General features: G+C 67.0%; 50 protein-coding genes, 7 tRNA genes and 3 pseudogenes (1 of these 60 running past the window's edge). 30 read left to right on the top strand and 30 right to left on the bottom strand.

The window, feature by feature from the left end; translation table 11 throughout:
- From ROV93_RS00300 to ROV93_RS00250, 11 genes are all read left to right on the top strand, one after another.
- Positions 1-563: the 3' portion of a pyruvate, water dikinase regulatory protein gene (locus ROV93_RS00300; protein WP_005417170.1), read on the top strand. The gene continues 259 nt to the left of window position 1, outside the view; 563 of the gene's 822 nt are visible here — the last part of the coding sequence; the start codon falls outside the window, past its left edge; it ends in the stop codon at positions 561-563.
- 177 nt (positions 564-740) lie between these two features.
- Positions 741-1250: a DUF1249 domain-containing protein gene (locus ROV93_RS00295; protein WP_134730765.1), complete on the top strand. Its 510-nt coding sequence runs from the start codon at positions 741-743 to the stop codon at positions 1248-1250.
- Positions 1251-1291: 41 nt separating this feature from the next.
- On the top strand, positions 1292-1780 hold the full coding sequence (locus tag ROV93_RS00290) for an 8-oxo-dGTP diphosphatase (protein ID WP_072168079.1): 489 nt from the start codon (positions 1292-1294) through the stop codon (positions 1778-1780).
- 143 nt (positions 1781-1923) lie between these two features.
- Complete coding sequence (locus ROV93_RS00285; protein ID WP_072168078.1) at positions 1924-2541, top strand: DUF2239 family protein; 618 nt, start codon at positions 1924-1926, stop codon at positions 2539-2541.
- A gap of 117 nt (positions 2542-2658) precedes the next feature.
- Positions 2659-4020, top strand: a complete 1362-nt coding sequence (locus ROV93_RS00280) for an MATE family efflux transporter (RefSeq protein ID WP_072168077.1) — start codon at positions 2659-2661, stop codon at positions 4018-4020.
- Between the two features lie 454 nt (positions 4021-4474).
- On the top strand, positions 4475-5089 hold the full coding sequence (locus ROV93_RS00275) for a phosphatidylcholine/phosphatidylserine synthase (protein WP_019660264.1): 615 nt from the start codon (positions 4475-4477) through the stop codon (positions 5087-5089).
- Positions 5090-5111: 22 nt separating this feature from the next.
- Positions 5112-6161: a class III poly(R)-hydroxyalkanoic acid synthase subunit PhaE gene (phaE, locus tag ROV93_RS00270; RefSeq protein ID WP_072168076.1), complete on the top strand. Its 1050-nt coding sequence runs from the start codon at positions 5112-5114 to the stop codon at positions 6159-6161.
- Positions 6158-7225, top strand: a complete 1068-nt coding sequence (gene phaC / locus ROV93_RS00265; protein WP_072168075.1) for a class III poly(R)-hydroxyalkanoic acid synthase subunit PhaC — start codon at positions 6158-6160, stop codon at positions 7223-7225. Before phaE ends, phaC begins: the two co-directional genes overlap by 4 nt.
- Positions 7226-7258: 33 nt before the next feature.
- Positions 7259-7627 carry a YfeK family protein gene (locus ROV93_RS00260; protein WP_032954276.1) on the top strand — a complete coding sequence of 123 codons (369 nt, stop codon included), beginning with the start codon at positions 7259-7261 and terminating at the stop codon, positions 7625-7627.
- Positions 7628-7694: 67 nt separating this feature from the next.
- On the top strand, positions 7695-7898 hold the full coding sequence (locus ROV93_RS00255) for a PspC domain-containing protein (RefSeq protein ID WP_072168074.1): 204 nt from the start codon (positions 7695-7697) through the stop codon (positions 7896-7898).
- Positions 7899-7942: 44 nt separating this feature from the next.
- Positions 7943-8347 (top strand): hypothetical protein, encoded by a 405-nt coding sequence (locus tag ROV93_RS00250; RefSeq protein ID WP_088123871.1) that lies wholly within the window; start codon positions 7943-7945, stop codon positions 8345-8347.
- A 142-nt stretch (positions 8348-8489) separates the two neighbouring features.
- On the opposite strand, the gene ROV93_RS00245 is transcribed toward ROV93_RS00250, so the two are convergent.
- A protein-coding gene (locus ROV93_RS00245) for an IS3 family transposase (RefSeq protein ID WP_312538352.1) occupies positions 8490-9841 on the bottom strand; the annotation gives its coding sequence in 2 pieces (ribosomal slippage) (positions 8490-9394 and positions 9394-9841; 1353 coding nt in all).
- Between the two features lie 712 nt (positions 9842-10553).
- Between ROV93_RS00245 and ROV93_RS00240 the strand changes: the two genes are divergently transcribed.
- The 4 genes from ROV93_RS00240 (at position 10554) to ROV93_RS00225 (ending at position 16127) form a co-directional block, all read left to right on the top strand.
- Positions 10554-10769 (top strand): hypothetical protein, encoded by a 216-nt coding sequence (locus tag ROV93_RS00240; protein WP_005417149.1) that lies wholly within the window; start codon positions 10554-10556, stop codon positions 10767-10769.
- Between the two features lie 207 nt (positions 10770-10976).
- Positions 10977-13364, top strand: a complete 2388-nt coding sequence (locus ROV93_RS00235) for a Tex family protein (RefSeq protein WP_072167437.1) — start codon at positions 10977-10979, stop codon at positions 13362-13364.
- 208 nt (positions 13365-13572) lie between these two features.
- Positions 13573-15762 carry a PAS domain-containing protein gene (locus ROV93_RS00230; protein WP_180890817.1) on the top strand — a complete coding sequence of 730 codons (2190 nt, stop codon included), beginning with the start codon at positions 13573-13575 and terminating at the stop codon, positions 15760-15762.
- 62 nt (positions 15763-15824) lie between these two features.
- Positions 15825-16127 carry a hypothetical protein gene (locus ROV93_RS00225; RefSeq protein ID WP_072167439.1) on the top strand — a complete coding sequence of 101 codons (303 nt, stop codon included), beginning with the start codon at positions 15825-15827 and terminating at the stop codon, positions 16125-16127.
- On the opposite strand, the gene ROV93_RS00220 is transcribed toward ROV93_RS00225, so the two are convergent.
- Both ROV93_RS00220 and ROV93_RS00215 read right to left on the bottom strand, forming a co-directional pair.
- Positions 16069-16359 (bottom strand): putative quinol monooxygenase, encoded by a 291-nt coding sequence (locus ROV93_RS00220; RefSeq protein ID WP_061479066.1) that lies wholly within the window; start codon positions 16357-16359, stop codon positions 16069-16071. The genes ROV93_RS00225 and ROV93_RS00220 overlap by 59 nt on opposite strands.
- Before the next feature lie 61 nt (positions 16360-16420).
- Positions 16421-17509, bottom strand: a complete 1089-nt coding sequence (locus tag ROV93_RS00215) for a DUF5694 domain-containing protein (RefSeq protein ID WP_072167440.1) — start codon at positions 17507-17509, stop codon at positions 16421-16423.
- A 530-nt stretch (positions 17510-18039) separates the two neighbouring features.
- Here ROV93_RS00215 and ROV93_RS00210 point away from each other — a divergent pair.
- On the top strand, positions 18040-19866 hold the full coding sequence (locus tag ROV93_RS00210) for a methyl-accepting chemotaxis protein (protein ID WP_072167441.1): 1827 nt from the start codon (positions 18040-18042) through the stop codon (positions 19864-19866).
- Positions 19867-19893: 27 nt separating this feature from the next.
- On the opposite strand, the pseudogene ROV93_RS00205 reads toward ROV93_RS00210, so the two are convergent.
- Both ROV93_RS00205 and ROV93_RS00200 read right to left on the bottom strand, forming a co-directional pair.
- Positions 19894-20101, bottom strand: a pseudogene (locus tag ROV93_RS00205) (GGDEF domain-containing protein); the annotation flags it as partial.
- Between the two features lie 270 nt (positions 20102-20371).
- Positions 20372-20457: transfer RNA gene (locus ROV93_RS00200), tRNA-Leu, on the bottom strand.
- Positions 20458-20589: 132 nt separating this feature from the next.
- Between ROV93_RS00200 and ROV93_RS00195 the strand changes: the two genes are divergently transcribed.
- A complete protein-coding gene (locus tag ROV93_RS00195) occupies positions 20590-20970 on the top strand; it encodes a response regulator (protein ID WP_061479069.1) in 381 nt (126 codons plus the stop codon).
- Between the two features lie 124 nt (positions 20971-21094).
- On the opposite strand, the gene ROV93_RS00190 is transcribed toward ROV93_RS00195, so the two are convergent.
- Entirely contained in the window at positions 21095-22051 is a 957-nt protein-coding gene (locus ROV93_RS00190) for an SOS response-associated peptidase family protein (protein ID WP_072167442.1), read from the bottom strand.
- Positions 22052-22127: 76 nt separating this feature from the next.
- Here ROV93_RS00190 and ROV93_RS00185 point away from each other — a divergent pair, with 76 nt between their 5' ends.
- The gene (locus ROV93_RS00185; RefSeq protein WP_072167443.1) at positions 22128-22544 is read left to right on the top strand and encodes a GNAT family N-acetyltransferase; all 417 of its coding nucleotides are present in this window, start codon (positions 22128-22130) and stop codon (positions 22542-22544) included.
- 140 nt (positions 22545-22684) lie between these two features.
- Here ROV93_RS00185 and ROV93_RS00180 read toward each other — a convergent pair.
- From ROV93_RS00180 to ROV93_RS00150, 7 genes are all read right to left on the bottom strand, one after another.
- Positions 22685-22760: transfer RNA gene (locus tag ROV93_RS00180), tRNA-Glu, on the bottom strand.
- A 47-nt stretch (positions 22761-22807) separates the two neighbouring features.
- A tRNA-Ala gene (locus ROV93_RS00175) sits at positions 22808-22883 on the bottom strand.
- A gap of 44 nt (positions 22884-22927) precedes the next feature.
- Positions 22928-23003: transfer RNA gene (locus ROV93_RS00170), tRNA-Glu, on the bottom strand.
- A 49-nt stretch (positions 23004-23052) separates the two neighbouring features.
- A tRNA-Ala gene (locus ROV93_RS00165) sits at positions 23053-23128 on the bottom strand.
- 184 nt (positions 23129-23312) lie between these two features.
- Positions 23313-23388: transfer RNA gene (locus tag ROV93_RS00160), tRNA-Glu, on the bottom strand.
- Between the two features lie 54 nt (positions 23389-23442).
- A tRNA-Ala gene (locus ROV93_RS00155) sits at positions 23443-23518 on the bottom strand.
- Positions 23519-23621: 103 nt separating this feature from the next.
- Positions 23622-24020, bottom strand: a complete 399-nt coding sequence (locus ROV93_RS00150) for a heavy metal-responsive transcriptional regulator (RefSeq protein WP_072167444.1) — start codon at positions 24018-24020, stop codon at positions 23622-23624.
- Between the two features lie 186 nt (positions 24021-24206).
- Here ROV93_RS00150 and ROV93_RS00145 point away from each other — a divergent pair, with 186 nt between their 5' ends.
- The 7 genes from ROV93_RS00145 (at position 24207) to ROV93_RS00115 (ending at position 33647) form a co-directional block, all read left to right on the top strand.
- On the top strand, positions 24207-25274 hold the full coding sequence (locus tag ROV93_RS00145) for a helix-turn-helix domain-containing protein (RefSeq protein ID WP_072167445.1): 1068 nt from the start codon (positions 24207-24209) through the stop codon (positions 25272-25274).
- 82 nt (positions 25275-25356) lie between these two features.
- Positions 25357-26160, top strand: coding sequence for a TlpA disulfide reductase family protein (locus tag ROV93_RS00140; RefSeq protein WP_072167446.1), 804 nt, complete (start codon positions 25357-25359; stop codon positions 26158-26160).
- A gap of 30 nt (positions 26161-26190) precedes the next feature.
- Positions 26191-27033, top strand: coding sequence for a thiol:disulfide interchange protein DsbG (gene dsbG, locus ROV93_RS00135; protein ID WP_072167447.1), 843 nt, complete (start codon positions 26191-26193; stop codon positions 27031-27033).
- 514 nt (positions 27034-27547) lie between these two features.
- Positions 27548-28978, top strand: a complete 1431-nt coding sequence (locus tag ROV93_RS00130; RefSeq protein ID WP_072167448.1) for a DcaP family trimeric outer membrane transporter — start codon at positions 27548-27550, stop codon at positions 28976-28978.
- Between the two features lie 76 nt (positions 28979-29054).
- A complete protein-coding gene (gene adiC / locus ROV93_RS00125; RefSeq protein WP_069138251.1) occupies positions 29055-30407 on the top strand; it encodes an arginine/agmatine antiporter in 1353 nt (450 codons plus the stop codon).
- Positions 30408-30427: 20 nt separating this feature from the next.
- A complete protein-coding gene (locus tag ROV93_RS00120; protein WP_151355122.1) occupies positions 30428-32716 on the top strand; it encodes an Orn/Lys/Arg decarboxylase N-terminal domain-containing protein in 2289 nt (762 codons plus the stop codon).
- A gap of 28 nt (positions 32717-32744) precedes the next feature.
- Positions 32745-33647 (top strand): cation diffusion facilitator family transporter, encoded by a 903-nt coding sequence (locus ROV93_RS00115; RefSeq protein ID WP_312538338.1) that lies wholly within the window; start codon positions 32745-32747, stop codon positions 33645-33647.
- Between the two features lie 204 nt (positions 33648-33851).
- On the opposite strand, the gene ROV93_RS00110 is transcribed toward ROV93_RS00115, so the two are convergent.
- The 7 genes and pseudogenes from ROV93_RS00110 to ROV93_RS00080 form a co-directional block, all read right to left on the bottom strand.
- Positions 33852-34565, bottom strand: coding sequence for an energy transducer TonB (locus tag ROV93_RS00110; protein WP_072167451.1), 714 nt, complete (start codon positions 34563-34565; stop codon positions 33852-33854).
- On the bottom strand, positions 34558-34707 hold the full coding sequence (locus ROV93_RS00105; protein ID WP_164093399.1) for a hypothetical protein: 150 nt from the start codon (positions 34705-34707) through the stop codon (positions 34558-34560). The genes ROV93_RS00110 and ROV93_RS00105 overlap by 8 nt, the downstream gene beginning before the upstream one ends.
- A gap of 22 nt (positions 34708-34729) precedes the next feature.
- Positions 34730-34936, bottom strand: a pseudogene (locus ROV93_RS00100) (sigma factor); the annotation flags it as partial.
- A 125-nt stretch (positions 34937-35061) separates the two neighbouring features.
- Positions 35062-35568, bottom strand: a complete 507-nt coding sequence (locus ROV93_RS00095; protein ID WP_072167452.1) for a hypothetical protein — start codon at positions 35566-35568, stop codon at positions 35062-35064.
- A 222-nt stretch (positions 35569-35790) separates the two neighbouring features.
- Positions 35791-36015 (bottom strand): hypothetical protein, encoded by a 225-nt coding sequence (locus tag ROV93_RS00090; protein WP_072167453.1) that lies wholly within the window; start codon positions 36013-36015, stop codon positions 35791-35793.
- On the bottom strand, positions 36012-36713 hold the full coding sequence (locus ROV93_RS00085; protein WP_312538336.1) for a glutamine amidotransferase: 702 nt from the start codon (positions 36711-36713) through the stop codon (positions 36012-36014). The genes ROV93_RS00090 and ROV93_RS00085 overlap by 4 nt, the downstream gene beginning before the upstream one ends.
- Positions 36710-37483: a YggS family pyridoxal phosphate-dependent enzyme gene (locus ROV93_RS00080; RefSeq protein ID WP_072167455.1), complete on the bottom strand. Its 774-nt coding sequence runs from the start codon at positions 37481-37483 to the stop codon at positions 36710-36712. The genes ROV93_RS00085 and ROV93_RS00080 overlap by 4 nt, the downstream gene beginning before the upstream one ends.
- Positions 37484-37559: 76 nt before the next feature.
- Here ROV93_RS00080 and ptsJ point away from each other — a divergent pair, with 76 nt between their 5' ends.
- Complete coding sequence (ptsJ, locus tag ROV93_RS00075) at positions 37560-38846, top strand: transcriptional regulator PtsJ (protein WP_072167456.1); 1287 nt, start codon at positions 37560-37562, stop codon at positions 38844-38846.
- A gap of 106 nt (positions 38847-38952) precedes the next feature.
- Here the strand turns inward: ptsJ and ROV93_RS00070 are convergent.
- The 7 genes and pseudogenes from ROV93_RS00070 to ROV93_RS00040 form a co-directional block, all read right to left on the bottom strand.
- Positions 38953-39456, bottom strand: a pseudogene (locus ROV93_RS00070) (hypothetical protein); the annotation flags it as partial.
- 81 nt (positions 39457-39537) lie between these two features.
- Positions 39538-42648, bottom strand: a complete 3111-nt coding sequence (locus tag ROV93_RS00065) for an error-prone DNA polymerase (protein WP_072167457.1) — start codon at positions 42646-42648, stop codon at positions 39538-39540.
- 6 nt (positions 42649-42654) lie between these two features.
- Complete coding sequence (locus tag ROV93_RS00060) at positions 42655-44064, bottom strand: DNA polymerase Y family protein (RefSeq protein WP_065178507.1); 1410 nt, start codon at positions 44062-44064, stop codon at positions 42655-42657.
- Between the two features lie 9 nt (positions 44065-44073).
- Complete coding sequence (gene imuA / locus ROV93_RS00055; RefSeq protein WP_072167458.1) at positions 44074-44688, bottom strand: translesion DNA synthesis-associated protein ImuA; 615 nt, start codon at positions 44686-44688, stop codon at positions 44074-44076.
- Positions 44689-45028: 340 nt separating this feature from the next.
- Positions 45029-46036, bottom strand: a complete 1008-nt coding sequence (locus ROV93_RS00050; RefSeq protein ID WP_072167459.1) for a cyclase family protein — start codon at positions 46034-46036, stop codon at positions 45029-45031.
- Between the two features lie 36 nt (positions 46037-46072).
- Entirely contained in the window at positions 46073-46723 is a 651-nt protein-coding gene (locus tag ROV93_RS00045) for a DsbA family protein (protein ID WP_061479094.1), read from the bottom strand.
- A 92-nt stretch (positions 46724-46815) separates the two neighbouring features.
- On the bottom strand, positions 46816-47766 hold the full coding sequence (locus ROV93_RS00040; protein ID WP_172412164.1) for a LysR family transcriptional regulator: 951 nt from the start codon (positions 47764-47766) through the stop codon (positions 46816-46818).
- Between the two features lie 103 nt (positions 47767-47869).
- On the opposite strand from ROV93_RS00040, the gene ROV93_RS00035 reads away from it, so the two are divergent.
- Positions 47870-48760, top strand: coding sequence for a sterol desaturase family protein (locus ROV93_RS00035; RefSeq protein ID WP_088497897.1), 891 nt, complete (start codon positions 47870-47872; stop codon positions 48758-48760).
- 9 nt (positions 48761-48769) lie between these two features.
- Here the strand turns inward: ROV93_RS00035 and ROV93_RS00030 are convergent, their stop codons facing one another.
- Together ROV93_RS00030 and ROV93_RS00025 are read right to left on the bottom strand one after the other, a co-directional pair.
- Complete coding sequence (locus ROV93_RS00030; protein ID WP_072167461.1) at positions 48770-49474, bottom strand: helix-turn-helix transcriptional regulator; 705 nt, start codon at positions 49472-49474, stop codon at positions 48770-48772.
- Between the two features lie 297 nt (positions 49475-49771).
- A complete protein-coding gene (locus ROV93_RS00025; RefSeq protein WP_049429041.1) occupies positions 49772-50206 on the bottom strand; it encodes a glyoxalase/bleomycin resistance/dioxygenase family protein in 435 nt (144 codons plus the stop codon).
- A gap of 338 nt (positions 50207-50544) precedes the next feature.
- On the opposite strand from ROV93_RS00025, the gene ROV93_RS00020 reads away from it, so the two are divergent.
- Positions 50545-53340 carry a glycoside hydrolase family 3 C-terminal domain-containing protein gene (locus tag ROV93_RS00020; protein ID WP_072167463.1) on the top strand — a complete coding sequence of 932 codons (2796 nt, stop codon included), beginning with the start codon at positions 50545-50547 and terminating at the stop codon, positions 53338-53340.
- Positions 53341-53460: 120 nt separating this feature from the next.
- Here the strand turns inward: ROV93_RS00020 and ROV93_RS00015 are convergent, their stop codons facing one another.
- Positions 53461-54366 carry a LysR family transcriptional regulator gene (locus tag ROV93_RS00015; RefSeq protein WP_072167464.1) on the bottom strand — a complete coding sequence of 302 codons (906 nt, stop codon included), beginning with the start codon at positions 54364-54366 and terminating at the stop codon, positions 53461-53463.
- Positions 54367-54471: 105 nt separating this feature from the next.
- Here ROV93_RS00015 and ROV93_RS00010 point away from each other — a divergent pair, with 105 nt between their 5' ends.
- Together ROV93_RS00010 and ROV93_RS00005 are read left to right on the top strand one after the other, a co-directional pair.
- Positions 54472-55833 (top strand): MFS transporter, encoded by a 1362-nt coding sequence (locus tag ROV93_RS00010; RefSeq protein ID WP_072167465.1) that lies wholly within the window; start codon positions 54472-54474, stop codon positions 55831-55833.
- Positions 55830-56216 carry a DUF4440 domain-containing protein gene (locus ROV93_RS00005; RefSeq protein WP_072167466.1) on the top strand — a complete coding sequence of 129 codons (387 nt, stop codon included), beginning with the start codon at positions 55830-55832 and terminating at the stop codon, positions 56214-56216. Before ROV93_RS00010 ends, ROV93_RS00005 begins: the two co-directional genes overlap by 4 nt.
- The last annotated feature ends 9 nt before the right edge of the window (positions 56217-56225 follow it).

Here is a 56225-nt window from a genome sequence, read left to right as displayed (position 1 = left end):
TGATGCTGGATGTGTTCGCGCCGTTCATCGAGCCCCTGGAGCGTGAACTGGCCAGCCCGCGCCTGGCCCGGGTCGGCCAGGCCCACGGCATGGTCGATTTCGATACCTACCACCGCCGCATCAACGCGATGAACTTCGCCCTGACCCATGACGATGGCATTGCGGTGAACTACGACGATGCCGACGTGATCCTGGTGGCGGTGTCGCGCGCCGGCAAGACGCCCACCTGCATCTACCTGGCCCTGCATTACGGGGTGCGCGCGGCCAACTACCCGTTGACCGACGAGGACCTGGAAAGCGACCGCCTGCCGCCGCGCCTGCGCAACTACCGACGCAAGCTGTTCGGGTTGACCATCGACCCGGACCGCCTGCAGCAGATCCGCCAGGAGCGCCGCCCGAACTCGCGCTACGCCAACCTGGACACCTGCAAGCGCGAGGTGGCCGCGGCCGAGACCATGTTCCGCATGGAGCGGATTCCGACCCTGAGCACCACGCATACCTCGATCGAGGAGATTTCCAGCAAGGTGCTGGCCACATTGGGGCTGCAGCGCGAGCTGTATTGATCCTTTCCGGCGCGCCTGGCTGCGCCCGTAGAGCCGAGCCCACGCTCGGCTGGGCCAGCGGGTTCTGGCCGAAGCGCAGCCGAGCGTGGTCTCGGCCCTGCAGGGGGATCGTCGTCGTCGGGTTGGCTGTGGCTTGAGGCGCCCCCACGTTGAAGCACCAACGTGTAGGATCGACCCATGGCCCGAGCCTTGCCCCGTACCGAACGCATTCCCCGCCTGAGCCGGCTGAGCTGGCTCATGGGCCTGTACGCGGAGAACTACCGCCATCTGGTGCGCCTGTTCGAACCGGCTGGACTGATGACGGGCAGCTACGTCTCCTCGGTCGGCGATGGCCTGGACGTTCGCCTGGACGTGATCGAGTGCCACCGCTACACGGTGGAACTGCGGCTGACCTACGACCTGGCCGACCCGGTCACTGGCGAGCCTGATCCATCGGCCTATGTTCGCCTGTACCGTGACGCGCGCCAGGCCGAGACCACCCACTGCTACGTCGGCCGCCGCTGGCAGGACACCATGGGGCTGTACCCGCCGCCGGCGGAGCTGATCAGCCACCGCATGCGGATGAACACCTTCCTCGGCAAGTGGCTGGAGTACCTGGCCGAGCGCGGCCACGGCGTGGCCACGCTGCGCCGCGATGCCGATGGCGTCGCGGCGCCCGCCGAACGCCGCCTGTCGCTGGTGCGCTGATCGGCCATAATCCACGGCTCACCTGCCGCTGGATGCTGCCCATGCCGTACACCCCGATCGTCGCCACCCTGGGCTACGTGCTGTCGCCCGATCGTCGCCAGGTGCTGATGATCCATCGCAATACCCGTCCCGGTGACCATCATCTGGGCAAGTACAACGGGCTGGGTGGCAAGATCGAACCGACTGAAGACGTCGCGGCAGGCATGCGTCGCGAGATCGCCGAGGAAGCCGGCGTCGACTGCACCGGCATGCGCCTGCGCGGCACCATCAGCTGGCCGGGATTCGGCAAGCACGGTGAGGACTGGCTGGGCTTCGTGTTCGTCATCGACAGCTTCGAAGGTACCCCGCACGGCGGCAACCACGAAGGTACGCTGGAGTGGGTGGACCTGGACAAGCTGGACACGCTGCCGATGTGGGAAGGCGACCGCAACTTCCTGCCGCTGGTGTTCGACGCCGACCCGCGCCCGTTCCACGGGGTTATGCCGTACAAGGACGGGCGCATGGTCAGTTGGTCCTACAGCCGGCTGTGACCCGGTGAATCGGGGAGGTGCCAACCATTCCGGGGAGTGCCAATCTGGGTTGGCACGCTCTTTTGGTTAATTAATACCCGGGCAATATTGACGGTCATAAATTGCCCGGGCAATATTCGCACATCACCTCTGATGCCATTGCCATGCCTGCGTCCCGACTCCCTCCCTTCAGTTGTTTCGACGGCCATCGCCTCGTTGCCTGCGGCAGCCCGGAAGTGGCGGCACTGGCGCTCAAGCGGCTGCGCGCCGACAACGCTGCCGGACCATTGCTGGTGTTCGACAACGCCACCGGCCGCACCCGCGATTTCGATACGCGCGGCAGTGACGAGGAACTGCTGGCGCGGGTAACCGAAGCGTTTCCCCCCTCTGGCGAGGCGGATGCCGAGATCACTGCCGAAGACGCTGCGGCGACCCCGCGTGGCCGTGGCCGCCCCAAGCTGGGCGTGGTCGCCCGTGAAGTGACCTTGCTGCCGCGCCATTGGGCGTGGCTGGCAGAGCAGCCGGGCGGGGCCTCGGTGGCATTGCGAAAACTGGTGGAGGCGGCCAGCCGCGCCGGTGCGGACAAGGACCGCCGGCGTCGCGATGCCGAGCGCGCGTATCACTTCATGCAGACCATCGCCGGTGACCTGCCGGGCTTCGAGGAGGCCATCCGCGTGCTGTTCGCGCACGACCGTACGGGCCTTGAAGCGGTGCTGCATTCCTGGCCCAGGGATGTGCGCGACCACGCCCTGCGTCTGGCGTTCGACAGCGCTGACGGCTGAACCATCGCGCCGTCGTTGAGCGGCGGCGCCACCTGATCGCGGGCTGCGGCCCGGTCCCCTGTGCTTGCTTTGCTGGTGGAAACGCCGGGCAGGGCAGCGCCTTGCCCAGAGAACCCCATGAACTCCCCTGTACATCCCACGCCCCTGGTCGCGCCGCCTCTGTGGCGCACCTACCTGGCCCTGCTGCTGCCGATGCTGCTGACCAATGCGCTGCAACTGGCCGCAGGCACGCTGGACAACATCTACCTCGGCCATCTGCTCGGTACCCAGGCGGTGGCCGTGGCCGCTGCGTTCTTCCCGGTCTTCTTCCTGCTGCTGGCTCTGGTGATGGGCCTGGCGACCGGCGCGATGGTGCTGATCGGGCACGCCTGGGGCGCGGGTCGGCCGCAGCAGGTGCGCGCGGTGGCTGGCAGTGCGGTGGCGCTGATCCTTGTGCTGTCGGTGCTGGTGATGGCTCTGGGGAGCGGTTTCGCACCACAGCTTCTGATGTCACTGGGTACACCGGCACCGATCCTCGGTGAGTCCATCGTCTACGCGCGCGTGCTGCTGCTGGCGGCGCCGGCGTTCTTCCTCCTGTGGCTGGCCACTGCCGTGAGCCGCGCGGTAGGCGATGCGAAGACGCCGCTGCATGCGCTGCTGCTGGCCACGGCGGTGGGCCTGCTGTGTACGCCGCTGCTGATTCTGGGCTGGGCCGGCCTGCCGCGGCTGGGATCGGCCAGTGCGGCGGTGTCGGCGGCGTTTGCCTCGCTGTTGGCCCTGGGCTGGCTGTTGTTGCGTTGGCATCGGGCAGGACATCCCTTGGCACCGGGCCCTGAGTTGTTGCATGCCATTCGTTTCGATGGCGCGATCATCCGATCGATGCTCCGCATCGGCATACCCTCCTCGCTGCAGATGCTCAGCCTGGCCGTCGCCGAAATCGTGTTGCTGGGCTGGATCAACCGTTACGGCTACACCGCTACGGCCGCCTACGGTGCGGTCAACCAGCTGATGAACTGGGTGCAGTTGCCGGCAATGTCGTTGGGGATCACCGCCACCATCCTCGCGGCGCATGCGATGGGCGCCGGGCGTACAGCACGGCTGCCGGCCATCGCCCGGACGGGTGTGCTGGTGGCGCTGGCGACGCTGAGCGTGGTGGTGGTGCTGGTTGTGGCGCTGGCGCCCGGGCTGACCGGGCTGATCCTGGCGGCAGCCGACGTGCGCGAGCTGGCTGCGTTGCAGCTGCGCACTGTGGTGTGGGGCGTGCTGGCGATGGGAATCAGCGCGGTGCTTGTCGGGGTGATGCGCGGCAGCGGCACGGTATGGTTGCCAGCGTTGCTGGGTATGGCAGCGGTGCTGCTGGTGGAACTGCCGCTGGCGATGTGGATGCAGGCGCAGCACGGGCTGGCCGGCGTGTGGTGGGCGTGGCCGCTGGGGTTGCTGGCCATGCTGGTGATGCAGGTGATGTGTTTCGCGCGGTGGCGGCGGGTGCAGGCTGGGTAGTGCCGGCCGCTGGCCGGCACTCCGGAATGGTAGGGCAGCCGGCCAGCGGCCGGCTCTACCGCTTCATGGCCGCTGCGCCAGCAGCAGGTGGAAGCATCCGGCATCATCATCGCCCGTCACCGCGAATTGGACGTGGCGGCGGCGGGCCCGCCGGTGACCATAGCGCCGACCTCGCGGCTTGGGAAGTAGGGAAACCCCGCGTCAGGGTGATGAGGAAATGTCCACCGTCGCAGTCGGTGAGATCTGGTTGTCCACAGGGGGTGTGGATTACGCGTGGGCAACTTTGTGGATAAGCCGCGACATGCGCCACCCCCCTAGGCTGTCAAGATGGGTGGCGAAAAATTCACCGCCGGTGAGGGCGGGTGAGCGGGCGGTGAAGGGTGGGCCCCGTCAGCGCTGTCACCAGCGACGGCGCTCGCGGTAACCTGTGGGCCTTGATGCTCCGTGAGTCCCCATGAAACGTCACTTCTCGATGCTGCGCGAATTCCAGCTGGCCGACTGGTTCACCCTGGCCAATGCTTTCTGCGGCACCGGTGCGGTATTTGCCGCCATGCGCTTCCTGCAGGACGGCGAGCGCGGCTACCTGCTGTTTGGCATGGCGCTGATCCCGTTGGCCTTCATCTTCGACGCCCTTGATGGGCGCATCGCGCGCTGGCGCAAGTCCAGCTCCACCCTCGGCCGCGAGCTGGACTCGCTGTCCGACGTGATCTCCTTCGGGGTGGCCCCAGCGGCGCTGGCCTATGCCTGCGGCATGCAGGGTGGCTGGGACTGGCTGGTGCTGAGCTACTTCGTCTGCTGCGGCGTCAGCCGCTTGGCACGCTACAACGTCACTGCCGAGGCAATGACCGGCGATGAGGGCAAGGTCACGTATTTCGAGGGCACCCCGATCCCGACCAGCCTGGTGCTGGTGATCGTACTGGCGATCGCCGCCGGCACCGATGCCATCGGCCAGAACATCTGGTTCGGCCAGTGGCAGATCGGACCGTGGCAGCTGCACCCGATGGTGCTGTTGTTCGCCCTGTCCGGGTCGCTGATGATCAGCAAGACCCTGCGTATCCCCAAGCCATGAGCCAGCCCTGCGGAGGCCTGCGATGACCAGCTCGGCCCACGATGCCGGCAGCAGCGATTTCGAGACGCTGGCCCGGCAGTACTTCGGCGCCTGGGGTGATGCTCTGCGCCATGCGGGCGCGCCCGCTGCACCTGCCGGTGACGACCCCGGCAGCTGGCAACGGTTGTTTGACTGGTGGGGCCAATTGCTGCCCGAACAGGCGCCCGGCGCGCCGGAAGATGCCATGCGCCGGTTCCGCGAACAGGCGGGCAGCTGGTACGGCACCATGCAGGAGGTCGCCGCTCGGTTTGCCGGCCGCGACGCCAGCAGTGCCGACGTGGCCCAGGCCTGGCGTGAGGCGGTGCAGGGGCAGGGCGACGGCATGCTGCAATGGATGCTGCAGGGTGCCCGCGGCAGCACCCACGCCGGTGCCGCAGTACCTGAATTCGCCGCATGGCTGCAGCAGTTCCAGCTGCAGGCGGGCCCGTGGCTGCAGAGCCCGGCATTCGGCCCCGGCCGCGAGCACCAGGCGCGCTGGCAGGCCCTGCTGCGTGCGCAGGAAGAATACCAGCAGCATTCGCGCGCCTATGTCGACCAGATCAAGCGGGCATTGGACGAGGCATTTGCGCTGTTCGAGCAGCGCCTGGCCGAGCACGAACAGCCGGGCAGCCAGCTGACCAGCGCCCGCGCGATGTTCGACCTGTGGATCGAAGTGGCCGAGGAGGCCTACGCCAAGGTCGCCATGTCCGAACCGTTCCAGCAGGTGTACGCCTCGCTGGGCAACGCGCAGATGCGTCTGCGCGCCGGCCTGCAGCGCGAGGTGGAACAGATGAGTGAACGTATCGGCCTGCCGACCCGCAGCGAGATGGATGCCGCACACCGCCGCATCGCCGAGCTGGAGCGCAGCCTGCGCCGGCTGCAGGCACAAGTGGCGGTGCTGGCTGGAACCGCTGCGGTCGATCCGGTGGCGCAGCCGACGCCGGCGAAGGTGAAGCCAGCCGCCCGCAAGGCCGCGAAGAGGGCCGCGCCGGCAAAGAAGGCGGCTGCCAAAAAGTCCGAATCTCGCACCACCTCACGGGCACGTGACCGATGAAGGGACCGCTGGGCTTCAACGCCGATGACCTGATGCAGGAGACCCTGGCCATGCAGCGCAAGCTGATGGAGGGGCTGAAGCTGCTGCCGCAGGTGGAAGACGTTGACTATGGCGTGACCGCCCGCGAGGAAGTGTGGCGCGACGGCAAGGTGGTGCTCTACCGCTTCGTCGGCGAACAGGCGCCGACCCGGCGCACGCCGCTGCTGATCGTCTACGCGCTGGTCAACCGGCCGTACATGGTCGACCTGCAGGCCGACCGCTCGCTGGTGCAGAAGTTGTTGGCGCTTGGGCAGGATGTGTACGTGCTGGACTGGGGCTACCCGGATCGCTCGGAGCGCTTCCAGACGCTGGAGGACTATCTGCTGCGCTATATCGATGGTGCGGTGGATGCACTGCGCGTGCGCAGTGGCGGCCCGATCGACCTGCTCGGCATCTGCCAGGGCGGTGTGTTCGCGCTGTGCTATGCCGCGCTGCGCCGGGAGAAGCTGGGCAAGCTGATCACCATGGTCACCCCGGTCGATTTCCAGACGGCCGACAACATGCTCTCGCACTGGGCGCGGCAGGTGGACGTGGATCTGCTGGTGGATACGCTGGGCAACATACCGGCTGACCTGATGAATGCCAGCTACCTGATGCTCAAGCCATTCCGCCTGAACGTGCAGAAGTACGTCGGTCTGCTCGATATCCTCGACGACAAGGCGGCGCTGGAGGATTTCCTGCGCATGGAAAAATGGATCTTCGATTCGCCGGACCTGGCGGGCGAGGCGTTCCGTGACTTCATCAAGCAGTTCTACCAGGGCAACGGCCTGGTGAACGGTACGGTGCGGATCGGCGAGGAAGCCGTGGATCTGTCGCAGGTGACCTTGCCGGTGCTGAACATCTATGCCGAGCAGGACCATCTGGTACCGCCGGACGCCTCGCGCGCGATGCGTGGGCGCCTGGGCACGGACGACTACACCGAGTCCAGTTTCCGCGGTGGCCACATTGGTATCTATGTGTCCGGCCGCGCCCAGCGCGAAGTGCCGGCCACGATCGATGGCTGGTTGACGGCGCGTGACCTGTAGAGTCGAGCCATGCTCGATTGACCTGGGGGGATGATGACGTACCGGATTTCGTTGATTCTTGCGGCACTGCTGGCAGCACAATTTGCCCACGCCGCACCCAGTGCCGATGCACGCCGGGAGATCGCCCAGCTGATTTCCAGCCTGGACGGCTCGCAGTGCCGTTTCCAGCGCAATGGCAGCTGGTACGACGGCGGCGATGCGCGCGCTCATCTGCAGCGCAAGTACGACTACCTGCTGAAGAAGGACATGGTGGACAGCGCCGAGCAGTTCATCGAGCGCGCCGCCAGCCAGAGCAGCATGAGCGGGAAGCCTTACCGCATCCAGTGCCCGGGGCAGCCTGAACAGACCGCGGCCGCCTGGTTCGGTGCGCGCCTGCAGGCGCTGCGTCTCCGCACGCCGTAGACACGGAGGCGGTGTAGAGTCGCGGCGTGCTCGACTGATTCTGCCCGCAAGCCGAGGAGACACCGCCGTGAACACCACGCCCAAGACGCTGTCGCGTTCATTGAACGACCGCATGATTGCCGGCGTGATGGGCGGCATTGCCCATCGCTTCGGCTGGAACCCCACCCTGCTGCGGATCGTGTTCGTGCTGGTATCGATCGGCTCGGCCGCCTTCCCCGGCATTCTGATCTACCTGATCCTGTGGCTGCTGATTCCGAACGAGGCGGATTGAACACCGCCGCTCGATCCTGGCCGCTCTGGCTGCGCGCGCTGCAGATGCTGGGCGCCGCATGGACGCTGCCCAACACACTGATCGGCCTGATCGGCGGCTTGGCCGGCATGCTTGGCGGCGCGACGCTGCGATGGAGCGGGCGGGACTGCGCCGTGGTGTTCGATCACTGGCCGTGGGGGCCGGGCGGTGCGATCACCCTGGGCAACGTGATCCTGCATACCGGCCATGACCTCGGCATCTGTTGCCGGACCTATGCGCATCAGGCGGGGTGGGGCGTGGAGCCGCTGATCCGGCTGGACGACCACGAGCGCGCGCACGTTTACCAGTACATGGTGCTGGGGCCGTTGTACCTGCCGGTGTACCTGCTGTGTGGTGGGGTGAGTGCACGCAATCCGTTCGAACGCGCGGCCGATCATTTCGCCCGGTTCGGGCGTGGTTGGTGGCCGTAGTTTCCAGCCAACGGCGCGGCCCCTCGTGGGTAGTGATGCCTGGTTGTCAAATGCAAAACCCTCGCGCTGGTCGGTCGGGTTGGGTTCGCGGGGGACGCCGTGAACCCGTCCTGAAGTGACCCCCGAGACTTGGACGGTGGGGTCAGGCGGCTGCTTGGGCCTGTTCCCGGTACTTTACCGGGCTTAGCCCCTTCAATTTCAATCTGATTCGCTCTTGGTTGTAGTACTTGATGTACTCCACCAGCCCGGCCTCCAGGCTTTCGATGCTGTCAAAGCTGTTCAGGTAGAAGAACTCCGACTTCAGCGTCCCGAAGAAGCTTTCCATTGCCGCATTGTCCAAGCAGTTGCCACGTCGGGACATGCTTTGCTTCAACGAGTGCTTTTCCAGCATGTGCCGGTAGTTCTCATGCTGGTACTGCCAGCCCTGGTCGGAGTGGATCATTGGCCGCTCATCCGGCGAAAGCTTCTTGATGGCCTCCTCCAGCATCTGACCTACCAGATCGAACACAGGCTGGCGCTTGATCTGATAAGCCACGATTTCACCGTTGTAGAGGTCCATGATCGGCGACAGGTACAGCTTCATGCCTTGCACCTTGAACTCGGTGACGTCAGTCACCCACTTCTGGTTGGGCCGCTCGGCATGGAACTGGCGATTGAGGTCATTGCCAACCACAACATTGGCGGCCCCTTTGAAGGACCGGTAGCGCTTCACGCGTACCCGTGATTTCAGGCCCATCTCCCCCATCAGGCGCTGTACCCGCTTGTGATTGGTCCGATGGCCCTGATTGGCCAGTTCCAGCGTCACCGTGCGATACCCATAGCGCCCTTGGCTTTGATCGTAGATTGCCCGGATGCGCTCGCACAGGGCTGCCTCATCCTGATCCGGATGGGCCAGGACATGGTTCTGGTAATAGAACGTACTGCGTGACAGCTCTGCCGCTTCGAGCAGAAGCGACAGCGGATGAACCTGCCTCAATCCTTGGATGGCTTGCGCTTTGCGTCCTGCGCCGCCTGCTCTTCCCGGATCAAGGCATCGAGTTTTTTTAGGTAGTCGGTCTCCGCACGCAGATAGGCAACTTCCTTGAGCAGCTCATCGCGGCTCATTTCCTCAGGTGGCTTGGACGAACGGGTCTTTTTCATCGGCTTTCGGGGCGGCGGCGGAGGTGGTGCCAGCGCTTGGGCACCGCCTTGAGCATACAGGCGACGCCACCGACCCACCGCGCCGGCATCGCCAATTTGAAAGTAAGTGGTGGCCTCCCGCCCGGACATGCCGTCCTGGCCCATCTTCTTCAGGACAGCCAGCTTGAATGCGAGGTCATAGGACTGGGACTGGCGATGAAATCCCCGCCAACCATGCAGCCGATAGGTCGCCACCCAGCGCCTGACCGTGGAGAACTCCAGGCCGTAGCGACGAGCAACGGCTTTGACCGATGTGGAGGTCTTGCAGGCCTGTTTGGCGACCTGCAGTTTGAAACGCGCGTCGTATCTGTTCATGTATCCCTCGGGGTCGGATCTGATGTCCAACTCCCGGGGGTCACTTCATCCATGGGGGCTTGGCCGCGGCATCCATGCCGCGGACACCCCGCCCTACCCACCCTCCCGGCCGCTGACAGATTCCTGGTGCCTGCCGCCACCCACGGAGAAGAAAAAAGAAGATCAAAAGCAAAAGCAGCTTGGCCGGCTGCTTTTTGTAGAGCCGAGCCCACGCTCGGCTGCTTCCTGGCCCTGTCGCGAAGCCGAGCGCAGGCTCGGCTCTACACGAGCAAGCGCAGCGCGCGACCCGCTTCTGCTGTTCTTTTTCTTTTCCGTGGGTGGTGCAGGCCACAGCCATCTGTCAGAGGGCGGTCGGGTTGGGTTCGCGGGGGTGTCCGCGGCATGGATGCCGCGGCCAAGCCCCCATGGATGGGTTCACGGCGTCCCCGGCCTACCCACCCTCCCGGCCAGCCCACAGGAAACCGGCTTTCCGCGACCAACCAAACCACCCACGAGGGGCTGCGCCGTTGGCGGGAATCCCCGCGATTCGTTAGCCGGAAGTTAAAGATCCGTAAGCATTCTGCTGCGATCCCGCAGTCATCTGCATGCAACCGATCGTCATTAGCCTTCGTGACGTTCCAGTCAGGTTCGACGCGGTAAGCTCTCCCTCGATGAGCTCGCAGCATCGCTCATCGAACGCAGTACGCAGTAGCAATTTGGAGGAAGACATCACATGGCAATCGTTCTTTATGTCGGTGGTAGCAAGGATGGCGAGAAGGGCGTGGTGCCCTACGGCTTCAGCAAATCCCGCGCCGACACCGCGCTGGGGCCGGAGTTCTACACGGAGCGGTTCATGGAACTGCAGGGTGTCGGCAAGGTCCGCCTGATGGCCCTGGAAGGCATGCGTGACGACATCGTCATGCAGCGCGCCGCCCGCCACTACCGCTGACCGTCGCAACACGCGGCAGGGCGCGCCCACCATCGCGCGCCCGCGCCGGCATCCCAGCCCCGGGCCAGTCCGAGCCCGCTCTTTGCCAGGATGCCGGCGTCCAATCCGGCTTCGCCGCTGAACCTCGCCCCCTGTCAATGCCTTGTCCGGCTCCGTCGCGGATTGCCAGAATGGGGGCTTCCCGAAACGCGGCACAGACCTGAAGCAATGCACGACGCCAAGAACGCCCAGAGCGCGCTCGCCCAGCAGATCGCCCAGACCATCGCCGACGAAATCGGTGCCCAGTCCGCCCAGGTACGCGCCGCCGTCGGCCTGCTCGACGAAGGCGCCAGCGTTCCGTTCATCGCGCGCTACCGCAAGGAAGTGACCGGTGGCCTGGACGACACCCAGCTGCGCAACCTGGAAACCCGGCTGACCTACCTGCGCGAGCTGGAGGACCGTCGCGCGGCGGTGCTGGCCAGCATCGGCGAGCAGGGCAAGCTCAGTGACGAGCTGCGCAATGACATCCTGGCCGCCGATACCAAGAGCCGGCTGGAAGACCTGTACCTGCCGTACAAGCCCAAGCGCCGCACCCGTGCGCAGATCGCCCGCGAGGCCGGCCTGGAGCCGTTGGCCGATGGCCTGCTGGCCGACCCGACGCAGGACCCGCAGACGTTCGCGGCCACCTTCGTCGACGCCGACAAGGGCGTGGCCGACGCCAAGTCCGCGTTGGAAGGCGCGCGCGCGATCCTGATGGAGCGCTGGGGCGAAGACGCCGCGCTGGTCGGTGAACTGCGCACCTGGCTGGGCGAGACCGGCGTGATCCGTGCCCGCGTCGCCGAGGGCAAGGAAACCGAGGGCGCCAAGTACCGCGACTACTTCGAGCATGCCGAGGCGCTGGCGAAGATTCCGTCGCATCGCTTGCTGGCACTGTTCCGTGCGCGCCGCGAGGAGATCCTGTTCCTGGAACTGGACCCGGGCAGCGATGCCGAGGCTGGCCATCAGTACGCCGAAGGACGCGTGGCGCGCAAGGCCGGCATCGCCGACCAGGGCCGTGCCGCCGACCGCTGGCTGCTGGATGCGTGCCGGCTGACCTGGCGTGCCAAGCTGCACACCCATCTGCTGCTGGACCTGTTCAACCAAGCTCGCGAAAAGGCCGAAGCCGAAGCCATCGCGGTGTTCGGCGACAACCTGAAGGACCTGTTGCTGGCGGCACCCGCCGGCCCGAAGACCGTGCTCGGACTGGACCCGGGCATCCGCACCGGCTGCAAGATCGCCGTGGTCGATGCCACCGGCAAGCTGGTCGCCACCGACACCATCTACCCGCACGAGCCGCGTCGCCAGTGGGAGCAGTCGCTGCAGACGATCAAGCAGCTGTGCGCCAAGCACAACGTGGAACTGATCGCGATCGGCAACGGCACTGCCAGCCGCGAAACCGACAAGCTGGCCGGTGAAGCGATCAAGGCCGCTGCCAACCCGAAGCTGCAGAAGGTAGTGGTCAGCGAGGCCGGGGCGTCGGTGTACTCGGCGTCCGAGTTCGCGGCCAGGGAGTTCCCGGAGCTGGACGTGTCGCTACGTGGGGCGGTGTCGATCGCCCGCCGCCTGCAGGACCCGCTGGCCGAACTGGTGAAGATCGAACCCAAGGCGATCGGTGTCGGCCAGTACCAGCACGATGTGGATCAGTACCGCCTGGCGCGCGCGCTGGATGCCCGCGTGGAGGACTGCGTGAACGCGGTGGGCGTGTACGTGAACACCGCTTCGGCTGCACTGTTGTCGCGGGTGTCCGGCCTGTCGGCCACGGTGGCCGAGAACATCGTGCGCCACCGTGATGCGAACGGCCCGTTCAAGCGCCGCAAGGACCTGCTGAAGGTCGCGCGCCTGGGCGAGAAGACCTTTGAACAGTGCGCGGGCTTCCTGCGCATTGCCGACGGTGATGAACCGCTGGATGCTTCGGCGGTACACCCGGAAGCCTACCCGGTGGTCGAGCGCATCGTTGCCAGCACCGCGCGCCCGATCAAGGCGCTGATCGGTGATGGCAGCTTCCTGCGCGGCCTGAAGGCCGAGCAGTTCACCGATGCCACCTTCGGCGTGCCGACCGTGCGTGACATCCTCAAGGAACTGGAGAAGCCGGGCCGAGACCCACGCCCCGAGTTCAAGGCGGCACGATTCGCCGAGGGCGTCGAGGACATCAAGGACCTGCGCGAGGGCATGGTGCTCGAGGGTGTGGTCAGCAACGTGGCGGCCTTCGGTGCCTTCGTCGATATCGGTGTGCACCAGGATGGCCTGATCCACATATCGGCACTTTCCGATACGTTCGTGAAGGACCCGCGCGACGTGGTCAAGGCCGGCGATATCGTCAAGGTGAAGGTGCTGGAGGTGGACGTGGCGCGCAAGCGCATCGCCCTGACCCGGCGCCTGGACGATACCCCCGGGCAAGCCACCAGCCGCCCGGGACAGCGTGATGAGCGCGGTCATGGGCAGGGTCCGCGCCGCGATGCAGGCGGCCAGAACCGCGGGCTGAACCGGGGTCAAGGCAATGGTGGCCGTCCCGCCGCGTCCGCGCCCCCGGCCAACAACGCCCTGGCCGAGGCCTTCGCGCGCGCCAAGCGCAGTTGAGGACCGCGTTCCCCGTCACACTTGATTCATGGCGGGGGACTTGTCGATTTTCCCCGTGATTGCGCACACTTGCGCTTGAGGGGAGGCGTCCGGCCACCCCGCTGTTGCTGGGGAGGGCCATGACGCCAGCACCACCCGTTGCTCGTACCGGCGGTCGCAGCGCTGCGCTGCGTTCGGCGCCTGCCCGTGCCGGCAGGAGACCGGATTGATGCCGGGCCAGGGCATCCACGGCAATGGACTGCTGGAGCGCCGCCTGCAGGAGCTAGCGGAAGAGCGTCGCCGCCTGGCGATGATCATCGACGGTACCGCCGCGGGAACCTGGGAATGGAACGTGCAGACCGGCGAGATGCGGGTCAATGCGCGCTGGGCCGAGATCGTCGGTTACCGCCTGGAAGAGCTGGAACCCATCTGCCAGAAGACGTTCCTGAGGCTGGTCCATCCCGATGACATTGCGTTGTCCGATGCTGCGCTGGACGACCATTTCCAAGGGCGCAGCGACAACTACGCCTGCCTGCTGCGCATGCGCCACAGGAACGGCCAGTGGATCTGGATCCAGGACCGTGGCCGCGTCTTTGAATGGGACGGGCAGGGCAAGCCGCTGTGGATGGCCGGTGCCCATGCCGACGTCACCGAGCTGCAGCAGGCGAGACAGGACGCGGCCGAAACCCGCCAACGCCTGCAGGCCGTGGTCGATGCGTCCGATGAGGTAGCGGTGATCGCCACCGATACCGATGGCACCATCACCCTGTTCAACACGGGTGCGGAGCGCCTGCTGGGCTACAGCGCAGCGGAGGTGGTCGGCCAGCGCCGGCTCGATGCGTTCCACGATCCGGAGGAACTGAATGCCTGGCTGGAGCCGCTGGCCGATGCCGAGGGCAACCTTCCCGACGTGTTCGAAGCGCTCAGTGCCCGCGCTGACGGGCAGACCTACTCGCGGCAGTGGACGTTGCTGCGCAAGGAGGGCCTGCCACGCCAGGTGCGCCTGTCGATCAGCCGCATGGAAGGTGCCGATGGCGCACGCATCGGCTACGTCGGCATGGCCATCGACATCACCGAAATTCTGCAGGCACGGGCCGAGGCGCGGCTGTCGGCGGAGAAGTTCGCCGGTGCATTCACGTCGGCGGCGTTGGGCATGGCGCTGGTGTCGCTGGAGGGGCGTTGGCTGGACGTCAATGATGCGCTGTGCCGGATCCTGGGTTACCCGCGCGAAGAGCTGCTGCAGGTCGACTTCCAGCGCCTGACCCATCCCGATGACCTGCAGACCGACCTGGCCCTGGTGCAGGACCTGCTGGCCGGACGGCGCAGCCATTACCACCTTGAAAAGCGCTATCTCGACCACGACGGCCGCATCATCTGGGCGCGGCTGTCGGTGTCGCTGGTGCGCAGCGAGCATGGCCAGCCGCTGCACTTCGTGTCGCAGATCCAGGACATCACCGCCCAGCGCAGCAGTGAGCAACGCCTGTTCGAGAGCGAACAGCGCAGCCGCATCACCCTGGATGCGGTGGCCGACCTGGTGCTCAGCGTCAACCTTGACGGCCGCATCGACTATGCCAACGCGGCCGCGGTACGCACCCTGGCCGGTGATGGCGCGCTGTCGCTGGCCGGGCACAAGGTGCAGGACGTGCTGGCGCTGACCACCGAGTACGCGCCCGGCTCGGTACTGGATGTGTCGGTACTGCTGGACCCGGAGAGCAACGCGGTGGACCTGCACGCCGACCTGCTGCTGCGCCTGGGCACGGCAACGGTGCCGGTGGACCTGACGCGGGCCTGGCTGCGCGATGACGAAGGCCATGTGCGCGGCGCGGTGTGGGTGCTGCGCGACGACACCCAGCAGCGGGCGCGGCAGCGCGAAGCCCGCCACCTGGCCGAGATCGATCCACTCACCGAACTGAGCAACCGCCGCGGTTTCGAGGTGCACCTGCAGCAGGCGATCACCCGCGTCGAGCGCACCGGGCAGGCCGCCTCGCTGATGTACATCGATCTGGACCGCTTCAAGCCGGTCAACGACACCTGGGGCCACCTGGCCGGCGATGCCGTGCTGTGGGCGGTGGCCAGTGTGCTGCGACATGGTGTGCGTGATTCGGACGTGGTGGCGCGGCTGGGCGGCGACGAGTTCGCGGTGATCCTGTCCGGGTGTACGCCGCGTCGTGCCGCACGGATCGGCGGTGAACTCCTGCAGACCCTGTCAGCGCTGTCCATCCCGTGGGATCAGCATCGGCTGCGGGTCGGTGCCAGCATCGGCATCGCGCCCCTGGCGGGGGGCATGAGCGTGGACCAGGCAGTGGCCGCTGCCGATGCACAGTGCTACCGGGCCAAGGCGCTGGGGCGCAACAACGTGCAGGTGCAGGGCGAGCTGTCGGAGCTTCCAGGCGACGATGCCGATGCCGCCCAGGACTGATCTCAGTCTGTGAGAGGACGCGCGCGAATACTGTGCGCATCTCCCCTGAAGCAGGTGAACCCATGAATGCCTGGAACCCGGTTGCGGTACGCATGTTCATCCCGGCGCTGGTCGGCTGGTGCCTGGCGCTGGCCACCTGCCTGCGCGCCGAACAGCTGCGCGGCGACCCGTACGCGCAGGCGTTGTTGCCCGTATTGCAGCAAGGCGCGGTCGCGCTGCTGGTCCTGAGCCTGGCCTGCACGGTTGCGGCCTGCGTGTTGCTGTGGCGGCATGGCCGCGGCGACGGCGGGCGTCTCGCTTCCGGCACTACACCCGTGCCGCGTCCATCAGCAGGACCCGGCACGGTGCGCGCTGGAACGCGTTGATCTGAGGCACCAGACGCTGGAAGTGCTCGCTGGCGCAATGGATATCCAGAGCGTCGCGGTCCGGCCATTGCTCGATGAAGACGAAATGCCCGGGGTCCTTCTGGTCGACGAACAGTTCATAGCCGAGGCAGAGCGGCTCTCGCCGCGTGCATGCGACCAGCTCGCGGTACAGGGGAAGCACGGTGTCCACCGCATCGGGATGGATGAAATCCTCGGCGATCACTTTCAGCATGTCGGCACCTGCAGACGGGCCTTGCAGGATAGTGCCAGCGCATCGCGTGCACCTATCCTGGTCAACGCAATACCGTGTCCGTACTGACCAGCTGCACGTCGTGCATCTGATTGAGGTAGGCCTCGTAGTAGCCCTTGTGCGAGGCACCGACGATGGCCAGCATTCGGCTGCCAGGGTGCAGGCCCAGCACGTCGCGGATGTTGGCGACCATGCGCAGGTTGCGGGTTTCCCAGTAACCGACATACATCCGGCCGAACGCCTTGGAGGACGGCTCGACGAGCGTCGCGCCGAAGTCGCTCTGGTACGCTGCCATCGCTGCCGCGGGGCTGTTGTAATCCCGATACAGCGCCATGACGCCGCCGGGCTTGTCCAGATTGGCCACGAGGCGTTCATCGGCCTCCCGTCGCGCCCGCAAGTGTGTATTGTTCCAGGCACCGGTGATGGCTGCACTGGCCGCCGCTTCATCCTCGGCCGGTGTGGGAGAATCGGCCGTGTGGTCGTCCACGGCCCACAGCCGTTCATGCCCGAGGCGGGCAGCAACGACGGCGGCGATCAGGCTGGTTTCATTGCGGCGGACCAGGCCTTTGCCGAGGATCTCGACCAGGGCCGGCGTCAGCCCATCGCCGGCTTTGCGCTCGGACGCAGGCAGGCGCAGCCACTGCACCTGCGCCGAGCCGCGTTCGCCCGCTGCCAGGAACAATGCTGCGAGCCGACGACGCTGGGTGGGCGTCGGCTCGTCCGGCCAGGTCGCAAGCAGGCGCTCGGCCTGGGCGTTCGCTGCGGGCACGTCCAGGCCCGTGGCAGCCTGCGCAGCGGTGGTGTCGAAGCAGTAGGTGGCCACGCTCTGCGCATAGCGTTCCGGGTAGCGACGCATGGAATCGCACTGGAGGCCGGACAGGTCTTCGGTGGCGATCAGTTCGGGCTTCCAGGCGACCAGTCGCTGCAGCAACGGTTCAAGCAAGGCGGGCTGGAACGACTTGGGCAGGCCGGACAGGTGGGCGGTGCCCAGTACCAGCACCTCGTTCGGTCGCCCGACAGGCGGCCCCTTCAGCTGGTCCGGATGGAAGGCGGGCCGATAGGTGGCATCGGCAGCGAGGGCGCCGGTACTGCACAGGCCCAGGATCAGGAGGCTGGCCAAGCGTGGGAACATGCGATCTCCGTGTCAGTGCGCGTCCTGCAGTTCGCTGCATGCTGGCCGTTTTCACCTGCCACGGAATCGCCCGTTGGTCATGCAAACCTTTTGGGCCTGAACTGCATCGTGCCCGGCAAGGCTCTGCCCAGTGACGACGGCAACGCGCGACATGTTCCGTGATGACACCCGGTGTCCCCACCGAGCGTGAGCAGAATGTGAAGTACATCGCGATTGTCTACCGCGTCCCTGCAGCTGCATCTGAAGTTGCGACGGACGTCGCGTAATCCGGCTAAAGCCACCGATCTCCTCGCCGATATTCCCTCTGGATCCCGCTCCAGTCACCCGCCGCAGGACCCCAGGCCGTCCCCGATGGGCGGCCCGCGCTGTGTGTTCCGCCGCTCCCAGATGCCGATCGCACCCGCAGCAGACGTTCGTGGCAGTCGCTCGAGAGGTGCCGGTTGGCACCTGTAGTCCCTGGCACCTGAAGTTGCCGCCGGGCATCCCGCCCGTCGGGTCGCAACCGCTTACCGGACACCGAGGATCAGACAATGCTCATTCCAGGCTTCACGGCGGGCGCACAGGCGCCGGCTGAGCTGCATACCCGTTGGTCGCCGTGGCGTGCCCTGCTGGACGCGCTGGCACCCCAGCACCGCACCGGCGCCGAGGCCGTGTCCGACGGCCGTGCCGAGCTGGAAGCCCAGGTCGCGGCGCTGCACCGGGTCCAGGCGGTCATCGAGTTCGCCCTCGATGGCACCATCCTGCAGGCCAATGACAACTTCCTGCAGGCGATGGGCTACCGGCTGGAGGAGATCCAGGGAAAGCATCATTCCCTGTTCGTCGATCCCGAGCAGGCGCGCAGCGCCGAGTACCGCGACTTCTGGGCGCGGCTGGGGCGTGGCGAATATGACGCTGGCCAGTACCGGCGCTTCGGCAAGGGCCAGCGCGAGATCTGGATCCAGGCCTCGTACAACCCGGTGCTGGACCGGCAGGGGCGGCCTTACAAGGTGGTCAAGTTCGCCACCGACATCACCGCGCAGAAGCTGCAGGCGGCCGACTCGGCCGGGCAGCTGGCGGCGATCGACAAGTCGCAGGCGGTGATCGAGTTCGGCATGGACGGCCGCATCCTTTCGGCCAACGAGAACTTCCTGGCAGCCACCGGCTACAGCCTGGACGACGTGCGTGGCCAGCACCACTCGCTGTTCGTCGAGCCCGAGTATCGTGGCAGTGCCGAGTATCGGCAGTTCTGGGAGAAGCTGGGCCGTGGCGAATACGATGCCGGCCAGTACCGGCGCCTCGGCAAGGGCGGGCGCGAGGTCTGGATCCAGGCGTCCTACAACCCGATCCTGGATCTCAATGGAAAGCCGTTCAAGGTCGTCAAGTACGCCACCGACATCACCGCGCAGGTGCATGAGAACCAGGCCATGCAGCGCGCCGTGGCGCAGACCCGTGAAGTGGTGGCGGCCGCCAAGGAGGGCGACCTGACCCGGCGCGTGGCCACTGCCGACAAGCACGGGCCGATCGCCGAGCTGTGCGAAGGCGTGAATTCGTTGGTGGAGGCGATGGCCGCGATCATCGCCCAGATCAAGTTCGCCGCCGACACCATCGCCGTCGGTGCCACCGAGATCGCGCAGGGCAACAGCGATCTGTCGCAGCGCACCGAGCAGCAGGCCGCGTCGCTGGAGGAGACCGCGGTGTCGATGAAGGGCCTGGCCGAGACCGTGCAGCGCACCGCGACCAACGCACGGCAGGCCAGTCAGCTGGCCGGTGGTGCTGCTGATGTCGCTGCCCGCGGTGGCAACGTGGTGCACGAAGTGGTCGAGACCATGGCCGTGATCAACGCGTCCTCGCGGCGCATCGTCGACATCATCGGCGTGATCGACGGCATTGCTTTCCAGACCAACATCCTTGCGTTGAACGCGGCGGTGGAAGCAGCGCGTGCGGGCGAACACGGGCGTGGCTTCGCCGTGGTCGCCACCGAGATCCGCGAACTGTCGCAGCGCTCGGCCAGTGCCGCGAAGGAGATCAAGCAGCTGATCGATGCGTCGGTGGCCAATGTCGGCGCCGGTACCGCGCAGGTTGAGAGCGCCGGCCGCACCATGGATGAGATCGTGCTCAACGTGCGCCGGGTCAGTGACCTGATGTCCGAGATCAGCACGGCCGCACAGCAGCAGAGCGACGACATCCAGCAGATGAACCACGCTGTCGATCTGATCGACCAGGGCACCCAGCAGAACGCTGCGCTGGTCGAGGAAGCCTCGGCCGCGGCGCGCAGCATGGAGGAGCAGTCAGCGCAGCTTCTGCAGACCGTGGCCAGCTTCCGCGTGCAGGGTGGCGCGGGGCACCTGCATGGCGCGGCGGTGCTGCGTGCGGTCTAGGCCCGGCGGTCGGAGTGCTGTTCCCCGGCCTCGTGGCTCGGCCTGCTCATTCGCGGCCTGCCAGGCTACGCCGATGCTGATGGTCACATGGGCCTCAGCGGCGGGCAGGGCGGCGGTTTCCACGGCGGCGCGCAGGCGCTCGCAGGGTGGCGATGAATTCCTCGCCGCCGTCGCGGGCCAGCAGGTCATCACTGCGTTGCGGGCAGCCGTCGAGGATCGCGGCGACCGCCTGCAGGTTGTTGGCGTCCCCAGCGCCCAGCGCTGATCGGATGCGTCAGGCAGATGGCGGGCGATCTGCAGCGCCATCGCCCGTTCGGAAACGTGGCCCCAGCTGGTGTGCTCGATCACGCCCGGCAGCGAGAAGTAGTGGGACCGGGCGACGGCGTCGGACGCCCGCAGGAGGGGCAATCGCGCGGGCAGGGCATGCTGGGGCATCTTCGCCAGTGTCGGCGCTCTGGCCCGGGAAATGCAAAAGGCCAGGTCATGGACCTGGCCTTTGATGCAGTGGTGCCGGTGAAAGGACTCGAACCTTCATGGGGTCACCCCCGGCTGATTTTGAGTCAGCTGCGTATACCATTCCGCCACACCGGCAGGCAGCGTGCGAGTGTAACCGAGGTCGGCAGGCGATGCATAGTAGGAGGGCCTATGAGGGCGGTTTCTGTCGGCATTGGCCCCTTGATAGCTATACTCCCAGCGTGCAATTGCCTCCAGGAGCGGTAGCCGATGACAGTGTTGCAGGACCTGAGGGTGCTGGTGGTCGAGAACGACGAAATGAGCGCGGCCCTGCTGCAGATGCAGCTGGTGCATGCCGGTGCGGTCGTGGTTGGCCTCGCAGCGAGTGTGTCCGAGGCCCTGCGGCTGCTGGAGCAGAGCACTCCTGACGTGGCCCTGCTGGACTACCGCCTGGCCCGCAACGAGACCAGTGAGCCGGTGGCTGCAGCGCTTTCAGCGCGTGGCATTCCGTTCGTGCTGGCCACCGGGATGCTGGCCGAGCAGCTGCCGGCGCCGATGTTGGCCGGCCTGCTGCTGGTCAAGCCGTACCTGTCGGCTGATCTGTCACGCGCGCTGGCGCGAGCGGTGGGTCGCTCCAGCGTCAAGGCCTGAGCCGTCCGTCACGGGCCGGCAGGGGGATACTGCCGACGGCCGAATGCTCGCGTCTGCGAAGTTCGGCGGCAACCCCTGATCCAGGAACCCCGCCCAGGCGGGGTTTTTCCATTGCGTCCGGCGCTCAGCCCGCTTCCTCGTACACGTAACGGATCTCCTCGCGGTCATCGAGGATGCGGTACTGGCGCGCCAGGTCATCCGGTTCGGGGTTGAGCCAGGCGTCGAGGTGTTCCTTGCGGATCGGCACTACCCCGCGGTCATGCCCGGCAGCGGCGACGTCGCTGGGCGGTGCGTCGGTGATCGTGGCAAACGAAAGCAGGCGGCCTTCCGGTCCTTCCCATTCTGCCCAGAGGCAGGCCAGCAGCAGGTCGCGGGGCGGATCGGGACGGAATTCGAGCACCACGTCCTGTTCCTTTTCGTCGGCACCGAGGGTGCGGCCGGCGATGGCGTGGCGGGGCACGTGCTCGTAGAACGCCTGTACCACCACCACGCCATGGCGCAGTCCGAACGCACCCCGCCAGTAACCTTCCAGGCTGTCGCGCCGCGCATTGTAGGTGCCGGGGTAAAGTACGTCGTTGCGCGCCGGCTTGTCCGGCAGCCGGCACTGGTAGCGCATCGGCTTGATCACGCGCTGGCCGTTCTCGCTGACCATCACCGGTGCGTAGGTGCCGGGGAAAATGCGGTTGTCACGCGGCAGCAGCTGCACCCGATGCAGGTCTTCCAGCCGGGCCTGTGCGCGCTCGATGCGGTTGCCGGCCACGCGCAGGTCGTTGTGCGCTTTCTGCGTGGGCCGGGTGGCCAGCGTGGCATGGGCAATATCGCGTCGTTCGCATTGCCGGGCCAGTTCGGCCTCCAGGGCCTGTTGCTCCTGCGCATGCCATTGCTGGATCTTCGCCACGATGTCCCGCCCCTGTTCGGTACGCGCACCGGCGAATCCGTCATCCATCGCCTTCGGGGTCTTCGGCCGTTTCTTGCCCGGATCGTGTGCGTACAGTTCGGCGAAGTCCTCCAGCGACAGGATGGCGCCGAACTCGCGTACCAGTTTGGCGTAGTCAGCGCGGATCAGGGCGGAATAGCACATGGGACTCTGTGGGCCTGGGTCGCAGCGGCTGCGACGTGGATGCGGCAGGATAGCCCGACCCATCCGGAGATGCCGCATGAATGATTCCATCACCTGCCAGTTCCGCGAAGCCGTACCCACGGTCGAGGACTACTGCCAGTTGCGCGTGCTCGCAGGCCTCAGCGCCAAGTCCCGCGAAGCAGCCGCCCGCGCGCTGCCCAATACGCTGTTCGGCGTATGTGCCTACCAGGGCGCTGAACTGGTGGCGATGGGCCGTATCGTCGGCGATGGCGGCTGCCACCTGCAGGTCTGTGATATCGCGGTGCTGCCGCGATTGCAGGGGCAGGGCCTGGGCAAGGAGGTGATGCGGCGGCTGGACGGCTGGATGCAGGCCAACCTGCCGCCGTCGGCGTACGTCAGCCTGCTGGCCGATGGCGAGGCGCATCGGTTGTATGCGCAGTTTGGTTTCGAACCGACTGCCCCGGCATCGATCGGGATGTATCGGCGGTTCTGAGCCGTGGGCGGGGTGAAGCCATCCACGCATGGCGTGGATCTACCCGGGCCCTGCAGTAGATCCACGCCATGCGTGGATAGGGCCTTCCCAGGAATCACAGGCAAAGAAAAACCCCGACCGGAGTCGGGGTTTTCAAGAATTGGCGTCCCCACGGGGATTCGAACCCCGGTCGCCACCGTGAAAGGGTGATGTCCTAGGCCTCTAGACGATGGGGACGCACGAAAACTTCAAGTTGTAGATCCTTCGACGGCCTAATGTCGAAGTGGTGGAGCCAAGCGGGATCGAACCGCTGACCTCCTGCATGCCATGCAGGCGCTCTCCCAGCTGAGCTATGGCCCCATGAAACTCCGGATATCTGCCGGGAGCAGAGTCCGTTTTGAAACTGGCGTCCCCACGGGGATTCGAACCCCGGTCGCCACCGTGAAAGGGTGATGTCCTAGGCCTCTAGACGATGGGGACGCACGAAAAACTTCAAGTTGTAGAACTTTCGACGGCCTAATGTCGAAAGTGGTGGAGCCAAGCGGGATCGAACCGCTGACCTCCTGCATGCCATGCAGGCGCTCTCCCAGCTGAGCTATGGCCCCGTGTTACCGAGCCGCCTATCATACCTGCGTGTTCACGTTTGTGGAAGTTTTTTTTTGAACTTTTTCGTCCCGGTTCAACCGTTGCCACCAAGGGCAGGGGAACCGCAACGCCACAACCTGAATGCCGGTAGGCGGTGAACAAAAAGACCCGGTTATCGGCCGGGTCCTCGTTGTTCGTGATGAGTGGCGTCCCCACGGGGATTCGAACCCCGGTCGCCACCGTGAAAGGGTGATGTCCTAGGCCTCTAGACGATGGGGACGCAATTCTCATCAATGTTCTTTAGCGACCTTTCGACGGCCTAATGCCGAAAGATTGGTGGAGCCAAGCGGGATCGAACCGCTGACCTCCTGCATGCCATGCAGGCGCTCTCCCAGCTGAGCTATGGCCCCACGTCGCTGAGGAGCGAGATAATAGCCTTGCCCCAGAGGGTTGGCAAGCATTTGTTGCACTTTTCTTCACGCGCGTTGCGAAGGGAATGACGATCACACGTACTCAGTCGGCGCCGTCGGTCAGCGCCGCCAGGATTGGGCACTGATCCAGGGTGCCGTGGCCGGGGCAGGCGTCGACCAGCTGCGAGAGCGCGCTGTGCATGCGTCGCAGTTCAGCCATGCGCTGCGCGATGTCCTGCAGTCGGGCTTGCGCCGCGTTGCGCACGCTGCCCATGTCCTGCGGATGGCCATCACTGAGTGCCAGCAGTTCGGCGATTTGTTCCAGGCTGAAGCCCAGCGTCTTGGCGCGGCGGATGAAGCGCAGCCGGCGCAGGTCCTGCTCACCGAAGATGCGATAGCCCCCGGCCGAGCGTGCCGCGGTGGGCAGCAACTGCTGGCGCTCGTAGTAGCGCACGGTATCGATCGGTACGCCGGCCTGGCGCGCCAGTTGACCAATGTTCATGGCGGATTCCTGCGGATGCTGCCGGTCATTCTGAAGCCTGGAGTCAGGTCCAGGGTCAAGCTCCCGTCGCTGACGGCGCATTCAGCGCACTTTGCAACTTTCTTCATAGCCCCGCCGTCGTGGCAGTTCCTACCCTGCGCCTGAACCGGCCGCTGGATGGCCTGCAACGAACCGAGGAGATGCTCTGTGGAAGGATTCAGGAACGAGGGATTCGTAGAGGTCGCGGTGGTCGAGTACCCGGGAGGGGACCCGTCGGCGGCCTCGGTGCTGACCGAAATGGCACACGTCGCCAACCGGCTTGCCCAGCAGCAGCGTCGCCCGTTCAAGCGTGTCCTGGTGACCCGCTGGGTCGTGCCAGCCAGCCAGACCGGCGTGCATCGCATTGCCGGCGCGGAGATGCTCGAGGCGGACATTCCCGCCGTGATCGCCGTGCCTGGCCAGATCAGTCAAGGCGTCTGCCTGCGCGCCGATGAGGTCCTGCTGGATTGGCTGCGCGCGCATTACGATGGCGGCAGTCTGCTGGCAGCTGCCAGCGATGGTGTCAGCATGCTGGCACGCGCGGGTCTGCTTGCCGGGCGCACCGTCAGTGGGCCGGACCTCGGGCGCCATCCGGGCCTGCAGGGGCAGTCGGCCAGCTGGGTGCCCAGTGAGCGCGCGCTGGTCGACGACGGTGATCTGCTGACAGTGGCCGGTTCCCAGGCCTGGCGCTTTCTCGCCCTGCGGCTGCTGTACCGGCTGCACGGCCAGGGCGTAGCGAGTTCCGTGGCGCAGCAGTTGGGGATCACGGTGCCCGCGGCGATCCAGCAGGATCTGGAGCGTTTCAGTGCCAACTTCGCCCACGGCGATCGCGACGTACTGAAGGCGCAACGCTGGCTGCATACCACCGCTGCGCGTGGGGCCACGCTCGGAGCGATCTGCGAGGTTTCCGGACTGGAGCCACGGACTCTGCAGCGGCGCTTCCTGAAGGCCACCGGCCTGCGTCCGATCGAGTATTGCCAGCGGTTGCGTATTGCCAAGGCGCAGACATTGCTGCAACAGGGGGCGGGTATCGATGAAGTGGCCTGGGGTGTGGGCTATGCAGACCAGAGCGCATTCCGCCGCCTGTTCCTGCGCATTGTTGGAATGACGCCGGCCAACTATCGGCGGCAGGTCAACAACAATCGGCGCGAACGACCGCTGTTGTCGTCGGTGGCGGGCAGCCTGCGCGGGCTGCAACCGGTGCCTGGCATGCAGATGCCGCGCAGCGCGGCCTGAAGCCTGCGGTGGGCGTCGCACTTGCAACCTGGGCGCGACGCTTTGACCATGCAGGCAACGAGATGATGTGACAGGTGGGTTGATGTCGAGTGTTGGACCGGTGCCGATGCCGGTGGTGCTGATCCTGATGTGCGTGCTTATGGCCATGGCGGTGGCCCACCTGTGGCCGCGGCCGAAGGACGGGATGGCAGTGCCTTCCGCGGCCAGCCTGGTCCTGGACATGTTGCTGATCGGCCTGCTGTGTGGACGCATCAGCTTCGTGGCCTTGAACTTCGCGCTCTACCGTGAGGCCCCCTGGAGCATCCTGCAGATCGCCGACGGTGGGTATCACCTTGCCGTCGTGCTGGTTGCGGGCCTGGCGTGGGGCACCTGGCGGCTCCGGCTGTGGCGCGCGTTGCGTGCGCCGGTGCTGGCGGGAGCCCTGGTGGGCGTGGTGCTGTGGGCGGCGGGCAGCCACCTGCTGGCAACATGGCAGGAGCAGCGGATGCCGCTGCCGGCGGTCCAGGCGGCCGATCTGCAGGGGCGCAGGATCGACCTGCAGCAGTTCCGTGGCAAACCGGTGGTGCTGAATCTCTGGGCCAGCTGGTGTGGTCCCTGCCGTCGCGAGATGCCGGTACTGGTATCCGCACAGCGGACCCACACTGACGTGCAGTTCGTGTTCCTCAACCAGGGAGAAACCCTGGACGAAGTGAAGGGTTTCATCGCATCCGAACAGCTCCGGCTGGGCAATGTATTGCTGGACGATACCGCCTCGGCGTCAACCGTGCTGGGTGTACAGGCCTATCCGTCGACGCTGTTCTTCGACGCCGAAGGCCGCCTGCGTGAACTGCACCTTGGCGAACTGACGGCGGCGGGTCTTGAACACAAACTGCGCCGGCTGCGGTAGCCTGCGCGGGCATCTCACTACGGAGTTCCCATGTTGTCGACTTCCCTGCGCATCGCTTCGGCGGTGCTGTTGCTGCCGGTCATGCTGGCATTGGCCGCCTGCAGTCAGGCCCAGACCCCGCCAGGCAAGGCAACGGCAGCGCCGGCAGCGAGCGCTCAGGCCCCAGCGGCCAAGGGCGAGCGCCCCGCAGTGCTGAAAGGCATCGAGAAGCACGGTTTTGAAGTCGTTGCCGAGTTCGATGCACCGGGTGGCCTGCGTGGATTCGCTGGCGTGGTGGGTGGGCAGCAACCGGCCGCAGCCTATGTCACCGCCGACGGCAAGCATGTGCTGGTAGGCAGCCTGTTCGATGCCGAGGGCAACGACGTGGCCGCCGAGGCGGTGGAGAAGCTGGTTTCAGCACCGATGTCGGCCAGGATGTGGACCAAGCTGGAGGCCAGTGCCTGGGTGCGTGACGGCAAGGCCGATGCGCCGCGCGTGGTCTATACCTTCAGTGATGCCAACTGCCCGTACTGCCACAAGTTCTGGGAAGCAGCGCGTCCGTGGGTCGACGCCGGCAAGGTGCAGTTGCGCCACATCATGGTCGGCGTGATTCGTGAGGACAGCCCGGCCAAGGCTGCGGCCATCCTGTCTGCGCGTGACCCGGGTGCGGCCTTGCTGGAAAACGAACACCAGTTCGACCGTGGTGGAATCAAGGCCCTGCCGAGCATCAGCCGCGAGATCGCCGGCAAGCTCGATGCCAACCAGGTGCTGATGATTGAAATGGGCTTCCAGGGCACGCCGGGCATCCTGTTCCAGGATGCACAGGGCCAGGTGCAGCGTCGCGCCGGCCTGCCACAGGGCGCTGACCTGCAGACGGTGCTGGGCCCGCGCTGACCGGCACCCACGCCGTGATGCGACACCACAGGCCCACATGGCAGCATGCGGGCCTGTTGCTTTTCGTCACCTGTGCGGGTGATGCAGGCTGCGCACCTCCTGTTCGTCGTCACGTCTGAATCGTGACTGACATCAAGCATCGCGCCTTGATTCCAATCAAGGCCAAAAACGACAGGCGGACTAGCCTGTGACGCATGGAATACAGCGTCAACGCGCCAGGGATGCCGCGCCTGACACGCCCTGAACCGGGGCAGTCGGCACAGCCATTCACGACGTTCTCACTCCCTGGTTGTTACCCAGACCGCTGCGGTCGCCACCTCTCCGGCAGTGCGGCCCTGATGGCGTCGATATCGGTACGGGCGGGGCAGTGTCATCGTCCTGTTGCCTGCCACGTGCAGGCTGGCCGGTGTCGTCGACGCAGTACCCGCATTTCCAGCAACGGCAACGCAATGTCGGAGCTGCGCCTGTGCGCGCGCCGTCAGTGCGCTGCGAATGTTCGTCCAGGGAGGATGCAATGCGCTTTGCGGTACTGAGTCTGGCCTGCCTGACCGCGCTGGCGGTCACGCCAGCCTATGCGCAGCAGAACGGCCAGGAGGATGCGCACGCATTGCGCCAGGAAATCGCTGCCATGCGACAGGCACTGGAGGGCATGCAGAAGCGCCTGGATCGGCTCGAACAACGCGAGGGCGCTGTCGCGGCCGCTGCGCAGGTAGCGGCGCCGGTGACACCACCTGGCAGCAGTGCCAACCTGCTGCATCCCACCCAGGTGCCGGGTGTGGCGCAACCGGTGCTGCCGCAGCGCGAATCGGTGGCCGATCCCTCAACAGCGGCCTCGCGTCCCGACAGCGCTGCTGGGCCGACCGACCCGGATCTGAAGGGCTTCGTTGCCATTCCAGGTACTGACACGGTGATCCGCATTGGCGGCTATGCCAAGCTCGATGCGATTGCCGATTCGCGTGCGGCCGGTGACGAGGATCAGTTCATCCCCTCATCGATGCCGGTGGGCGGCAGCCATCGCGATGTCTCCAATTTCAACATCCATGCCAAACAGACCCGCTTCAGCTTCGAGGCGCGGCGCCCGACCACGCACGGCAACCTGCGCTTCTACCTGGAGAATGATTTCTTCGGCAGCAGCGATGGCTACGCGTTCCGTCTGCGCCACGCGTATGGCCAGCTTGGCAATACCTATGCCGGCTACGGTTACTCCAGTTTCATGGACCCGGACAGCCTGCCCGACACGCTCGACTTCGCCGGTCCCGGCGGCGCCGGCTATCTGCTGGTGGCCGGCATCCACCACAGCTTCGCGATGGGCAAGGGCAACACCCTGACGCTGGCGGCCGAAGACCCCAGGACCGAACTGGCCGGTGCCAGTGATGAACGGGCCGCAGTGAACCGGCTGCCAGATGTGACCGTGACCGCACGCATGGAGCGCGACTGGGGCCATCTCCAGCTGGGCGCGGTGGCGCGCAGCCTGGCCTATGACGGTGACGGCGAGCGTGACCGGCGCATGGCCGGCGGCCTGCAGTTCAGTGGCTCGGCATCGGTAGGCGAGCGCGATCTGTTGCTGTTCGGCGCGCTCGGCGGGCGCGGCCTCAGCCGCTACACCGCGGACCTGACCGGCTCCGGGTTGGACGCGGTGGTCGGTGCCGATGGCCGTCTTGACGCGCTGGACCTGCACGGCGGCTTCGTCGGCTACACGCATTACTGGTCCGGGCTGTGGCGTTCGAACCTGATCTTCGGCCAGCTGACCCTGGAGCGGAACGCGGCACTCGCTGCCGAGGCCTTCCGGCAGAGCCGATACGGCGTGTTCAACCTGATCTGGAGCCCGGCGCCGTCGTGGACGATGGGCATGGAGCTGCTGTACGGCCGCCTGGAACAGCAGGGCGGCGCGCGCGGCGACACGGTCCGGGTGCAGGGCAGCCTGCAATACAACTTCATCAAGTAAGCGCCAGCGGCGTTACGCCAGCGCAACCGTCCCCACGCCCGGCCGCACCGGGCTCATGCCAGTACCGGAGATTGTCATGGCAGAAGCAAAGAAAATCGGGGTGGTCGGAGCCACCTTCCTCGTCGCCGGCAACATGATGGGCTCAGGCGTGTTCCTGTTGCCGTCCAGCCTGGCCAAGATCGGTACCGCATCGATCTGGGGCTGGCTGATCACCACGGCCGGTGCGCTGTTGCTGGCCTTCGTATTCGCCAAGCTGGGCAAGCTGGCGCCGAAGGCGGGCGGCCCGTACGCGTATGCGCGTGACTGGTTCGGGCCCTACATGGGCTTCCAGACCAATACCATCTACTGGTTCGCCAACTGGATCGGCAACGTTGCCATCCCGATCGCCGCGGTGGGCTACTTCAGCTACTTCTTCCCGATCCTGTCCGAGCCGCTGGTGCGCTGCATCGCGGTGCTGATCCTGGTGTGGGCGCTGAGCTTTGCCAACGTGATCGGCCCGGCCTTCGTCAGCCGTGTGCAGACGGTCACCACCAGTTTCGCGCTGGTGCCGATCCTGGGCATCGCCATCTTCGGCTGGTTCTTCTTCGATGCCGACATTTTCAAGGGCGCCTACAACGTGTCCGGTGAGTCCAACTTCGGCGCGATCTCCAGTGCCGCGGCACTGACCCTGTGGGCCTTCATCGGTGTCGAATCGGCTTCGGTCACGGCTGGCGTGGTCGAGAACCCGGAGAAGAACGTGGCCCGCGCCACCCTGGCCGGCGTGTTCCTGGCGGCCATCGCCTACATCGCCAGCTCCTCTGTGATCATGGGCATGGTGCCTAACGCGGAACTACAGGTGTCCGACGCACCGTTCGCGCTGGCGGCGGCCAAGGCGGTCGGCGGCTGGGGCGGCGCGCTGGTCAGCCTGTGCGCCTTCATCGGCGCCGCCGGCTCGCTGGGTGGCTGGATCCTGCTGACCGCGCAGAGTGCCAAGGCGGCCTCGGATGATGGCCTGTTCCCAAGCATCTTCAGCAAGACCAACAAGGACGACGTGCCGGTCAAGGGCGTGCTGATCGTGGCCGTGCTGATGACCCTGGCGGTGCTGGTGACCTCTACCTCGGAAACCGCGTCGGCCCAGTTCGACGTGATCACGTCGGCGGCCGTGGTGCTGACCCTGCTGCCCTACATCTACTCGTGCGTGGCCTGCTACTTCGTGGTCGAGCGTTCGCACACCCTGGTCCATACCGGTGCGTTCTGGACCCTCACCAGCCTGACCGTCGTGTACTGCCTGTGGGCAATCTACGGCTCGTCGGGAACCATTGTGCAGTACGCCTTCCTGTTCGTGCTGTTCATCACCGTGTTCTATCCCTTCTTCAGCGAGGAGCGCCGCCAGCAGCGGCAGCGCGCCCGCGAGGCATCGGCCATCAGCGCCCGCGCCCAGCGTTCCTGAGTTCGACAAGGAGAATCAACGTGTACTTCAAGTCCCTGGACTACCCGGTCATTGTCATCGACAACGACTACGAGTCGCCGCGCATCGGCGGCATCCTGATCCGCGCCCTGGTGGAAGAGCTGCGCAGCAACGACCAGCGGGTGCTGTGCGGGCTCAACCTGGATGATGCGCGCGCCGGGGCCCGTACCTACGTGGCGGCCTCGGCGGTGCTGATCTCGATCGATGGCAGCGAAGAGGTGGATGGCGAGTTCCAGCGCCTCACCGCCTTCCTGCGCGAGCAGAGTGCGCGCCGCGCCAACCTGCCGGTGTTCCTGTACGGCGAGCGCCGCACCATCGAAAAGGTGCCGAGCAAGCTGCTCAAGTACATCCACGGCTTCATCTTCCTGTTTGAAGACACCAAGAGCTTCATCTCGCGGCAGGTGATGCGCGCGGCCGAAGACTACATGAAGAATCTCTTGCCGCCGTTCTTCAAGGCGCTGATCCATCATGCGGCAGAGTCGAACTACTCCTGGCATACGCCGGGCCATGCAGGCGGCGTGGCATTCACCAAGTCGCCGGTCGGCCGTGCGTTCCACCAGTTCTACGGAGAGAACACCCTGCGCAGCGATCTGTCGATCTCGGTGCCGGAACTGGGCTCACTGCTGGATCACACCGGCCCGATCAAGGATGCCGAGGAAGAGGCGGCGCGCAACTTCGGTGCCGACCATACCTTCTTCGTCACCAATGGCACCTCCACCGCCAACAAGATCGTCTGGCATGGCACGGTGGCCCGCGGCGACGTGGTGTTCGTCGACCGCAACTGCCACAAGTCGCTGCTGCACGCGCTGATCATGACCGGCGCGGTGCCGGTGTACTTCACCCCAAGCCGCAACGCACACGGCATCATCGGCCCGATCAGCCTGGATCAGTTCACGCCGGAGTCGCTGCAGCAGCGCATTGCTGCCAACCCGCTGGCCAGCCAGGCCTACAAGGCCGGTTCCAAGCCGCGCATTGCGGTGGTCACCAACTCGACCTACGACGGCCTGTGCTACAACGCCGAGAAGATCGCCGACGAAATCGGCAGCGCGGTCGACTTCCTGCACTTCGACGAAGCCTGGTACGCCTACGCCGCGTTCCATCCGTTCTATGAGAACCACTACGGCATGGCCAAGGGCAAGCCGCGCGAGCAGGATGCGATCATCTTCACCACGCACTCCACCCACAAGCTGCTGGCCGCGTTCTCGCAGGCGTCGATGATCCACGTACGCAACTCGGCGCAGCGCGACCTGGATGCCGAGCGCTTCAACGAGTCGTTCATGATGCACACCTCGACCAGCCCGCATTATGGGGTGATCGCGGCCTGTGACGTGGCCTCGAAGATGATGGAGGGCGAGGCCGGCCGTTCGCTGGTGCAGGAAATGCATGACGAGGCGATCGCCTTCCGCCGCGCGATGCTGCACGTGCGTGACGACCTCGGGCGCGACGACTGGTGGTTCAGTGTGTGGCAGCCGACCAAGGTCGAGCGCAGCCTGGACAAGGGCGATACGCCGGCGCCGCTGATGGCCAAGCGCGAGGAGTGGTACCTGCAGCCGGACGCGCACTGGCACGGCTTCGAGAATCTGGTCGATGACTACGTGCTGATCGACCCGATCAAAGTGACCCTGCTGACCCCAGGCCTGACGATGGACGGCAGCATGGGCACGCTGGGCATTCCGGCGGCGGTGCTGAGCAAGTTCCTGTGGGGCCGCGGCATCACTGTGGAGAAGACCAACCTGTATTCGGTACTGTTCCTGTTCTCGATGGGCATCACCAAGGGCAAGTGGAGCACGCTGGTCACCGAGCTGATGGCCTTCAAGGAGCTGTACGACTGCAACGCGCCGCTGAGCCAGGCATTGCCGACGCTGGCGGCGGACTATCCGATTGCCTACGCTGGCTGGGGACTGCGTGACCTGTGCGATGCATTGCACGCGTTCAACCAGGAATTCGAGGTCGCCAAGGTGATGCGCGAGATGTACGTGGATCTGCCGACGCCGGTGATGACCCCGGCCGATGCCTACAACCACCTGGTGAAGGGCGAGATCGAGCGGGTCGACATCGAGCAGCTCAGTGGTCGCGTCGCGGCGACCATGCTGGTGCCGTATCCGCCGGGCATTCCGACCATCATGCCGGGCGAGCGATTCGGCGACAGCGACGAACCGATCATCCAGTCTCTGCGTATTGCCCGTGAACAGAATGCGCGCTTCCCGGGCTTCGAGTCGGATGTGCACGGGCTCATCATCGAGCACGATGGCGATGTGACCTCGTACAAGGTGGAGGTGCTGAAGGCCTGACCGGCGACGGTCGGCCCTTCGGCGAGCGATGGATACCGCGCGCGAGCAACGCATCCTGAAGTTCTCCATCGGGGTGACCATCGCGGTGAGCGCGGTCGGCTTCATCGGTGGCCTGCTGGTGGGATCGCAGGCGATCCTGTTCGACGGCGTGTACAGCCTGGTCGACGTTGCCTTGACCCTGGTGTCGTTGTCGGTACTGCGGCTGGTGGCGCGGGAGCAGAGCCCGCGCTTCCAGTACGGCTATTGGCACCTGGAGCCGATGGTCGAGGCACTCGGCGGCGTGATCCTGTCGCTGGCCTGCGTGTATGCGCTGGCCAACGCGGTCATTGGCTTGACCACGGGCGGGCATGAGGTGAAATTCGGGCCTGCGCTGTGGTGGGCGGCGCTGCTGAGTGCCAGCAACCTGGCAATGGCGACGTTCGTCGCGCAGCGTGCGCGGCACCTGCGCTCGGCGCTGTTGTGGCTGGATGTAAGAGGCTGGTTGCTGGGTGGGTTGATGAGCCTGGCGGTGGTGCTGGCCTTCGTGCTGGCCCTGGCCCTGCATGGCGGCAAGTGGCACCACTGGGTCCCGTACCTGGATTCGATCGTGCTGGCGTTGATCAGCCTGGCGGTACTGCCAGTGCCGGCGCGCAGTGCATGGAAGGCCATGCGCGAAGTGCTGCAGGTGGCGCCGGATGACCTGGACCGGCGCGTGCAGCAGGTGATGCAGGCGTTCGTGTCCGAGCGTGGCTATGCCGGTTTCACCAGCCACGTGGCGAAGATGGGGCGGATGCGCTTCATCGAGATCCATGTGCTGGCAGACCCCGGCACGCCATTGGGCTCGGTGGGCGAGGTTGATGCGATGCGCGGTGAGATCGCCGTGCGGCTGGATGCGCGGGGCAGCACGTTCTGGTTGACCATCGATTTCACTGCGGATCCGGCGTGGACGTAGCCCTGCCTCTTTCGCGCCGGGGCCTCGTCCGGCCAGGTTCTGTTCCCCTGTAGAGCCGAGCCCATGCTCGGCTGCCGTTCGCGTGGAGCGGCCGAGCCGGCCCGGCCACGCGATCGTTGCACACGGCGGACTGCTCTGTTGCGCCGGATGTGTTTGACCTGAACCTGGGTTGAGGTTGCAGACTGCAGCACAGTTCCACAACGCCTAGCGCAGGTAGTACTCCACCGGCACCACCAGTTCCTGTGGTGCCTTCAGTTCATCGGGAATGGGCGGTAGTGGCTGCGCGCGGCGGAAGGTCTGCAGTGCGGCGCCGTCAAGCATCGGTTGGCCACTGGACTGCTCCAACCGCAGGGCCAGCAGGCGTCCCTCGCGATTGATGCTGGCCCTGACCCAGGCAGTGCCCTGCTGGCGCCGTGCGCGGGCCGCAGCAGGGTAGTAGCGATAGCGCTCCAGCCGCGCCATCAGGCGGGCTTCCCACTGGTCGCTGGCGGCGCCGGCCTGGAAGTCCGCCGGTGGGGCGTCGGGAGCGGGCGGCGCGGCCGTGACCGATGCCGGTGCGGGACTTGCATCGGTCGCGGCCGCAGGCGGGGCGACCGGCAGGGCTTGCCGGCCAGCGCCGCCGCGTTCGCTGGCGGCTACCTCGCCCTCGCGTGCGGCGGTGGGTTTCGGTGGAGGGGGCGACTTCGTGGGTCGGGATGCGCGGGCCTGCTGCGCCTGGCTGGGGGTGTCGGCCTGGCGTTCTTCCAGTGGCTGCGGCGGCGTTGCCGGTGCCAGCAGGCGCAGGCTGATGCGCACGTCCTTCTCCGGCGGCGTCGGCAATGGCGGCGCGGCCACCCAGTGCACCAACAGCAGCAGGGGCAACAGGTGAAGCCCGATGCTGATGGCGATCGCCTGCCAGTGTTGGCCGCGCTCACTCATCGTCCAGCACCCATAGCAGGTCGGCGTCGGTCGCATCGACGGATGCACCGACTGAAGCGAGCGCGATCACCAGCGCTGGTGTGCCCGCTGGCAGGTAGCCCGGCATGCCAGTACCGCGCAGTACATGCCAGCGACCGGCCAACAGCAGCGTGGGTGCCGCGGCTCAGGTTGTGGGCGACGCGGTACAGGTAGGCGCGGCCATTGCTCAGCAGGCCACTGGCGGCGATTCTGACGACGCGCAGCCAGGTTTCCTGGACGACGTCATCGGCGTCGCTGCGTTGCGGGAGTTTACGGCGGACATGGGCGTGCAGCGGCCGGTAGTGGGCCGCGCACAGCTGCGCGACATCCGTCGGTTCGACAGGCGTGGACACGGGGCGGGCGACAACTGGGAAAGGGAACAGCCCGCGGCGGCAAGGGCAGCGGCTGCACCTTACAGCAAAAGAGAATCATTTGCATCCATAAGCGCAAGGCGCGGCATGCATGGCCGACTGCGAGGTCAGCGCGGACGATAATCGCAGTGGATCTGCAGGGCTTCGGTGGGGTTGCGATGCAGCTCGAAACCGCAGTGCTGGAGGCTGCGCTTCACCTGGGCGATCGCTTCGGCATGGCGGGCGGTGCGACGATGCTGCCAGCGCGGCGGGGTGAACACGCCCAGTGGCAGCAGCCGCAGCCGCTTGCCGTGCAATACCACTGAGACATCGATATGACGGCCATCGATGTCGTGGCCGTTGGCGCCGAAGATGGCATCGACTTCATCATGGCGCTGCGGATAGCAGGCGCGGAACACTGCGATGCCGAGCCAACGCACGCCACGACGGAAGCTGCCGAGCCAGCTGTGGCTGGGTTCGAAGCCGCGCGTGACGAGCAGGCCCAGCCCGGCAGGCGGCAATGCCTGCGCGCCGAGCAGGCGTTGCAGTGCCTCTTCTTCCAGTTGGATGCGGGTGGACGGCCAGCGCGGTGCGATGAGCAGTCCGTGGTGGCGGCCGCGTTGCAGGGTCGGCATGGGTCCAGCCTCGCATGCGGGCGAACAGCCGGGGTAGTGCCGGCCGCTGGCCGGCAAATCTGTTCCCCCCCCCCCCCCCCCCCCCCCCCCCCCCCCCCCCCCCCCCCCCCCCCCCCCCCCCCGGGGCGGCCCCCCCCCCCCCCCCCCCCCCCCCCCCCCCCCCCCGCGCCGCGCCCCCCCCCCCCCCCCCCCCCCCCCCCCCCCCCACTACCGTGATGATCGTCAGAGGTCGCGGTACTGGATCTGCGAAGCCAGTACGCGCAGGCCATCGGCATTGCTGGACAGGATGCGCTCTTCGCTGATGCCTTTCTGCCGTTTCAGCTGGAAGCCCTGGGCTGCAGGCAGCTGCGCGGCGATGCTGTCCATGCGCTGCAGGGCATCAGGCCCGCTGCAGTCGAAGTGGCCCCAGTAGGCGCCATCGCGGTGGATCTGCAATCGGTAGTTCATCGCGGTAGCTCCGGCAGGTCCTGCAGCCAATGGTCGAACATCGCGGTGGCGGCCGCGGCCAGTGGCGCGCCATAGCGACGCGCCTGCGTGCGCAGGTCGTTCGGATCGATGCCGGCCTGCGCCAGCTCCAGGGTGTGACCGATCAGCCAGCGCTCGAACTGGCGCGCGTCCAGCTCCGGATGGCATTGCAGTGCCAACGCATGGTTACCGATGGCAAAGGCCTGATGGCGGCAGGCCGGCGTGCTGGCCAGGCGGCGTGCACCCGCCGCGAGTTCGAACGCCTCGCCATGCCAATGCAGTACCGGAATGCCCTGCAGGGCCTGCAGTGGCGAGCGCTGGCCGTCATCGGTGAGCAGCAGCGGCGAAAAGCCGATCTCCTTGCCGCCACTGGCGGCGACGTCGGCACCGAGTGCACGCGCCATCAGCTGCGCGCCCAGGCAGATGCCCAGCGTGGGCCGCTGCTGCTGCAGCCGACATTGCAGCAGCGCGATGCTGTCATTGAGGAAGGGATAGAGATCAACGTCGTTGACGCTGACCGGACCGCCCAGCACCACCAGCAGGTCGGCGGCTTCGGCCGGATCGAGGGCGTCGACACCGGCTTGCAGCACCTGCAGCTGCCAGCCCTGTGCCATCAGCAGAGGCTGCAGGGTGCCGAGGTCTTCAAAGGCGACGTGTTGCAGGACGACCGCGTGCTTCATGCCAGGGCTCCATTGCTGGGCCAGTAGAAACTGTCCGGGGTGGCGCGTGCGCCGAAGATGGCCTGCCCGACGCGGACCACGGTGGCACCTTCCTCGATGGCCACTTCGAAGTCACCGGACATGCCCATCGACAGCTGCGACAGGTCGATGGCGGGAGGTGCAGTGCGCTGCAGCTGGTCGCGCAGTTCGCGCAGGCGCACGAAGCAGGCACGCACGCGCTCGACCTCGGGGGTGAAGATGGCCAGCGTCATCAGGCCGCGTACGTGCAGGCGGTCGAACGCTGGAAGCTGCTGCACAAAGGCCTCGACGGCAGCGGGTTCCAGACCGTACTTGCTGGGTTCGGCGGAGGTGTTGACCTGTACGAACACATCGAGCGTGCGGTCTTCCAGCTGCAGGCGCTGCTGCAGCGCTTCGGCCACGCGCAGGCTGTCAAGCGCCTGGAACTCGCTGGCGAAGCGCGCCACGTAGCGCGCCTTGTTGGTCTGCAGATGCCCGATCACCGACCAGTGCACGTCCAGATCGGCCATCGTCTCGGCCTTGCGCTGCGCCTCCTGCACCTTGTTCTCGCCCAGCTCGCGGCAACCGGCGGCCACCGCCATGCGGATGCGGGCGTCATCGACGGTCTTGCTGACCGGCAGCAGGCGCACGCTGGCCGGGTCCCGGCCGACGCGGGCGCAGGCAGCGGCGATGCGTTGGCGCACCGTGACCAGGTTGGCGGCGATCTGTTCAACGGACTGGGCGATGGGCCAGTCGGCGGCGGCAAGGGGCATGCGGGCACCTCCAATGCAGGATGGCCAGGGTGGGATACACTGGCACAGGACAAGAATTATTTTGGCATAGGACAAAATGAAAATCACCGGGCATAGCGCCGAGTCGATCTTCGACAGCATCCGTGATGGCATCGGCAAGGGCCGCCTGCCGGCGGGCAGCGTGCTGCCGCCGGTGCGCGAACTGGCCGATCAGCTGGGGGTCAATCGCAACACCGTGGCTGCTGCCTACAAGCGACTGGATGCGGCCGGCCTGGCCAGTACCGCGGGCCGACGCGGCACGGTGGTGCGTGGCCTGCCGCCGACGCTGGCGCGCGAGGGCAGTACGCCGGGGTTGGCGCTGCAGGACCTGGCCGGTGGCAACCCGGATCCTCGCCTGCTGCCCAGCCTGCGCCTGGCCCCGGCGGCGCCACGGCTGTATGGCGTGGGCACGGTCGACCCGAGGTTGCAGGCGTTGGCACGCGCCTCGCTGGATGCGGATTGCCCCGAGGGGTACGCGCTGGAGCTGACCCATGGCGCGGTCGATGGCATCGAGCGCCTGTTGGCGGCATGGCTGCTGCCGGGGGATCGCATCGCGGTGGAGGATCCATGCTTCCTCGGCAGCCTCAATGTGCTCAATGCCGTGGGCCATGCGCCGTTGCCGGTGACGGTGGATGCGCATGGCATGCAGGTTGAATCGCTGCGACAGGCGCTGGAGGCCGGGGCACGCGCGGTGCTGCTGACCCCGCGTGCGCACAACCCGACCGGGGCCAGCCTGGATGCGAAGCGGGCACGGGCGTTGCGCCAGCTGCTGGCGGCCTACCCGCAGGTGGCGGTGCTGATCGATGACCACTACGCACTGCTCTCGCAGCAGGCCTACCACTCGGTACTGCCGCTGGATGGCCGGCGCTGGGCGCTGCTGCGTTCGCTGTCCAAGCCGCTCGGCCCCGACCTGCGCCTGGCCTGGCTGGCCTGTGATGACGAGACCGCGATGCGGTTGCGGTTGCGGTTGGCGTCCGGCATCGGCTGGGTCAGTCATCTGCTGCAGGATGCCGCCACTTCGGTGCTGGCGTCGGCGCCGCAGCGGGCGAAGATCGCCTCGGCAGGCGAGCGGTACCAGCAGCGCCTGCAGTCGCTACAGGAACTGCTGCGCGCGCGTGGTGTGCCGACGCCGTTGCCGATGGAGGGATTGAACCTGTGGCTGCCGCTGCCGGCCGACAGCCATCCACAGGTACTGGCGCTGGCTGCGCGCGGATGGCATGTGCGTGCTGGCGAAGTGTTTGCGGTGGCTGCACCAGCGCATGGCCTGCGCATCACCTGCGCGGCGCTGGGGGCGGCGCAGCTGCGGCAGCTGGCCGATGACCTGGCGGCGGTGTGTGGGGTATAGCGTCGAGCCATGCTCGACGTTGTTTCGCCTTTGTAGCGCGGAGCCATGCTCGGCTGCTGTTGGTAGAAGCAGCCGAGCATGGCTCGGCGCTACAGAAGCAGATCCAGGGCGCGGCGTTGGCGCCGGGGCGCACGTAGTAGGACTGGCCACTGTCATCGACGAACATCAGCTCCGGCTTGCCCTGCCAGGAGGTGAGCATGGCGCCGGTATTGTTCTGGTGCTTGACCATCAGGCTGGCGCCACGGTCCGGATTGGCGACGACCTTGAAGACTTCGGTGGTGCCGGTGGCATCGTCCAGAGTGAGCAGGGCTTCGCCCCCGCGGTCGCTGGTGCCATAACCGCCGCGCTCGGAACCGTCGGGGCCAAGCAGGATCAGGCCGGACAGCGCGGTTGCACGCGGTCCTTGGGTGCGGCCCCTGCTGAGGGGGTCCGGCACCGGCGCGCCGAGGATCAGCCGTGGTTGGCCAGTGCCATCGTGGATGACCAGGCCGCGCGCTTCGATGATCCGCTCAGGCGATTGGCTGCGATGCAGGCTCCAGGCGGTCCAGCCGGAAACGAGCAGGGCAAGGGTCGAGACCACCAGGGTGGTCAGCAGCAGCACACGGGGCATCGGGTCGTCCTTCCTTGGATAGGCCGACGATAGCGGATGCCGGCGGGCAAAGGCCAGTTCGTTGTGTGACGATCTGTATCGTCAGTGGAAATCGCGGCTGTGGCTGCGCAGTCCCTGCAGCAGCTCATCCAGGCAGTGCATGCGCTGCACGATGACATGCTGCACGCCATCAACGCGCTCCAGGCGGCCATCGATCTGCATCAGCTGGGTGTCGACCAGCACCCGGTGCTGGCGGTCGGCCAGGTGGCGCCAGACCACGGCGTTGACCATGCCGGTCTCGTCTTCAAGGGTGAGGAAGGTAACGCCACTGGCGGTCTGTGGCCGCTGGCGCATGCGCACCAGTCCGGCGATGCGCACACGGCGGCCGTGGCCGTGCCCGGCCAGCTGTGCGGCATCCAGGCAGCCACGACTGCGCAGCTGCGCGCGCAGGAACGAGATCGGGTGGCGGCCGAGGGTGGTGCCCGTGCTGCGGTAGTCGGCCTGCATGTCCTCCCAGGCGCTGGGCAGTGGCAGGGGCACGCGGGCTTCGGCAGTGGCACGGGCCTGGTCGAACAGCGGCAGCCGGTTCTCTACGCCCGAGATATCCCAGCGTGCACGATGGCGATGGCCGCTGAGCCCGCGCAGTGCCCCGGCATCGGCCAGCAGGCCCTGCTGGCGGCGGTCCAGCGCGGTGCGCTGGCACAGGTCGCCGACGTCGTCGAACGGGCGCCGCGCGCGCTCGCGCATGATGGCCTGCACGGCATCTTCGTTGCAGCCGTCGATCAGGCGCAGGCCCAGACGGATCGCCGCCGGCCCCCTGCTGAAGTCCAGCGTGCAGTCCCAGTCGCTGTGGCGTACGTCCACGGGAAGAACGGTAATGCCATGCCGCCGTGCGTCCTGCAGCAGCTGGTCGGGGCTGTAGAAACCCAGCGGCTGGCTGTTGATCAGGCTGGCAGTGAATGCGGCCGGGTGGTGGCATTTCAGCCAGCAGCTGTTATAGGTCAGCAGGGCGAAGCTGGCGGCGTGGCTTTCCGGGAAGCCGTAATCGCCGAAGCCCTTGATCTGCTCGAACAGGTGCTCGCCGTATTCGCGACTGAAGCCGTTCTCCAGCATGCCGGCCAACAGCTTCTCGCGATGCGGTTCCAGCCCGCCACGACGTTTCCAGGCGGCCATCGAACGGCGCAGGGCATCGGCCTGGCCAGGCGTGTAGCCGGCTGCTTCGACCGCCAGCTGCATCACCTGTTCCTGGAACAATGGCACGCCCAGCGTACGCGCGAACACGCGTTCCAGCTGCGGTGGGTAGAGCGGGTTGTCCGGGTCGTTCAGTGCCTCCGGGCCCTGTTCGCGCAGGATCCGGCGCCGCTCCAGATAGGGGTGCACCATGTCGCCCTGGATCGGGCCGGGGCGCACGATCGCCACTTCGATCACCAGGTCATAGAACGTGCGCGGCTGCATGCGCGGCAGCATCGCCATCTGTGCGCGCGATTCGATCTGGAACACGCCGATGGTATCGGCGGCGCAGATCATGTCGAAGGTTTTCGCATCCTTGGGCGGGATGGCATCCATGCGCCCTTCGTGCAGGCCATGCTGTTTCAGCATCGCCAGGCACTTGCGGATGGCCGTGAGCATGCCCAATGCCAGGCAGTCGACCTTCATCAGGCCGGTGGCATCCAGGTCATCCTTGTCCCACTGGATGACGGTGCGGTCGGCCATCGCCGCGTTCTCCACCGGTACCAGGGTCGACAGTGGATGCTCGGAGATGACGAAACCGCCCGGGTGCTGCGACAGGTGGCGCGGAAAATCGATCAGCTCTGCGGTGAGTGCCAGCAGGCGCCGCATCAACGGCGTGTCCGGATCGAAGCCACGCTCGCGCAGGGTTTCCGGCAGCGGGATGTTGCCGCCCCAGTGGTCCATCGCCGCGCCCAGTTCGTTGACCTGGTCCATCGGCAGGCCCAGTGCGCGGGCCACGTCGCGGATCGCGCTGCGGCCACGGTAGCTGATCGCCACCGCGGTCAGTGCGGCGCGCTCGCGGCCGTAGCGCTTGAACACGTACTGCAGCACCTCCTCGCGACGCTCGTGCTCGAAGTCGATGTCGATATCCGGTGGTTCGTCGCGCTCGGCGGAGATGAAGCGCTCGAACAGCAGGTTGCTGCGTGCCGGGTCGATCTCGGTCACGCCCAGCACGAAGCACACCGCCGAGTTGGCCGCTGAGCCACGGCCCTGGCAGAGGATGTCCTGGCTGCGCGCAAAGCGCACGATGTCCTGCACGGTGAGGAAATACGAGGCGTAGTTCTTCTGCTTGATCAGCGCCAGTTCGTGCTCGATCTGCGTGCGTTGCTTCGCTTCGATGCCGCCTTTCCAGCGCCACCGGATGCCGCGCTCGACCAGCACGCGCAGCCAGCTGTCCGGATCGTGTCCTTCGGGCACCAGCTCGCGCGGATAGGTGTACTGCAGCTGTTCCAGGGTGAAGTGGCAGCGATCGGCGATGCGCAGGGTTTCAGCCAGCAGTTCGGGCGGATACAGCTGGGCCAGCGCGGTACGCGGGCGCAGGTGGCGCTCGCCATTGGGAAACAGGCGCCAGCCGGCCTCGGCCACGCTGCAGCGGTGGCGGATCGCGGTCAGTGTGTCCTGCAGGGCACGGCGACGGCGCACGTGCATGTGCACATCGCCACTGGCGACCAGGGGCAGGCGGTGGCGTTCGCCGAAGGCCTGCAGCTGCTGCAGGCGGCGTGCATCATCGTGTTCGCGGTGCAGTTCCACCGCCAGCCACAGCCGATCATCGAAGCCGGTGCGTAGCAATTCAAGATCGGTGGCGGATGGCTGCCGGTCCAGCCACAGGCACAACAAACCGTCGGGCAGGCCGAGCAGATCGTCGCGCAGGCAGCGGTATTCGCCCTTGGCAGCCCGCCGCCGACAGGTCGTGATCAACTGGCACAGCCCGGCATAGGCGGCCTGGTCGGTGCACAGCAGGGCCAGCTTCGGCCCGTCCTCGACCTGGAATTCGGCGCCGACGATCAGCGCCACGCCATGTGTCTTCGCTGCCTGCCAGGCGCGCACGATGCCGGCCAGCGAGCATTCGTCGGTGATCGCCAACGCGCGGTAGCCCTGGCCAGCGGCGCGCGCGAACAACTCTTCGGCGATCGAAGCACCGCGCTGGAAACTGAAGGCCGACAGGCAGTGCAGTTCGGCGTAGCCGGGCAGTTCGCTGTGCATGGCGGCTCAGCCGAACCAGCCGTGCAGCATCCACGGCGCATGCGGATCGTTGCGCGCGCGGAAGGCCCAGCCGCGCTGGCCATGCGCGGTTTCCACCACGTAGTAGTCGCGGCGCGCGTCAGCCTGGTCCCACCAGCCCGATTCGATCCGCTCCGGCCCGGCGATGATGCGCAGGCGCGGGTCACGCAGCGGCTGTGGAGCGTCCAGCAGCCAACCGGGGCGCAGTGGCCAGTATGCCGGTGGCCTGGCTGCTGGCTGGGTGCCGCTGGCGCGTTCGGGGCGATGGTCGGCCTGCACTGCCAGCGGCTGCACGGCGTCATCGCCGAGCCGCGCGCGCAGGCGCTCACGCAGCTGGTTCCACGGCATCGCCTGCGCCGGACGGGTATCGAACAGGTCACGCGCGGCGGGCACGAACGGCGGCAGCTGTTCGGCCTGCAGGCGCAGTGCGCGGCTGCCGGCCGGCAGGGCGAACGCTTCCATGCGGTTGCGCGCGATCTCGAACAGCAACGCGGGATCGCGTTCGGGCGCCAACAGGCCGATGGTCAGCACGCTGGCCGGCAACAGGTCATGCTCGAAATGCAGGTCGAAGCGCTGCACGCCGCCATCGCGCGAACACAGGAACGCGGCCAGGTCGAGCAGCAGGCGGCGCAGCGGGAACAGCAGGGCCTGGCTGGATTCGATCTCGTATTCGAATTCGATGCGCGCATCGAAACGGTCCGGTGGCTGGTAGTAGCGCAATGGCGCGGTGGGCAGCCCGCGCAATGCATCCAGCTGCTGCAGGACCTCGGGGGCGAAGCGCCGGGCCAGGCTGTCGCGCGGCAGCTTGAGCACCGCGCCCAACGTGCGCAGGCCGGAACGGCCAAGCACCGTCACCGCCTCGCTGGGCAGGCCGCAGCGCGCCAGGGGCAGCTGCGCCAGCGCCGCCGGCAGCTGCTGCGCATCAAGGCCGAGGCCATCGTGGACGTTGGCCAGCACGCGCGCGGCATGTGGGGTAGGCGCGGCCACCAGGCGGTGGCGGAAGCCGAGTTCGTGCAGTTCGTTGCGCAGGCGCTGCTGGATCGTCAGCCAGTCACCGAACAGGGCGCGGCTGGCACCGATTTCCAGCACCAGCGCATGCGGAAAATCGAGGCTGACCTGCGAGCTGTAGGCATAGGCCCAGCTGGCCAGCAGCTGCCGGGTGTGCTGTTCGGCATTGGGGTCGTAGTCGTGCAGGTGCATGTCCTGCACCAGTACCTGTGCAGCCGACAGCAGCATGCCCGGGCGCAGCCCTGCTGCACGTGCCGACGGGCTGACCGCGCGCAGCACGCGACGCTGCGCCGGCCCCTGCAGCAGTACCAATGGCCGCTGTGGGTCGGGCTGCAGGCGCAGCACGCTGTCCAGCGCCAACTGCGGCAACAACAGGCAGGCCCAGTGCATGGCGCGTCCTCAGTGGGCGATGGCCAGCGGCAACGGTTGTGCCGGCGGCAGGCCGCCACGGCACTTCAGCACCCGCACCTGGCCGTGGTCGAGCTGCAGGCGCAGGCTGGCCGGGGAAGGATTGCGCGCGGCCTGCGCCTCGCGGAACACGAAGCCCAGGCACTGGCCGCTGTCGGCGGCCACCTGCAGGCGGCGCAGGGCGCGGTCGTCGGCTTGATGCGGCCAGCACAGTACCGCCGCGCAGGCCGCAGAGCGCAGGCACTGTTCGGCGGCCCACAGTGCCTGCTTCGGCGTGGCCTGGATGACCTGCAGCTGGGCCAGTTCCAGCCCGGCCGCTGCCCAGGCCGGAGCGTGCGGGCGATAGGGCGGAGCGACCAGCACGATCGGGCGGTCGCGCTGGCTCAGCCTGGCCAGTGCCGGCCAGACCAGCGCCAGTTCGCCAACGCCGGGCGCCGCCTGCAGTATCTCGCAAAGCCCGCTGGCCGGCCAGCCGCCGCCGGGCAGGCGTGCATCCAGTGCCGGATGGCCGCTGGCCAGATGGTCGCTGGCGGGGCCCTGGCGGGCCGGGCCACGCCACAGCTGGCGCCCGTCCAGCAGCCGGTCGAGGGCGACGACGGCACCCATCAGTCAGCCCTCCAGGGGAGGCGCCGGGCGGGCTGGAAGCGGCAGGAACGGGCGGAAACGGCGGGCATGGCGCGAGTATCGACGGGCCGGTATCAGGGGCTGAGACCAGACATGCTACTCGCGTTGTAAGTAGAATTACTAATGAAATCGGAGGGTCCGGTTTCAGGTTGCTGAAGGGGAAAGCATCCACGCATGGCGTGGATCTACTGGAGAGAGCCCCGGCAAATCCATGCCGCAGCCTGGTAGATCCACGCCATGCGTGGATAGCGGTAAAGCGCGGTGGCCGACCAAGGTCGGCACCCACCCGGCATGGCCCGGCGCTACCCGGGGATGCCCCTGGTTACGGGCGCACCGGCAGCGCCACCGGGCGCAGCGGCGCGGCATCGCCACCGCGGATCTTCAGCGGGCCGCCGATGAAGGCGAATTCGTAGACCTTGTCGCGGGCCAGTTCGTCCAGCGCCACCAGCTCGATGATCGGCGCACCCTGCTGTGCCAGCAGGTAGGTGTGCAGCGGCACGTAGTCGTCGGACACCTCCGAAGGGAAGGTCTCGAAGCTGAGGTTGTCGGCACCGACGATCATCGCGCCGCCGTCCTCGACCAGGAAGCGTGCCGCGTCCAGGCCCATGCCCGGCGGGTTGGCCATGTAGGCCCTGGGCTGCTCGAACAGGCGCATGCGGCCGGTGCGGATCAGCACCACGTCGCCCTGCTGCAGTTTCACCTTCTGGCGTGCCAGCGCATCCTTCAGGTCCTGGCGGGTGACGCGGTAGCTGTCCGGCAGCATGTCCACGCCCTTGGCGGCGGCCACGTCGATCAGCACGCCACGCGCGATCAGCGGCGGGAACTTCTCGATGCCGGTGACATTCCAGCCACGGTCGCCGAGGTGCTTGTCGGCCTCGAAGCCGTTCCAGATCTTCCCGTGGATGCCGAAGTGGTTCAGCGCATCGATGTGGGTGCCGGTGTGGCTGTACATCGAGAACGCGGTGCCGGTGTAGCTGCGGGTGAGGTTCATGGTTTCGCCCACGCCCATCGGATCATCCATCACCGTGCCGCGCGGGGTGTGGGTCATCCAGAACTGGTAGTGCGGGTCGCCGGCATCCTGCCAGCTGGGCATGCCGACGTAGTATTCGGTGGCCAGGTCATAGGCCTTGCCGCCGCTGACCCGCGACAGGATCGCGGCGCGCGAGGCTTCGGTGATCAGGTTGAGGCGGCCGATCTCGTCCTTCGGCCCCCAGGGGCTGGTGCCGACCTGCTGGCCGGAGGGAACGCGTTCGTGTGCGGACACGGGGGTGGAAGCGGCGGTGGCGGCCAGCAGCAGGGCCAGCGCGGTGGACAGGGTACGTGGGGTCATGAGGAAATCTCCTTGCAGGGTGGGGGAGGGCGCGGCTCAGGCCGCGACCAGGGGCGCCAGGGCCTGGCGCAATTGCGGCAGCGGCAGGGTCTGCAGGCGCAGGCCGTTGCCGCCGATCACGGTGGGGATGGACCGGATGCCGAGCGCGGCAGCGTCGGCGCGATCGGCCTGCACGCGCTGGCGCACCGCGTCGCTGCGCATGTGGTCAGCGAAGGCGCCACGTGGATGGCCCAGCGATTCGGCAATATCCAGCAGCACTTCGGCATCGCCGATGTTGCGGTGCTGGTGCAGGTGTGCCCATTGCACCGCGTCGAACATCGCGCCATGGGCATCATTGCCACCGATCAGTCCTGCGGCCTGGCAGGCCAGTGCGCCGAGCCAGCCGGAGGGATACTCGAAGTCCTGTGCGCGCATGCCTTCGATATCGATGCGCGCGGTGTCTTCATGCGCGGCGCAGTCGGTCCAGTGGCGCAGGATGATCGCCTTGGCGCGCGCCATCGAGCCGAACACCTCGACCATCTGCGCGCGCGAATCCTGCAGCACGAAGCTGCGGTGGCGCACCTGGATGCCGAGTTCGGCCGATACCTGCTGCAGGCGCGGGGCCAGCACGAAGCACCAGCCGCAGACCACGTCGTGGAAGAAATCGACCACCGGCGCTGCGGTGGCGGGGGAAGGAACGGAAGACATCTGCCTGCCATCGGTGAGAGGGGAGGCGGCAGAGTAGGCAGCGCGGCGTGGCCGAAACAGCACGCTGCGGGCAGCTCAGTTTTCGCTGGCGGTTACGAATCCAGACCGGCGCAGCCGGGCAGCTCGGCGTGCAGGAAGTCGATGAAGGCACGCACCTTGGGCTGCAGATGGCGCGAGGTGGGGTAGACCGCATGCACGAAGCGCGGCGGATAGCGATGGTCGGGCAGCACCTGCTGCAGTTCGCCACGGGCCAGCGCTGGTGCCGCCAGGAACGAGGGCAGGGCGCCGATGCCCATGCCGGCCACCAGCAGGTCACGCAATAGCAGGCTGTTGTTGACGGTCACGCGTGCCGGCAGGGTGATCGTCACCTGCCCATCCGGGCCGAGCAGCGGCCAACTGCCGGGCGAGTCGGACAGGCTGTAGGCCAGCACGCTATGCGCCTGCAGATCGCCTACTGCCTGGGGTGCCGGATGCTGCTGCAGGTAGGACGGCGCCGCGCACAGCACCTGCTGCAGCGAGGCCAGCCGGCGTGCCACCAGTCGTGAGTCATCAAGCTCAGCGCGCAATCGTAGCGACACATCGAAACCCTCGCCGACCGCATCGAGCAGGCGGTCTTCCATCACCAGGTCCAGCGACAGCTGCGGATGCTGCTGCAGGAAGCGGGGCAGTAGCGGCGACAGCGTGCTCAGCGCGAACGACTGCGGCACATTGACGCGCAGGCGCCCGGTCACCTCGCCACGCTGCTCGGCGATGCCACGTTCCAGCGCTTCCAGCTCGTCGAGCAGGCGGCAGCATTCGCGGTAATAGGCGTGGCCGGTTTCGGTCAGGCTCATGCGCCGCGTGGTCCGCTGCAGCAGTACCACGCCCAGATGCGCTTCCAGCGTGCGCAGCTGTTTGCTGAGCCCGGCGGGCGACATGCCCAGGTCTTCGGCGGCACGAGCGAGCCCGCCGCGTTCGACGATGCGGCGGAAGGCACGCATCAGGTTGAAGGAATCCATGCCGGTCCCGGGCGCGATGAGGGCGCCATTGTAGATCCACGCCATGCGTGGATGTGGGAAACGCGGTGCGGCAGGGTTGCGCCGTTTGTTCAAGCCGGCAACCCGCACGTGGCGCCAGCATGCAGGCCCCTCATTTCCCGGGTTGCCCATGAAGCACTGGATCCTGCGCCTGTATGCCCCGTTGTTCCTGCTGGGGTTCGTTGCCACTGCCGTCGTCTGGGTCGGCCACTGCCATGGCGATCCGTTGTGGCTGCTGGCCCTGCTGGCGATCGCCATTGCGGTCTCGTTCGTCGCTGAGCGCGCCTGGCCGTATGACCCTGCGTTCAACCATGACCAGGGCGACCGTGTGCGTGATGCCCTGCACGCGCTGGTCAACGAGAGCCTGAACCTGCTGTCGATCGCCACGGTGCCGCTGCTGGCGGCGATCATTCCATGGCAGGTCTGGCCGCTGCAGTGGCCGTTCGCGCTGCAGGTACTGGTGGCGATCATCGCTGCCGATCTCGGCATCACCCTGGTGCACTACGCAAGCCATCGCATCGGCTGGTTGTGGCGCCTGCATGCGGTGCATCACAGCGTGACCCGCATGTACGGATTCAACGGGCTGATGAAACACCCACTGCACCAGGCGGCCGAAGCGGTGGGCGGCGTGCTGCCATTGTTGCTGCTGGGCCTGCCGATGCCGGTGGCGGCGGTGCTGGCGTTTGCCATCGCCATCCAGCTGCTGCTGCAGCACTCCAACGTGGACATGCGCCCGGGTGTGCTGGGCCGGGTGATGGCGTGGGCGCCGCTGCATCGCTTCCATCACATGCGTTACGGCACCGCCGGTGACGTCAACTTCGGCCTGTTCCTGACCGCATGGGATCATCTGCTGGGGACCGCCTTCGATGCGCCCGGTTATCGGCTGCAGCAATGTGATCTCGGCATCGGCAGCCAACCGGACTATCCGCGCGATTACGCGGGGCAGCTGCTGGCGCCGTTTCGTGAACTGCCGCATGGCGAGGTGCCGGAGCTGCCCGAAGGCCTGCGCAGGCGCGGGTGATCGGCCGTGTCAGGTCGCGTGCAACTGCAGGCCCTGCAGCTGTGCGGCACCGATGCCGAACATGCGGCGCAGGCTGCGCGAGAGATGGGCCAGGTCGGCGAAGCCGGCGGCATGCGCGCTGGCGGTCAGGCTGTGCCCCTGCAGGTGGTGCGCGAGCGCGGTACGCAAGCGCTGCCACAGCACCCAGCCGCGCAGGGTCACCGCCAGGTCGGACTGGAAACGCCGGTGCAGCTGGCTGGTTGACAGGTGCGCGGCTTCGGCGATGTCGGCAGCCGGCACCGGGCCGGGCAGGTACTGGGCGATACGGGCCAACGCCGCCTGCACGCGGCGGTCCAGCGGTTGCGGGCGGCTCAGCCGTGGCAACCAATCGCGCAGCTCCAGCGCGTTGCCCGGCAGCGCGTGCAGATGCTGCTGGATCTGGGTGGGATCGGCGTGGGCCGGCTCAAGGAACACCGTGCAGCCTGCTTCCGGTGCCGACAGGATCGCGTGCGGCTGGAACGAAGGCAGCCATAGCCGCTGGCCCTGCTGCTGTACGCCATCGATCTCGACGTGCCAGGGCGTACCGTCGCTCAGCAGCAATTGATGGGCGTAGTGCGCATGCAAAGCGCTGTCACCGGCATGGCCGTGCAGCACGGCGGCGTGCGCATCCAGCAGCAACGTGCCGTTCCAGGGCAGGGCGGGGGAAGACATGACGGGATTGTAGATCCACGCCATGCGTGGATGAATCTCCATCGAAATCGAGTAATTCGACAATGAAACGAAGAGCATCCACGCATGGCGTGGATCTACTGCAGGTCGCGAGAGACTGTCGAAGGCGGGGTGGGTCCGGTTGCGGGGGCGCATGGATGGCGCGACCGAGCTTACATGGACGTACTTGCAGCGCCCCCCGCAGCCGGACCCACCCCGCCATCCCACAGGAAGCCCGCTTTTGCTTCGGCTGTTGCTTCTGAGGTTGCCGGCCAGCGGCCGGCACTACCGCGGGGGCCGGGCGCAGCCCGGCCGTGCGCACCCTCACCGCCCCTGCGGATCCGGCCGGTGATGCACGTACTCGACCACCGTGCCATCGGGATGCACCGCATTGAACGCCGCCCCGGTCGGGACCACCTGCAACGGGAAGATGATCTCGGCGCCGGCGGCGACCAGTTTGTCGTGATAAGGCCGAACGTCATCGACCAGCAGTGTCCCCGTGGTCGAGGTGAACGGCGCCAGCGCCGCCTCGCTGCCCTCGATCAACAGGAACGCACCGACCATGGCCAGGCGCAGCCCGGCCTCCGGAAACGGAAAGCCCGCATCGGCCACCACGCCCTGCAGCTGCTCGTAGAACGCCACGCTGCGTTCCAGCTCACCGGGGGCCACGAACACACGGATCAGCACGCGCGGTGCGCGCTGGCTGGACGTATCGCAGCGGTCGCGCCAGAGATGGTCGAAGTCGCGGTGGACGGTCATGGGATCGGTTCGTGGCCAGGGACCTTCATTATCGGCAGCCTCGCACGGCGCGCTGATGACCGCCGGTGATGGCCTGATAACTGCAGGCAGCGATCGCCCCTGTGACTTAGGTCCTGTTGACAGGTGTGAACGCCCTCGCACAATCTTCACAGGATTGGGTCGCCCTGCGCGGCTCGGGCAGGCAGGTTGTCACGCCGGGAGGAGGGTCCCGCGCGCAGACCGGCCTGTCCTTTGGCCTGCGGGAGGTTGCCTGGCAATCCCTGCGCGGCATGAACGCTGCACCCTTCGGCGGCACTTTCCCTGGACCGATTGCCTTGGCAACGGAATTACGCCTGTCGATGAAAACGTTTACAAAGCCGCTTGTACTGTCCCTGGCCCTGTCCGCTGCACTGGCCGCTCCAGCGTGGGCCGACCCTGCCGCGTTCACCGTGCTGACCCTGGAACAGGCCCCGACCGCCGAGGCGATGCCGGCCTTGGCCGCCCAGCTGAAGACCCTGCAGGTGGACGCGGTGAGCGTGCGCCAGGTGCAGCGCGGTATTGGCCAGGTCGATCCGCTGCAGGTGCTGGCCGACGGACTGGGTTACGAGTACCGCTTCATTGCTGCGGGCAAGGACGATGGCCAGACCCAGCGCGGTCAGGCCGTGCTGACCCGGCTGCCGATCGCCGCTGAGTCCGGCCCGGACCAGCCGGGTCTGAACTACCTGCGCCTGGACGATGGCCGCCACACCGTGGCGGTCTATACCGATGCCGGCGCAGGTGCCGCGCAGCTGCCGGCGCTGGTCACCCGTTCGCGGCTGGGTGCACCGGCGGTGCTGCTCGGCGCAGTGGCCGGTGAATCGGCCAAGGCCGCCGGCTTCGATCCGGCGCGTGTGGCGCTGGAAGCGGATGCCAGCTATTTCAGCGACGGTTTCCAGGCCGCCAGCAGCGCGCCGTTCAAGGTGGAAGGCAGCACCCTGCGCGCCACCCTGCTGACACTGGCCTATGCCGCCGACAAGCACGGCGAAAAGCCATGGATGGACACCGCCCTCAACGCCGATGCACGCGCCGCGCTGCTGCTGAAGGCGATGACCGAGGATGAGAAGTTCCAGATGCTGCACAGCTACTTCGGGCTGGGCAAGGATGGTGGCCCACTGCCGGAAGGCGCGGTCGGTTCGGCCGGTTTCGTGCCGGGCGTGGCGCGGCTGGGCATTCCGTCGCAGCAGTCGGCCGATGCCGGCGTCGGCGTGACCAATCCGGGCGGCATCCGTCCGGGCGATTTCGCCACGGCAATGCCCTCAGGCCCATCCACCGCCTCCAGCTGGAACCGCGAAGTCGCCTTCGCAGGTGGCGCGACCATGGGCCGCGAGGCGTGGCAGCAGCGCTTCAACATCCTGCTGTCGGGCAGCGTCAACCTGCAGCGCGATCCACGCAACGGCCGCAACTTCGAATATGCCGGTGAGGACCCGCTGCTGGCCGGTTCGATGGTCGGCGCGCTGATCCAGGGCGTGCAGAGCCAGCACGTGATCTCCTCGATGAAGCACTTCGCGCTGAACGACATGGAGACCCGGCGCAACTTCCACGACGTGCGCATCGGCGAACAGGCCATGCACGAGTCGGACCTGCTGGCCTTCGAGATCGCGCTGGAGGCTGGCCGCCCGGGCGTGGCGATGTGCTCGTACAACAAGATCAACGGCACCTACGGCTGTGAGAACGGCTACCTGATGAACCAGGTGCTGAAGCAGGAATGGAAGTTCCCCGGTTTCGTGATGTCCGACTGGGGCGGCGTGCACAGCGGTTCGAAGGCGGCGCTGGCCGGCCTGGACCAGCAGTCGGCCGGTGAAGTGTTCGACGCGGCGGTGTTCTTCGACGAACCGCTGCGTCTGGCCGTGCATGGCGGCGTGGTGCCGCAGGCGCGCCTGAATGACATGGTCACGCGCATCCTGCGCACGATGTTCCTGCACGGCAACTTCGACAACCCGCCGCAGCACCAGAAGGTGGATGCCGAGGCCGGCTTCGCCGTGGCCCAGCGCACGGTGGAAGAGGGCAGCGTGCTGCTGCGCAATGAGGGCAACCTGCTGCCGCTGGCCGACAGCGTGAAGCGCATCGTCATCATCGGCGGCCATGCCGACAAGGGCGTGATCGGCGGCGGTGGTTCGTCGATGGTGGGCGTCACCGCCAAGGGCACCAATGCGGTGCCGGGCGTGCTGCCGACCACCTGGCCGGGCCCGGTGATCTTCCACCCGTCCTCGCCGCTGGAATCGCTGCGTGCGGCGCGTCCGGACGCAACCATCGAGTATGTGGACGGCACCAATGCCGCCGCTGCGGCCAGGGCCGCCGCGCAGGCCGATGTGGCCATTGTGTTTGCCACGCAGTGGGCCGCCGAATCTGTGGACCTGCCGGACATGCAGCTGCCGGACAACCAGGACGCCCTGATCTCGGCGGTGGCCGCGGCAAACCCGAAGACCGTGCTGGTGCTGGAAACCAACGGCCCGGTGCGCACCCCTTGGCTGGCGCAGGTGCCAGCGATGCTGCAGGCCTGGTACCCGGGCATCCGCGGCGGCGAAGGCATCGCCGCGCTGCTGACCGGCCAGGTCAATCCGTCCGGCCGCCTGCCGGTGACCTGGGTGACGGACGAATCGCAGCTGCCGCGCCCGCATATCGATGGCCTCGGCTTCAAGCCGGCCAAGCCGTTCGGTGATGTGTTCGATTTCGATATCGAAGGCGCCAACGTCGGCTACAAGTGGATGGCGGCCAAGGGCCTGACCCCGACCTTCGCCTTTGGCCATGGCCTGTCCTACACCTCGTTCGCCTATGAGAACCTGAAGGTGAGCGTGGAAGGCTCGCGCCTGGTCGCCAGCGTCGATATCCGCAATACCGGCAAGCGCGCCGGCGCCGACGTGGCCCAGCTGTACCTGAAGCTGCCGGCCGGCAGCACCACGCCGATCCGCCTGATCGGCTACGACAAGGTGACCCTGCAGCCGGGCGAACAGCGCCGCATCCGCATCGAAGCCGAGCCGAAGACGCTGGCGCACTACGATGCGCAGGCGCGCCAGTGGAAGATCGACGGCGGCACCTACCAGGTGCAGCTGTCGCGCAATGCCGCCGAGCCGCTGCAGACGGTAGATGTGCAGCTGGTGGAGCAGGTGCTGCGCTGATGCCTGACGACACGGCCCGCACAGGGCCGTGTCCGTTCGTGGTGTTCCTGTAGAGCCGAGCCCACGCTCGGCTGATGAACGGTCAATCGAACCGATGGGCAGCCGAGCATGGACTCGGCTCTACAAAGGTGCGGTGCCGAACCACCTGCGCAGGAAATCGATCAGCTGCCGCACCTTCGGTGAAGGCTGCGAACTGTGCGGATAGACCGCGTAGACACTCTGCTGCGGGAAGCGGTGCTGGCGCAGCACCGGGCGCAGCCGGTCCTGGGCCAGGTCGTCCTCGATCAGCCAGCGTGGCAGCACGGTGACCCCGGCGCCGGCCAAGGCGAACGCGCGCAGGCTGCTGGCACCATCCACGCGTACCACGGCGTTGCCCGGGTTGGTGGCAAACAAGGCATCGCTGCCGTCAGGTGCAACCACCGGCACATCGGCCAGGCGCGGATAGCCCAGGCGGGGCAGGGTGCCCAGCAGTACTGGATCGTCGGCAGCCTCGGCAGAGGGCAGGCGCGCCAGCAGTGGCGGCGCCGCCACCGCGTACAGCGGGTGGCGCTCCAGTTCATTGGCGTGCAGGCCCGAGTCCGGCAGGCGGCCGAGGCGAATCGCCAGGTCGAAGCGTTCGGGAATGAGGTCCGCTGGCGCTGGAGAAGTTGAAAGGTGCAGCTGCAGGGCCGGGTGCTGCGCGCGGAACGCCTCCAACGCGGGAATCAGGCGTAGCTGGGCGTACTCCGGTGTGGTGGTCAGGCGCAGCACGCCCTGCAGCTGGTGCTGGTCGCGGCGCGCGGCATCGATCGCCGCCTGCGCAGCATCCAGTGCCTGCACGCAATGTTGCAGGAACTGCTCGCCGGCCTCGGTCAGGGACAGGTGGCGGGTACTGCGCAACAGCAGGGTCACGCCCAGCTCCTGCTCCAGCCGCTTCAGGTTGAAGCTGACCACCGCGCGGCTGAGGCCGAGCCGATCGGCCGCAGCGGTCAGGCTGCCGGCTTCGACCACGGCACGGAAGATATCGAAGCGATCGAGGCTGACCATGGCGATTCATTGTCAAAACAGATTTGACAGTGTTGCAGCTGCCGTCGTGTTTTTCCAATGGGGTCCGGGCGGCATGCTGGCTGCTTCCTCGCTGGAGCGCCGCCGATGCCGTCCCCCCGCCTGCGCCATGAGGCGATCTTCCTGCTGGTATTCGCCCTGGATCTGGTCAACATGTTCATCGCCACGGTGGCCTATCCAGCATTGGCAGCGGAGCTGCACGCCGACGTGAGCACCCTGGCCTGGGTCGGCACGGCGTACATGCTGGGCCTGAGCATGGTGATTCCGCTGGCGCCGTGGCTGGCCGCACGCTGTGGCGAGCGTCGCTTGCTGCTGGCGGCGTTGCTGTTGTTCGCGGTCGCCGCTGTGCTGGCTGGCGCAGCGCCAGGAATCGGCTGGCTGCTCGGCTGGCGCCTGCTGCAGGGCCTGGCCGGTGGCCTGCTGATTCCCGTGGCGCAAGCCGCAGCGTACCGGCAATGCACGCCCGACCAACGTGGCGCGCTGACCCGCCGCATCCTGCTGGTGGCGCTGCTGGTGCCAGCACTGGCGCCGGCGCTGGGCGGGCTGCTGGTGCAGTGGCTGTCCTGGCGCGGTGTGCTCTGGGCCAGCCTGCCGTTGGCGGTAGCGGTCATCGGTCTGGTGCTGGCCTGGATGCCGGCCGATGGCGCGCGCAGTGCGCCGCGCCTGCAGGCCTATGCCCTGTCCACCGCGATGCTGGCGCTGGGTGCGCTGCTGCTGGCGCTGACCTGGCTGGGCGAATCGGGACATCGCGGTGCAGGTGCCGTGTTGCTGCTGGCCGCGCTGTTGCTGGCGGCGACGCACCTGCGACATGCACGTCGGCAGGCGCAGCCACTGCTGCGCTGGTCGCTGCTGTCCCATCGCGGGCTGCGGCTGGCGATGCTGGTGTATCTCGCCGTACCCGGTGTGTTCATCGGCAGCCAACTGGTCAGTACCCTGCAATTGCACCACGCCGGTTACAGCGCGGCACGCATCGGCGCGCTGATGCTGCCCTGGGCGCTGGCTGCGGCCATCGCGATCATGGCCAGCAAGCGCCTGCTGGCTCGCTTCGGTCCGGCCGCGGTACTGCGCGCCGGCATGCTCCTGCAGGCCAGCGGCCTGTTGTTGATGGCGCTGCTGCCGCAGCCGGCCTTCGTGCTGGCCGGATTGTTGTTCGCGTTGATGGGCGCCGGCGGCAGCCTGTGCAGCAGCACCGCGCAGACGCTGGCCTTCCATGGCGTGGAAGGTGAGGCGTTGGGCGATGCCAGTGCACTCTGGAACCTCAACCGCCAGCTCAGCTTCTGCCTCGGCACCGCCGCCATCGCACTGCTGCTGGCATTGGCCATGCAATGGCTGCCGGAACGCGCCACCAGCGTGGCGCTGGGTTTGGCCGCTGCAATGACGCTGCTGCCGATGACGCTGCTGCGCCGTCCGCAATCGATCTCTCTTTCCCAACCCGAGACAATGCAATGATGATGACCGCAGAGAACGAGTTCCATGATCTGATCGCCAAGCTGCAGGCCTGGTTCCGTGCGGAAGCAGCCGCCAGTACGCTGGATGCGCTGATGGATCATTTCTGCACCGACTTCAGCATGGTCGGTATTGCTGGGCAGCGCCTGGACCGCGAAGCACTGGCCGGCATGTTCGCTGGCGGCCACGGTGCCCGCCCGGGCCTGCGTATCGAAATCGATGCCCTGCAGTTCATTGCGGTGCCGGCACCGTTGGCAATGCTGCGCTACCGTGAAGGGCAGGGCGTTGCTGAAGGTGGGATGGCCTGGCGTGAAGCACTGGCCGTGCTGCGGCAGGAAGACGGCCGTTGGCGTTGGCTGGCGTTGCATGAAGTAACGGCAGCCTGATCGGGTAGT

It is taken from the genome of Stenotrophomonas maltophilia group sp. msm4, from assembly GCF_032025605.1.
Taxonomy (GTDB): Bacteria; Pseudomonadota; Gammaproteobacteria; order Xanthomonadales; family Xanthomonadaceae; genus Stenotrophomonas; species Stenotrophomonas sepilia.
Note: the sequence above shows the minus strand (reverse complement) of the source record. Positions and strands in the feature narration are given on the sequence as shown.

Coding starts and splice junctions, on each gene's coding strand:
- ROV93_RS00285 (WP_072168078.1), top strand. CDS start 1,924: ATGCCTGCGTCCCGACTCCCTCCCTTCAGTTGTTTCGACGGCCATCGC.
- ROV93_RS00225 (WP_072167439.1), top strand. CDS start 15,825: ATGAATGCCTGGAACCCGGTTGCGGTACGCATGTTCATCCCGGCGCTG.
- ROV93_RS00015 (WP_072167464.1), bottom strand. CDS start 54,366: ATGGTCAGCCTCGATCGCTTCGATATCTTCCGTGCCGTGGTCGAAGCC.
- ROV93_RS00085 (WP_312538336.1), bottom strand. CDS start 36,713: ATGAAGCACGCGGTCGTCCTGCAACACGTCGCCTTTGAAGACCTCGGC.
- ROV93_RS00060 (WP_065178507.1), bottom strand. CDS start 44,064: ATGCACTGGGCCTGCCTGTTGTTGCCGCAGTTGGCGCTGGACAGCGTG.
- ROV93_RS00045 (WP_061479094.1), bottom strand. CDS start 46,723: ATGTCTTCCGTTCCTTCCCCCGCCACCGCAGCGCCGGTGGTCGATTTC.
- phaE (WP_072168076.1), top strand. CDS start 5,112: ATGACCAGCTCGGCCCACGATGCCGGCAGCAGCGATTTCGAGACGCTG.
- ROV93_RS00030 (WP_072167461.1), bottom strand. CDS start 49,474: ATGGCGTGGATCTACAATCCCGTCATGTCTTCCCCCGCCCTGCCCTGG.
- ROV93_RS00230 (WP_180890817.1), top strand. CDS start 13,573: ATGCCGGGCCAGGGCATCCACGGCAATGGACTGCTGGAGCGCCGCCTG.
- ROV93_RS00005 (WP_072167466.1), top strand. CDS start 55,830: ATGATGATGACCGCAGAGAACGAGTTCCATGATCTGATCGCCAAGCTG.
- ROV93_RS00195 (WP_061479069.1), top strand. CDS start 20,590: ATGACAGTGTTGCAGGACCTGAGGGTGCTGGTGGTCGAGAACGACGAA.
- dsbG (WP_072167447.1), top strand. CDS start 26,191: ATGTTGTCGACTTCCCTGCGCATCGCTTCGGCGGTGCTGTTGCTGCCG.
- adiC (WP_069138251.1), top strand. CDS start 29,055: ATGGCAGAAGCAAAGAAAATCGGGGTGGTCGGAGCCACCTTCCTCGTC.
- ROV93_RS00025 (WP_049429041.1), bottom strand. CDS start 50,206: ATGACCGTCCACCGCGACTTCGACCATCTCTGGCGCGACCGCTGCGAT.
- ROV93_RS00010 (WP_072167465.1), top strand. CDS start 54,472: ATGCCGTCCCCCCGCCTGCGCCATGAGGCGATCTTCCTGCTGGTATTC.
- ROV93_RS00065 (WP_072167457.1), bottom strand. CDS start 42,648: ATGCACAGCGAACTGCCCGGCTACGCCGAACTGCACTGCCTGTCGGCC.
- ROV93_RS00040 (WP_172412164.1), bottom strand. CDS start 47,766: ATGGCGTGGATCTACAATGGCGCCCTCATCGCGCCCGGGACCGGCATG.
- ROV93_RS00115 (WP_312538338.1), top strand. CDS start 32,745: ATGGATACCGCGCGCGAGCAACGCATCCTGAAGTTCTCCATCGGGGTG.
- ROV93_RS00190 (WP_072167442.1), bottom strand. CDS start 22,051: ATGTGCTATTCCGCCCTGATCCGCGCTGACTACGCCAAACTGGTACGC.
- ROV93_RS00130 (WP_072167448.1), top strand. CDS start 27,548: ATGCGCTTTGCGGTACTGAGTCTGGCCTGCCTGACCGCGCTGGCGGTC.
- ROV93_RS00185 (WP_072167443.1), top strand. CDS start 22,128: ATGAATGATTCCATCACCTGCCAGTTCCGCGAAGCCGTACCCACGGTC.
- imuA (WP_072167458.1), bottom strand. CDS start 44,688: ATGGGTGCCGTCGTCGCCCTCGACCGGCTGCTGGACGGGCGCCAGCTG.
- ROV93_RS00110 (WP_072167451.1), bottom strand. CDS start 34,565: ATGAGTGAGCGCGGCCAACACTGGCAGGCGATCGCCATCAGCATCGGG.
- ROV93_RS00240 (WP_005417149.1), top strand. CDS start 10,554: ATGGCAATCGTTCTTTATGTCGGTGGTAGCAAGGATGGCGAGAAGGGC.
- ROV93_RS00280 (WP_072168077.1), top strand. CDS start 2,659: ATGAACTCCCCTGTACATCCCACGCCCCTGGTCGCGCCGCCTCTGTGG.
- ROV93_RS00295 (WP_134730765.1), top strand. CDS start 741: ATGGCCCGAGCCTTGCCCCGTACCGAACGCATTCCCCGCCTGAGCCGG.
- ROV93_RS00090 (WP_072167453.1), bottom strand. CDS start 36,015: ATGAACTACCGATTGCAGATCCACCGCGATGGCGCCTACTGGGGCCAC.
- phaC (WP_072168075.1), top strand. CDS start 6,158: ATGAAGGGACCGCTGGGCTTCAACGCCGATGACCTGATGCAGGAGACC.
- ROV93_RS00080 (WP_072167455.1), bottom strand. CDS start 37,483: ATGCCCCTTGCCGCCGCCGACTGGCCCATCGCCCAGTCCGTTGAACAG.
- ROV93_RS00210 (WP_072167441.1), top strand. CDS start 18,040: ATGCTCATTCCAGGCTTCACGGCGGGCGCACAGGCGCCGGCTGAGCTG.
- ROV93_RS00235 (WP_072167437.1), top strand. CDS start 10,977: ATGCACGACGCCAAGAACGCCCAGAGCGCGCTCGCCCAGCAGATCGCC.
- ROV93_RS00220 (WP_061479066.1), bottom strand. CDS start 16,359: ATGCTGAAAGTGATCGCCGAGGATTTCATCCATCCCGATGCGGTGGAC.
- ROV93_RS00140 (WP_072167446.1), top strand. CDS start 25,357: ATGTCGAGTGTTGGACCGGTGCCGATGCCGGTGGTGCTGATCCTGATG.
- ROV93_RS00095 (WP_072167452.1), bottom strand. CDS start 35,568: ATGCCGACCCTGCAACGCGGCCGCCACCACGGACTGCTCATCGCACCG.
- ROV93_RS00260 (WP_032954276.1), top strand. CDS start 7,259: ATGACGTACCGGATTTCGTTGATTCTTGCGGCACTGCTGGCAGCACAA.
- ROV93_RS00250 (WP_088123871.1), top strand. CDS start 7,943: ATGCTGGGCGCCGCATGGACGCTGCCCAACACACTGATCGGCCTGATC.
- ROV93_RS00050 (WP_072167459.1), bottom strand. CDS start 46,036: ATGACCCCACGTACCCTGTCCACCGCGCTGGCCCTGCTGCTGGCCGCC.
- ROV93_RS00290 (WP_072168079.1), top strand. CDS start 1,292: ATGCCGTACACCCCGATCGTCGCCACCCTGGGCTACGTGCTGTCGCCC.
- ROV93_RS00275 (WP_019660264.1), top strand. CDS start 4,475: ATGAAACGTCACTTCTCGATGCTGCGCGAATTCCAGCTGGCCGACTGG.
- ROV93_RS00150 (WP_072167444.1), bottom strand. CDS start 24,020: ATGAACATTGGTCAACTGGCGCGCCAGGCCGGCGTACCGATCGATACC.
- ROV93_RS00035 (WP_088497897.1), top strand. CDS start 47,870: ATGAAGCACTGGATCCTGCGCCTGTATGCCCCGTTGTTCCTGCTGGGG.
- ROV93_RS00215 (WP_072167440.1), bottom strand. CDS start 17,509: ATGTTCCCACGCTTGGCCAGCCTCCTGATCCTGGGCCTGTGCAGTACC.
- ptsJ (WP_072167456.1), top strand. CDS start 37,560: ATGAAAATCACCGGGCATAGCGCCGAGTCGATCTTCGACAGCATCCGT.
- ROV93_RS00020 (WP_072167463.1), top strand. CDS start 50,545: ATGAAAACGTTTACAAAGCCGCTTGTACTGTCCCTGGCCCTGTCCGCT.